The following is a 56,380-nucleotide window of genomic DNA, read 5'->3' as shown; positions in this document are numbered from 1 at the left end:
CAGTGGCGTTCCTATCGCGTAGAGCCGGGCAAAACGCTGGCACAGCTGTTCCGCGACCACAACCTGCCGCCAACCGACGTGTATGCCATGGCGAAGGTGGAAGGTGCGGGTAAGCCGCTCAGTAACCTGCAGAATGGACAGATGGTACAGGTTCGCCAGAATGCCAGCGGGGTGGTGACAGGGTTAACGATTGATACGGGAAGTGGACAACAGGTGCTGTTTACCCGCCAGCCAGACGGCAGTTTTATCAGGGCGCGTTAAGACCCGGTTCTCTAAAAAGCAAAACGCCGGCACAAGGCCGGCGTTTCAACGTGAGCAGAGTAAAAAATTACTCAGCTACAACGTTAACAACCAGTTTAGCGAACACTTCGCTGTGAACCTGGAAGTCAACTTCGTGCTCACCAGTGGTACGCAGAACGCCGTTCGGCAGACGAACTTCGCTCTTAGCCACTTTAACGCCTGCTGCAGAAACTGCATCAGCGATATCGCGAGTACCGATGGAACCGAACAGTTTACCTTCGTCGCCTGATTTAGACGCGATGGTAACGGTGCCCAGTGCGTTGATTGCTTCAGCGCGAGCGTTAGCAGCCGCCAGAACGTCAGCCAGTTTGGCTTCCAGTTCAGCGCGACGTGCTTCGAAAAACTCTACGTTTTTCTTGGTAGCTGGAACAGCTTTACCCTGTGGAACCAGGAAGTTACGTGCGTAACCCGCTTTAACGTTAACCTGATCACCCAGGCTGCCCAGGTTTGCTACTTTATCAAGCAGAATAACTTGCATTACCTTATCCTCTTAAAGTCGTATTAATGGACCGTGCCCGATTACTGATGACGATCAGTGTACGGCAGCAGGGACAGGTAGCGAGCGCGTTTGATAGCGCGAGCCAGCTGACGCTGGTATTTTGCACGAGTACCGGTGATACGGCTTGGGACAATCTTACCGCTTTCGGTGATGTAGTTTTTCAGCGTTGCGATATCTTTATAGTCGATCTCTTGAACGCCTTCCGCGGTGAAACGGCAGAACTTGCGACGACGGAAATAACGTGCCATATGGCTAGTCTCCAGAATCTATCAAATCAATCTGCTCGGCATGCAGAACCATTTTGCTCAGGCCGTTCTTTGCCTTGTGGCAAGAGATGAACCCCTGAACGATTACTGCGCTACCGACCGTTAAACTGTGAGTAATGGCCTGGTTTTCGTGTCCGCTAATAATAACGGGCATTTGGCACCACGCCTGCCGGTGAAACCCGGCTTCCTCTTGCACAGAACGATGCTCAAGCACGAACTGGCAATGCGGAATTCCTGATGGACTGACCTTTCGAAGGGGAGCCCTGCATACGATGCCGGACAACGCCAGACGGTTGGTCATCAGAAATTACTCTTCAGAATCCCCAGCATCAGAATCATCTGCGGTTTCGTTTGCGAAATCATCGCGACGCTCACGGCGCTCGTCTTTCGCTTTAACCATCGGAGATGCTTCGGTAACTGCGTTTTTGGTACGCATAACCATGCTGCGGATAACGGCATCGTTGAAGCGGAAGGTAGTTTCCAGCTCATCGATCACTTCCTGCGGCGCTTCAACGTTCATCAGAACGTAGTGTGCTTTGTGCAGTTTGTTGATCGGGTAAGCCAGCTGACGGCGGCCCCAGTCTTCCAGACGGTGGATCGTACCTTCTGCACCAGTGATGGCAGCAGAGTAACGCTCGATCATACCCGGAACCTGTTCGCTCTGGTCAGGATGGACCATAAAAACGATTTCGTAATGACGCATCGAATTGCTCCTTACGGATTATTCAGCCTCCTGTCTGGGTCAGCCGAGGCCCGGGGAGGCAAGGAACGTGTTAAAGGTCGGCTGAAAAATTGACGCGTCATAATACTTGCGCGCCCCTGGAAACTCAAGCTGATTGCACAAATAATTCGCACAAAGCGCGAAGCGGGTCTAAGTGGGTGATTTAAAATTGGTCACACCCGGAAGCGTTGTTTTTTTGAACAACTGCATCAGAAATGGTCACGCATCCCCGCCGGATGAGTGATTACACTTTAATCAGAGATCGCCTGAATTAAAGAAGGAGCATCCCCCCTCTCGCAGCACGTAGTCGTGGAGCGCATATCATGAAAAAAATCGCATTAGCCATAATGGCGGCGCTTTTGCTCAGTGCAAACGCGATGGCAGCCATCAAGATAGACAGCCGACAGGCCAGAAACATGGATGATGTGCAAAGCTTGGGCGTAATTTACATCAATCATAATTTCGCCACGGAAAGTGAAGCAGATCAGGCATTAAACGCAGAAACCGATGCGCAGGGCGCAACCTATTACCACGTGATATTAACCCGTGAGCCCGGCAGCAACGGCAACATGCACGCCAGTGCAGATATTTACCGATAACGCTTTAACGCTAGCACCAGGAAAGCCAACAACGAGAACATAGCCATAGTTGACGTTGCCCCCTGCCCGGGGGCTTTTTTTGTGAATGGCTCCGGAATACCACCGGTCAAATAGCCCCTCAAAGATCCTCCACAAGCGGGAAGATAAGGACATCAAAGTCCTGCGCGTTTACAGGTGCTGGCGGAAAAACGCCACCGTGGCGTCCAGCGCCGTTGGCGTAATGCGGTGGCGGACGCCCGGTTCCCACAGGCAGGTCAGATTAGCGTCCAGCCCTTCATTCATTAACGCCTGCTGCAGACGGAAGGTTCCCTCGGGCGGGACCACATCATCCGCGTCACCGTGCCACAGCAGCAGCGGGCGATCGGCCACGCGCGGTAATGCCCGGGTCACTTCCCACTCTGCCAGCGTCGCGGTCATTTCCGTTAAATCCTGAGGGGGGAAAAGGGTCTTCGCCAGCGAAGTAAAATAACCCGAGCCCATCAGACAGGCGACAGACTTCACTTCAGGATGATGCGTCATAATCCCCAGCGCCGTCATACCGCCCATCGATGCCCCGGCTACCGCCAGACGATTGTCGGCCACCAGCCCTGCCTCATAAAGCGCATCGCGCAGCCCGGAAAACTCGGTCAGACTCCCGTGCAGAATCTGCCAGAACTGCCCCAGCCGCGCCTGTTCATTACCCGTAAAGCGTGCGCCGTGGTCGGGTGCATCTGGCATCACCACGCGAAAACCCGCCTGCGCCAGCGCTACCGCAAAATAACTGTAAACCAGCTTCGATGAGGTAAACCCATGATAAAAAATCACAACAGGCAGCGGTTTATCACGTTTACCCGCTGGCATCGCGTGTAAAATTTCATGGTCGCCGAGGTGGCGTATTTCAATTTCAATCATTGTCGACCCTGTGCGAATCTATGATTCATAATGTTGAGAACTGGGTTACGCTTTCGCGTCATTTTCATTCGAAATATACGTCCCAGATAACACTTCGGGAACATTCCCCCAAAACTAAATTCACAGCCAACTACACTATGGCTATCAGGAAACGAGATATGGTTATGCGCAGGTTTGCTGCTTTATTGCTGGTGTTTCTGCTGAGTGGCTGTAGCGCGCTGCAGGGAACGCCGCAACCCGCTCCACCGGTCGCCGATCATCCACAGGAGATTCGTCGTAATCAGACGGAAGGATTACAACGAATGGGCACCATCTCCGCGCTGGTTCGCGGCTCTCCGGATGACGCAGAATCGGCAATAAAAGCACAGGCCGTCGCCGCCAAAGCAGATTATTACGTCATCATTATGATCGACGAAACCATCATAACGGGACAGTGGTACTCACAGGCCATTTTGTACCGCAAATAATGGTTTTCCTTTGAACGAGATTTACACTGCTTTGCGTCCATAGACATTTTCCTGTCCACAATAAACTCCACGCCCGCATCAATGGAAGGGAGTTTATTAGCGAAGGATTGCCCGGCGGATACCGGATATATGTGAAATGGAGCTGACGATGAAACGAACTCTTGCTTTGACCTCACTGTTGCTCTCAGCAGGCCTGCTGAGCACCACCGCGCAGTCAGCAGAATTCGCCAGTGCTGATTGTGTGACTGGCCTGAATGAAATTGGCCAGATCTCCGTGAATAATATCTCGGGGAGCCCGCAAGACGTTGAACGTGTCGTGGCATTAAAGGCCGATGAGCAGGGTGCTTCATGGTATCGCATCATCCAGATGCAGGAAGATAACCATATCGATCGCTGGCGGGTACAGGCCATTCTCTACGTGTAAACTCCCTCCTGATAAAAGCCACTTATTTTTAGTGGCTTTTCGTTTTTGCAAATTTTTTATCTTATATAAAACCAATAAAGAACAATTGAATAACATTTTGTTACATTAAAACAGTAAACGTAATCTCCGCTCTGCCGTTGAAGAACCATAACTTTTCAATGATGAGCAATTTATGATCAACTTTTTCCGCCGTGCGGGCCTGGGGTCGAAACTCTCGCTGCTGACTGGCGTCAGTGTCGCCACGCTGTTTCTGCTATTCACTTTTCTGCTCAGCCAAAAAGCCAGCCAGCAGCTTGAAGCCCTTGCGGTCGAAGATCTGCATAATCAGTCCACCGGCATGGTCGACATGGTGCAGATGTTCAACACCAGCCTGAGTGAAGAGGTTGAGAGCTATACCCGTCTGTTTACCACCTTTTTACCGCAGCCCCTGAACATTGATAATTCCCAACACCAGACGATTAACGGACTTAGCGTTCCGCTTCTGAAAGGCGGAGACACCGGGCTGCATGAAAATAACACCCTTTCGGACGAGTTCCTGAACCGTACGGGAGCCATTTCGACGCTGTTTGTACGCAGCGGTAACGACTTTGTGCGCGTAGCCACTTCCCTGCGCAAAGAGAATGGCGATCGGGCAATGGGTACCGTTCTGGATAACGCCAGCCCGGCCTTTGCAGCCGTCAACAAAGGTGAAGTCTACCGCGGCCTGGCGCTGCTGTTCGGCAAACGCTACATCACCCAGTACCAGCCCGTTAAAAACGCCGAAGGGCAGGTCATTGCGATCGTCTTTGTCGGGGTGGACATCACCCACTCCTGGAACGTAATGCGCGAGAAAATCCTCAACCGCCGCCTGGGCGAGAGCGGTCGCTTCTTCGTGCTGGATCGCAGCAACGGCAAAACGCGCGGGCAATACCTGTTCCACGCCAGCGAAGAGGGAAAACTGCCGAAATGGGACGGCGCGACGCAGCAACAGCTTCTGAGTGACAAACCCGGCACGCTGGAGCGTACAAGCGACGACGGCCGGACGCTGAAAATGGCCTATACCCCGCTGCCGGGCTGGAACTGGACTATCGTGGGCGAAGTGGATAAATCGGTGCTGCTCTCAAGCGTTACCGCCATGCGCGATCGCTTCCTGCTGGCCGGCGTAGTCTTGTCCATCCTTTTTGCTGGCCTGTTCGTGGTCATTATTCGCCGCGTGCTGACCCGACCGCTGCGCAACGTGATCCATCTTGCCCGTCAATATGCCGCAGGGGATCTCCGTTCCACCCTGCCCGTGACGCGTCAGGACGAAGTCGGCCAGCTGATCGATGCCATCAACGGCATCGGCGGCGGCCTGCAAAAAATTGTCCTGCAGGTCCGTGAGGCTGCAGGCGAGATCCATTTGGGCACCAACGCGCTGGCCGCCGACACTGGCGAGATTTCAGAGCAGATCAACAAGCAGGCCAGCAGCGTGGAGGAGACGTCCGCCAGCATGGAGCAGCTGGCCGCCACCGTGCAGCAAAATGCCGCCAACATGGAGCAAACGCAGCAGCTGGTGGGTGAAACCTCGCTCGCGGTCCATCAGGGCGGTGAGACGGTCACCCACGCGGTGTCGACCATGGACGACATTCGCGAAGCGTCAAAACGCATCGAAGACATCACGCGCGTGATCGAATCCATCGCTTTCCAGACCAATATTCTGGCGCTGAACGCGGCAGTGGAAGCGGCCCGCGCAGGCGAGCACGGAAAAGGGTTTGCGGTAGTCGCGCAGGAGGTTCGCGCGCTGGCGGGACGCAGCGCTAACGCGGTGAAGGAGATTGAGCAGCTGATTGGCGATACGCTCAGAAAAGTGAGTGAGGGTCATGCGCTGTCTGAACGGACGCGCCTGGCGATGGACGACATCATCATTCATATCGATAACATCAGCCAGCTGGTCACCGAGATTAACCATGCCTCACGCGAGCAGTCCGCCGGGATCGGCCAGGTGAACCTCGCCATGACCCATATTGGCGAAGCGTCGCATATCAATGCCGATCGCATCTCACGCAGCGAACAAACGGCTCAAACGCTGCGCGAGAAGGGTTCACACCTGACCCAGCTGGTGAGCCTGTTCCAGCTAAAAGGCTAACCGACTCTGCCCGTCGCACGCAGCAGCAGGTCGCTTTGCACCTGCTCGCTCATCAGCGTGCCGCCACGGGTATCCAGCATCATACGGCACCACGCCTGCGCCACCGGGGGCGATGCGTGCCGCAGCATCTGGCTTCCGGCACCCAGCAAGAAAAGCTGCTGCGCGATCTCCCGCCCCTGCGCCTCCTGCGGTTTACGCAGTTTTTGCTGAAGCTGTCGCCAGCTGCGGTCGAAGTGTCTGTCCTGCCCTTTCACCTGCGCAAACTCGTCGGCAAGCAGGTCGTGAATACCCGGCTGCTTCGCCAGCACGCGCAGCACGTCCAGGCACATGATATTACCTGACCCTTCCCAGATGCTGTTCACCGGCATCTCGCGGTACAGGCGGGGAAGTTCGCTCTCTTCGCAATATCCATTCCCACCCAGCACCTCCATCGCCTCAGCCACAAACGGGATGCCTGCTTTACAGACGCTAAATTTCGCCGTCGGGGTAAACAGCCGCGCCCAGGCGGCCTCCTGCGGATCGGCACGCTTGTCCCACGCCCGGGCCAGGCGGAACAGCAGCGCCGTGTGCCCCTCCAGCACCAGCGCCATCCGGCTTAATACCTCGCGCATTAAAGGCTGATCGATGAGGTTTTTGCCGAAGGTCTGACGCTGGTGGGCATGGTACAGCGCCACCGAGAGCGCCCGACGCATCAGTCCGTGGCTGCCCAGCGCGCAGTCAAAGCGCGTCAGACCGCCCATTTTGAGGATCTGCCGTACCCCTTCGCCCTCTTCCCCCAGCAGCCAGCCGGAGGCATCAAGAAACTCGGCCTCGCTGCTGGCGTTAGAGCGGTTCCCGAGCTTGTCCTTAAGGCGCTCAAGACGCACGGCGTTGCGCTGTCCGTCAGGCAAAAAGCGCGGCACAAAAAAGCAGGACAGCCCGCCCTTCGCCTGGGCCAGCACCAGATGCGCATCGCTTTGCGGGACGGAGAAAAACCATTTATGCCCCACCAGCCTGTAGCTGCCGTCGCTGCATTTTTCCGCTTTGGTGGTGTTGCTGAGCACGTCCGAGCCGCCCTGCTTTTCCGTCATCCCCATGCCGATCAGCAGGCCGCGCTTTTGCGCACCGGGGGCAAGGTGCGGATCGTAGCGATCGCTGAGCAGTGGCGTCAGCCAGTCGTGAAATGCTTTGGGGAGCGCCTGCTGCAGCAGCGGCGTGGCGGCGAACGTCATGGTGACCGGGCAAAGCGTGCCCGCCTCCACCTGAGCATGAAGCACAAAGCGTGCGGCCCGAGCGACAAACGCCCCTTTACGCGCCTCCTCTTCCCACGCCAGGTTATGCACGCGGTTGGCGCAAAGCCCCTGCATCAGCAAGTGCCATGCCGGATGAAAACGCACGTCGTCCAGCCGCTCTCCGGTGGCGTCATAGCGTAGTAACTCCGGAGGATTAACGTTTGCCAGCCGGCCCAGCTCCAGAGACTCCGCGGTGCCCAACTGCTGCCCGATGCTGGCGAGCAGCTCAAAATCCCACTCGGCTCCTTCACGCGCGACCGCATCGCGCAGGGCGCAGTCCGAGAGGAAAAGGTTGCTATTGGAAAGCGGTGCAGGTTGATTGAAAACGGTATGGGTCTGCCAGTGCATGCTGTCTCCCTCCTTCAGTGGCAATGACGATAAGTATGGACAGACCGCGCGCACGCTGCATGGGAGGGGAGTCACACGTTCACGATCCCGCTGATATCATTCGTGAAATAGCTCACAGAACACAAGAATAAACTATTTCATGACTCCGCTTTTGTTGAATAATTTATTCTTACACCTTAAGTGAGGATCGTTATGCAACCGGACGCGCACAAGCGAGCATTAATTGCAGGCTCCATTGGTAACTTTATCGAGTGGTATGAGTTTGCGGTCTACGGTTTTCTGGCGACCGTCATTGCGAAAAACTTCTTCCAGCTTGAAGGAGAGGCGGGGCTGACCAGCCTGATCCTCACCTACGCCTCGTTTGCCATCGCCTTCTTCTTCCGCCCGCTGGGTGCGGTGGTGTTTGGCCGCATCGGCGACCGGATTGGCCGTAAGCCGACGCTAATTATCGTGCTGGTGCTGATGACGCTCGCTACCGCCGCCATCGGCGTTGTGCCGGTCTACGCCAGCATCGGGATTGCCGCGCCGCTGATTATTACGCTGCTGCGCATCCTGCAGGGGCTGTTCGCGGGCGGCGAGTACGGCGGCGCGGTCTCGCTGATGACGGAGTTCGCCCCGCGCGGCAAGCGTGGGCTCTATGGCGCGTGGCAGTCCTTTACCGTGGCGCTGGGGCTGCTGGCGGGCGCAGGCATCGTGGCGCTGCTCTCCACCCTTCTCACGCCTGAAGCCCTGCACGACTGGGGCTGGCGCATTCCGTTCTTCCTGGCGCTGCCCATGGGCGTTGTGGCGCTGTGGCTTCGCGTCAGTATGGAAGAGACACCGAGCTTTGTGCAGCAGCAGGATAAACCGGCTGTCGCTCAGGCGGATACTGTCGCCACGCTCCGGGCCATCGTGATGGGGATTGGGCGCGTCATGGTCTGGTCTGCGGCGGGGTATACCTACCTGGTGATTATGCCGACCTATCTTCAGTCGGCGCTGCACACCGGGTTCAACCAGGCGCTGTTGATAGCGGTGATTTCGAATATTGGTTTTGCGCTGACCATCATTCCGTCGGGGATCCTGAGTGACCGGATCGGACGCCGCACGGTGATGATTATCGCCACCGCGCTGCTGCTGATCCTCGCCCTTCCGCTGCTGAAAATCCTGCAGGCGGAGTCGAGCACGCTGGCGGTGAAGGCTGTTGTGGTACTGATTGCGGGCGGTCTGGTGGGCATGCTGGCGGGTCCGGGCCCGGCGATGCTGTCTGAGATGTTCCCGACGCGCGTGCGCTATACGGGGCTGGGGCTGGCCTACTCGTTGTCGAACGCGATTTTCTCGGGATGCGCAGGGTTAATTATTACCGGGCTGATTAAGCAGACGGGCAACCTGGATATTCCGGCGTATTACGTGATGGCGACGGCGGTAGTGAGTATTTTCGCGCTGATGACGCTGAGGAAGGACGACCATTTGCGGTCACTGGAGGAGTGAGGTTGTCACCGTCAGGTGCCCTCACCCCGCCCCTCTCCAACGGGGAGAGGGAGAAAACACAAAAGGCCGTCCTGTGGACGGCCTTGCTGTTTATTCTCCGCGCTGACGCACCGCTTCAAACAGGCAGATGCCCGTCGCAACGGAAACGTTCAGGGACGACACGCTGCCCGCCATCGGGATGCCGATCAGCTCGTCGCAGTGCTCGCGGGTGAGACGACGCATGCCTTCGCCTTCCGCACCCATCACCAGCGCCAGACGGCCGGTCATTTTGCTCTGGTACAGAGTATGATCCGCTTCACCGGCGGTACCGACGATCCATATATTCTCTTCCTGCAGCAGACGCATAGTGCGCGCCAGGTTAGTCACGCGGATCAGCGGAACGTTTTCCGCCGCGCCGCAGGCCACCTTCTTCGCCGTCGCGTTCAGCTGCGCGGAGCGATCTTTCGGCACGATCACCGCGTGCACGCCCGCCGCATCGGCGCTGCGCAGGCACGCCCCGAGGTTGTGCGGATCGGTAACGCCGTCGAGGATCAGGAAGAACGGGTTATCCAGCTCGGCAATCAGATCAGGCAGATCGTTTTCCTGATACTGACGACCCGGCTTCACGCGGGCAATGATCCCCTGGTGGACCGCGCCTTCGCTTTTCTCATCCAGGAACTGGCGGTTCGCCAGCTGAATCACCACGCCCTGCGCTTCCAGCGCGTGGATCAGCGGCATCAGACGCTTATCTTCACGCCCTTTCAGAATAAACACTTCCTGAAAACGCTCCGGTGCGCGCTCGAGAAGGGCCTGCACCGCGTGGATGCCGTAAATCATTTCACTCATTGATGGTTCTCGTAATAAGTATTTCCCCTCCCCCCGCTGGGGAGAGGGTCAGGTTGAGGGGAGAATTTACTCCGCCTGCTTTTTCTTGGCCGCGCGCTTCGCTTTGGTGGCGGCAGCGATTTTCTGCGTTTTCGCGGAAGGTTTTTTCGCTGAACGAGCTTCTTTCTTCGCCGCCTTCGGCTTCTGTTTCTTCTCGCCGCGGAACGCGCTGTCCGGCTCGAAGTTTACCTTCTTGCCCGCCTGACGACGTTTACCGCCGCCCGGTTTACCGTTACCGGTTTTTTTCGCCCTTTCACGCTCGGTTTTACCGACGTTACGCGGCGCGCGCTCGCTGGAGATCAGGCTGAAGTCGATCTTACGGTCGTCCATATTCACGGCTTCGACCTTCACTTCCACACGGTCGCCCAGACGGTAGGTCTGGCCGCCAGATTCGCCAATCAGGCGCTGGCCGACCTGGTCGAAGCGGTAGTAGTCGTTATCCAGGCTGGAGACGTGCACCAGACCGTCGATGAACAGCTCGTCCAGACGAACGAAGAAACCAAAGCCGGTCACGCTGGCAATCACGCCTTTGAAGACGTTACCGACCTGATCGAGCATAAAGTCACACTTCAGCCAGTCCGCCACGTCGCGTGTTGCTTCATCGGCACGACGTTCGGCCATGGAGCAGTGCTGACCCAGCTGCAGCATCTCTTCCATCGAATAGTGGTAGCCACCGGTTTCGGTGGTGTTCCCTTTATGGCCCTGCTCCTGCGCCAGCAGATACTTGATCGCACGGTGCAGAGAGAGGTCAGGATAACGACGGATCGGCGACGTAAAGTGGGCGTAAGACTGCAGCGCCAGGCCAAAGTGTCCGCGGTTTTCCGGATCGTAAATCGCCTGCTTCATAGAGCGTAACAGCATCGTCTGCAGCATTTCTGCGTCAGGACGGTCGCCAATGGACTCCAGCAGCTCGGCGTAGTCGCGCGGCTCTGGCTTGTTGCCTCCGGGCAGTTCCAGACCCAGTTCAGCCAGCACGGAGCGGAACGACGTAATGGCTTCCGTGGTCGGCTTATCGTGAATACGGAACAGCGCAGGCTCTTTGGCTTTCTCGACGAAACGTGCCGCCGAGATATTCGCCAGGATCATACACTCTTCGATCAGCTTGTGCGCGTCGTTACGCTGGGTCTGCTCGATACGCTCAATGCGGCGTTCGGCGTTGAAAATGAATTTCGCCTCTTCACTCTCAAACGAGATCCCGCCGCGCTCTTCGCGCGCCTGATCCAGCGTTTTGTAGAGGTTATGCAGCTCTTCGATATGTTTGACCAGCGGCGCGTACTGTTCGCGCAGATCCTGGTCGCCCTGCAGCATATGCCAGACCTTGGTATAGGTCAGACGCGCGTGCGAGCTCATCACCGCTTCGTAGAACTTGTAGCCGGTTAAGCGCCCTTTGGTGGAGATGGTCATCTCGCAAACCATACAGAGGCGGTCAACCTGCGGGTTCAGGGAGCACAGGCCGTTAGACAGCACTTCCGGCAGCATCGGCACGACCTGGGACGGGAAGTAGACCGAGGTACCGCGGCTGCGGGCTTCGTTATCCAGCGGGGTGTGCGGACGGACGTAATAGCTTACGTCAGCGATAGCGACCCACAGGCGCCAGCCACCACCGCGTTTTTTCTCACAGTATACGGCGTCATCGAAGTCGCGGGCGTCTTCGCCGTCGATAGTGACCAGCGGCAGGGAGCGCAGATCCACGCGGCCCACTTTGGACTCTTCCGGCACTTCTTCGCGCAGGCTTTCGATCTGATCTTCAACCGCTTTCGGCCAGATGTACGGAATTTCATGGGTGCGCAATGCCATATCAACGGCCATCGTGGTGCCCATGTTATCGCCCAGTACTTCGACGATTTTACCTACCGCTTTGGTGCGACGGGTTGGGCGCTGGGTGAGTTCCACCACCACCACAAAGCCCATGCGGGCACCCATCACCTCTTCAGGTGGGATGAGGATGTCGAAGCTCAGACGGCTGTCGTCCGGCACCACGAAGCCCACGCCCGCGTCGGTAAAATAGCGGCCGACGATCTGGCTGGTTTTTGGCACCAGAACGCGTACCACGCGCGCTTCGCGGCGACCTTTACGGTCAGCGCCCAGCGGCTGCGCCAGGATCTGGTCGCCGTGGATGCACATCTTCATCTGCTCAGATGAGAGGTACAGATCGTCCTTACGGCCTTCCACGCGCAGGAAGCCGAAGCCATCGCGGTGACCAATGACGGTCCCTTTCAGCAGATCGAGGCGTTCTGGCAGCGCGTAGCACTGGCGGCGGGTAAAGACCAGCTGCCCGTCACGCTCCATCGCGCGCAGGCGGCGGCGAAGGGCTTCAATTTGCTCTTCACCTTCAATGTTTAATTCAACGGCAAGTTCTTCACGATTGGCGGGTTTTTCGCGTTTTGTTAAGTGTTCAATGATGAACTCGCGGCTGGGAATAGGATTCGCGTATTTTTCGGCTTCGCGTTCCTGGAAAGGATCATGTGACATGTCGGTTCCTCCGTTGTCAGCTCCGGTGGAAATTTTCTTCATTCCACCAGCAATAATTTATAAAGCGGTTGATTCTCTTCAACCAAATCGGCCAGCGTGTAGTTATCCAGTTCCATGAGAAAACTTTGCACGGCCTTTGAAAGCGCCTTTTTCAGGCGGCAAGCGGGCGTGATGTGGCAGAACTCGCTGCTGCAGTTCACCAGAGAAAGCGGCTCCAGTTCACGTACCACATCGCCAACACGAATACTCTGTGCCGGTTTACCGAGACGGATCCCACCATTCTTCCCGCGGACGGCAGCAACGTATCCGGCACGACTAAGTTGATTGATTATTTTGACCATATGATTACGGGATACGCCGTAGACCTCTGTCACTTCAGAGATACTGGTCATCTTCCCCTCGGGTAACGACGCCATGTAAATCAGCGCACGTAAGCCGTAATCGGTGAAACTTGTTAACTGCACATCAACCTCAGGAAAAAGGGAAAACGCGGTCAAACCGCAGAGATATTCATTAATGATGATAAACCAGCCAGATAGTTAGCGGCTAATTTATTTGACAGACGGGGCGAAAAAGCGGAGATCCAGGAGCGGTCGCCGGATGGCGCTACGCTTATCCGGCCTACGGGTCTCCCCGCAGGCCAGCAGTCACGAAGATTATGCGTCGAACGGGTCGCGCAGGATCATCGTTTCAGTACGATCCGGGCCGGTAGAAATAATATCGATCGGCACTTCGGTCAGTTCTTCAATACGCTTGATGTAATCCAGCGCCGCCTGCGGCAGGCCACTACGCTCTTTCACACCGAAAGTGGTCTCAGACCAGCCCGGCATGGTTTCGTAGATTGGCTCAATGCCTTCCCAGTCGTCAGCAGCCAGCGGAGTGGTGGTCACTTCGCGGCCATCTGGCATACGGTAGCCTACGCAGATTTTCACTTCTTTCAGGCCGTCCAGTACGTCCAGCTTGGTCAGGCAGAAGCCAGACAGGGAGTTGATCTGCACTGCACGACGCACTGCAACCGCATCCAGCCAGCCGGTACGACGACGACGACCGGTGGTCGCGCCAAACTCGTTACCCTGCTTGCACAGGAACTCGCCGGTTTCATCAAACAGCTCGGTCGGGAATGGACCCGCACCCACGCGAGTGGAGTACGCTTTGATGATGCCCAGTACGTAATCCACATAACGTGGACCCAGGCCAGAGCCGGTCGCCACGCCACCTGCAGTGGTGTTAGAGGACGTTACGTACGGATAGGTACCGTGGTCGATGTCCAGCAGCGTACCCTGCGCACCTTCGAACATGACGAAATCGCCACGCTTGCGCGCCTGGTCCAGCAGATCGGACACGTCAACAACCATACCGGTCAGAATGTCAGCGATCGCCATGACGTCATCCAGCACTTTCTGGTAGTCAACAGCGTCAGCTTTGTAGAAGTTCACCAGCTGGAAGTTGTGATATTCCATCACTTCTTTCAGTTTTTCAGCGAAGGTTGCTTTGTCGAAGAGGTCGCCCACGCGCAGACCGCGACGTGCAACTTTATCTTCGTAAGCCGGACCGATACCACGACCGGTGGTGCCGATCGCTTTCGCGCCGCGCGCTTTCTCACGCGCTACGTCCAGCGCCACGTGATAATCCAGGATCAGCGGGCAGGCTTCGGAGAGCAGCAGACGCTCACGAACAGGGATACCACGGTCTTCCAGACCTTTCATCTCTTTCATCAGCGCAGCAGGAGACAGCACAACGCCGTTACCGATGATGCTGGTGACGTTATCACGAAGAATGCCTGATGGAATAAGATGGAGGACGGTTTTTTCACCGTTGATTACGAGAGTATGGCCTGCGTTGTGACCGCCCTGGTAGCGTACAACATATTTAGCCCGTTCAGTCAGAAGATCAACAATCTTCCCTTTACCTTCGTCACCCCATTGGGTGCCCAGTACGACGACGTTGTTACCCATTTTTTTCAAAATCACCGTTTGCTTAAAAATGGATTCTACCATCGCTTTTTCAGATATACAGCACTTTTTGACCTCAAAATACGCCGATTGCGTCTACTTTTTGATCAGCCAATCGTTTTCCTCAACATGTAGTAGATCACGATGCCCGCAACCACAAGACCGCCGCCAAAACGACGCAAAATATTATCCGGCAGCTGGCTCATCGTGGCGATCATTCGGCGCCAGGCACGCGGATAAAGCATCGGTCCAAGACCTTCCAGCACAAGGACCAAAGCCAGTGCGAGCCAGATCGTTGAATTCATTTTTATTCCTTATAAAAGAAAACCACCGCTCCGTTGGGAGCGGTGGTTTGAATACTCAAACGGGCCTGAGTTTATCGCGTTGCGTTAGTCGGCGTCTTCATATAACGGAAGAAATCGCTGTCCGGGCTGAGCACCATCACATCCTGGTTGCTCTGGAAGCTATTCTCGTAAGCGCGCAGGCTACGGATAAAGGCGTAGAAGTCAGGATCCTGGCTGAAGGCATCCGCGAACAGCTTCGCCGCTTCGGCATCGCCTTCACCGCGCAGGATACGGCCCTGGCGCTCAGATTCCGCCAGCGTCTTGGTGACTTCGTAGTCCGCTGCAGCACGCAGCTTCTCAGCCTCTTCCTGGCCCTGTGAACGGTGACGACGGGCTACCGCTTCACGCTCGGCGCGCATACGGTTGTAAATCGCCTCGGACACTTCAACTGGCAGGTTGATCTGCTTAATACGCACGTCAACCACTTCGATACCCAGCGCAGCCATACTGTTCGGGTTGATCACCGGCACTTTACCGTTGGTCTCCGCCTGAACGCGTTCAGCCGCTTTGGCAATCGCATCATCTGCTGCCGGCGTTGAAACTTCATCTTCAGTGCCCGCTGTACCGGAGTTCAGCGCATCGCGAACTTCCAGGGTCAGACGACCACGGGAGTCGGTCACGATGTCTTTCACATCCAGACGACCAATCTCGGAACGCAGACGGTCAGAGAACTTACGTTTCAGCAGCACTTCTGCCTGAGAAACGTCGCCGCCGCCCGTTGCCAGGAAGTAACGGCTGAAATCGCTGATGCGCCATTTGATATAGGAATCAACGATCAGGTCTTTCTTCTCTTTGGTCACGAAACGGTCGGCCTGGTTATCCATGGTCTGGATACGCGCATCAAGCGTTTTCACGGACTGAATAAACGGTACCTTGAAGTGCAGACCCGGCTCGTAAATCACCGGGCGTTTGTCGCCATCACGCACGACGCTGCTGAACTGGAACTTAATCCCACGCTCGCCTTCTTTCACCACAAAGATCGAGGTATAAAGCGCGACCAGTACGATGACGATGATCGCAATAACTGACTTACGCATCCTTATTCCCCCTGACGCTGGTAGTCGTTACGCTGCGCGTTAGCACGGCGTTGGTCCATAATGTCACCATCGTTCGAAGAAGGCGTTGTGTTCGTGCTGGCGCTGCCTGTTGAGGCTGGCGGCAGACGCAGCAGGTTGTTCGCGCCGCTGGTGTCGCCTTTCGCTGCTGGCGCAGAACCGCCTTTCAGCATCTGATCCAGCGGCAGAACCATCAGGTTCCCGCCTTTATTGTCGTTAACCAACACTTTGCGGGTATGGCTCAGCACTTTTTCCATGGTCTCGATATAGAGACGCTCACGGGTAATTTCCGGTGCCGCTTTATATTCCGGCAGGATCTTCGCAAAGCGAGCCACTTCACCCTGAGCTTCCAGGATGGTCTGCGTTTTATACGCGCGCGCTTCTTCCAGAATACGCTGCGCCTGACCGTTAGCGCGTGGCTGAACTTCGTTGGTGTACGCTTCTGCTTCACGGATGTACTGCTGTTCGTTTTCACGGGCAGCAATCGCATCGTCAAACGCGGCTTTCACCTCTTCCGGCGGACGTGCAGCCTGGAAGTTGACGTCCAGCAGGGTAATACCCATGTTGTACGGACGAATGGTCTCTTCCAGCTCGCGCTGGGTATCGCTACGAATAACGGTACGACCTTCGGTCAGGATACGGTCCATGGTGTATTTACCGATCACACCGCGCAGGGCGCTGTCGGTCGCCTGACGCAGGCTGTCATCGGCGCTGGTCACGCTAAACAGATAACGCTCAGGATCGGTCACGCGGTACTGCACGTTCATCTCAACGCGCACCACGTTTTCGTCAGAGGTCAGCATCACGCCAGAGGCGGCCAGTTCACGGACGGATTCCACGTTTACCGCGGTCACATCGTCAATGAAGGTCGGCTTCCAGTTCAGACCCGGCTCTACCAGATGGCTGAACTTACCGAAACGGGTGACTACGCCGCGTTCTGCTTCTTTAATGGTGTAGAACCCGCTGGCTGCCCAGATGATGACTACCGCAGCGGCCACGATGCCCACTACGCGGCCACCCATTGGCGGGCGCGAACTCTGAGTGGAATTGCCACCCGAGCCAGAACCTTTTCCTCCGCCAAGGCCACCAAGCTTCTTGCTCAGTTTGCGAAAGATATCATCCAGATCCGGCGGCCCCTGCTCGCGACCACCTTTGTTGCCATTTCCCTCAGAGTTGCCGCCAGGTTTGCTGCTTCCCCACGGGTCGCGGTCTTGTCCGTTATTACCGGGCTGATTCCACGCCATGTATATGCTCCATATTTGTTATGCAAGGGCGAATTATTCAGGCATCCCCTTTCTGATCAGACGATATAGTCGACCAGCGCAGGTTCTTGTTTACAGAGGCGACGCCAGTCAACGATCGGCATACGCACCTGCATCCCCACGCTGCCGTCATCCTCCATCCACTCTTTTTCTATCGCCTGAAGCTGATAAAACCGGCTGCGCAGCCTGCCTTCCTGTGGCGGCAGTCGCAGCGTGTGCTGAGCTACCTCACCGGAAAGACGTTCTGTCAAAGCCTGGAAAAGCAGTGGCACACCAATACCGGTCTGGGCAGAAAGCCAGACCCGAATCGGTTTGTTTTCTTCATCTCTGTCGATACGCGGTTCGAAATCGTCCAGCATATCGATCTTGTTCATGACCAACAGCGTTGGGATCTCGTGGGCGTCGATCTCTTCGAGTACCACGTTGACCGCGTCGATGTTCTCCTGCACGCGCACGTCTGCCGCATCAATCACGTGCAGCAGCAGAGTCGCCTGTCGCGTCTCCTGCAGGGTGGCTTTAAACGCCGCCACCAGGTCATGCGGCAGGTGGCGGATAAACCCTACGGTATCCGCCAGCACCGTTTCACCGACGTCTGCAACGTCAATACGGCGCAGCGTAGGGTCCAGGGTCGCAAACAGCTGGTCTGCGGCATACACCTGGGCCTCGGTTATCTGGTTAAACAGGGTGGATTTACCGGCGTTGGTATAGCCCACCAGCGACACCGTCGGGATGTCGGCTTTGGTTCGCGCCCGACGCCCCTGTTCACGCTGTTTCTCTACACGTTCCAGACGTGAAAGGATCTGGGTAATTCGGCCACGCAGCAAACGACGGTCGGTTTCGAGCTGGGTTTCACCCGGGCCGCGCAAACCAATCCCGCCTTTTTGTCTTTCAAGGTGTGTCCAGCCACGCACCAGACGCGTTGCCAGATGGCGCAGCTGCGCCAGCTCAACCTGCAGTTTCCCTTCGTGGGTACGTGCACGCTGAGCAAAAATATCTAAAATCAAACCCGTGCGATCGATAACACGGCATTCGCAAAGGGCTTCCAGGTTGCGCTCCTGGGCTGGAGACAGCGCATGATCAAACAACACGACTGACGCGCCGGTTGCTTTTACGGCATCCGCAATTTCGACTGCTTTACCTTCACCAACAAAATACTTTGGGTGCGGCGCTTTACGGCTACCGGTAATCACCTGCATTGCTTCGACACCGGCGGAAGAGACCAGAGATTCAAACTCCTGGAGGTCTTCCATATCTTTGTCTTGCGAAAAATAGATGTGTACCAGCACCGCCTGCTCACCGGCATCATAACGGTCAAACAAGCGTAAACCTCTCTAAAAAGATCAGCGGGGAACGCAGGATCCCTGGCTCCCCGTGTGGATAACAGTGCGAAACCTTATTCGGTCTCGTCGCTGTCCTGCGCCGGCGTTGAAGAACCCTGCGCGCTGCTGCCATGATGGTAGTTACTACCAGTGCCGCCGCCAGCGTTATTGCTGTGATGAGATACCGGACGGGACGGAACAACAGTAGAAATAGCGTGCTTGTAGACCATCTGACTGACCGTGTTTTTCAACAGAATCACAAACTGATCGAAAGACTCAATCTGACCTTGCAGCTTAATACCATTCACCAAATAAATAGAAACTGGAACACGTTCCCGACGCAATGCGTTCAGGAACGGATCTTGTAAAGATTGCCCCTTAGCCATTCTATCTTTTCCTTATATGCTTGTTTTGTACTTAGAACCTTGCGATTCTGAAAAATTGCGCACGATACGTCTCAATTGTACACATTCAGTGAGCGATATCACCAACAACCTCAATCACTTCGTTTAACGCCTGTTGCGGTTTTTCACTGTCTAACCAGTGAACCCCCTCCCAACCGCGCAACCAGGTGATCTGGCGCTTCGCTAACTGTCTCGTGGCGCAAACACCTCTATAAACCATTTCATCGTATGAAATCTCACCTTCAAGATACGACCACATCTGGCGGTATCCCACACAACGAATGGAAGGCATGTCCGTATGCAAATCTCCACGGGCAAATAGCGCCCGCACTTCTGCTTCAAAATCTGAAGCTAACATCTGATGAAAACGCTGCTCAATTCGCTGATGGAGCAGTTCACGGCTCGCCGGGGCGATGGCGAACTGATGCACCTGATACGGCAGAGCGTCTCCTGACGTTTGCGTCAGTTCCGTTAAAGTTTTACCCGAAATGAAAAAAACTTCCAGTGCCCGGGAAAGCCTTTGCGGATCATTTGGATGGATCCGTGCTGCAGCAACCGGGTCAATCTCCGCCAGTTGCTGATGCAAAACGTCCCAACCCAGCTCTGCCGCCTGCTGCTCAATTTTCGCTCTTATTTCCGGATCCGCGGATGGCAGAGGTGACAACCCCTCCAGCAACGCCTTGAAATAGAGCATGGTTCCGCCAACCAACAGCGGTATACGTCCCGCCGCCGTTATCTCGGCCATTTCGGCTAAGGCATCCCGGCGGAAATCCGCTGCGGAATAGGCCTGAGCCGGGTCGAGAATATCCAGCAAACGGTGCGGTGCCGCACGCAACTCTTCTGCGTCAGGCTTCGCCGTGCCGATGTCCATCCCCCGGTAGATGAGGGCGGAGTCGACGCTAATCAACTCTACAGGCAAAACTTTACGCAACTCAATGGCTAGCGCCGTTTTGCCGGAGGCCGTTGGGCCCATTAAAAAAATTGCCTTAGGCAGGCTCGCCTTACTTGCGTCAATCATGTTTCAGGGCGTTCATCGCCGTTTGTAAATCAACAGGTTGTAATAACCCACCCGGCGGCGTTTTCACCAGATGCGGACAGAGGCGTTCTACCTCCGCCAGCACGCTAATGGCCTGCGCCATACTCCACGGCGCGTGTTCGCTTGCCAGATGGCGGGCGATCCACTGCGCGGTGTTGGCGGCATCAAACGACGTTTGCTGCGCCAGGTAGCCTATCAGTTCAGGAATCAAGTTTTGTAAATTTTGTTGGCGTAAGGGTAAAGGCACTGCACGAATTGTCACATGTTGTGGTTCGAGCACAGTTTCAATACCCATTTGCGCCAGCTGCGGCTCTGCGCGCTGCAATACCCTCGTTTCATCAGGGGATATTTTCAGGCGAACCGGAATTAATAACGGCTGCGCGCAGGCTGCATTTTCGCCTGGCGTAAGCTGCACCTGCTTGAGCCAGCGTTCGGCGACCGGCAGGGCCAGAAGCATCAGTTTGCCGTCACGCTCAAGCAGCGCCATATCCGGCGCGATAATCGTCAGCACCCGGCCAAAACTCTGGCTATGGCCGTCCAGAGAAGGCTGAGCGGGCGGAATGTGCTCTTTTCGCTCCACGGCGGGCGTTTCCAGCAGCTTGCGGTACAACGCTCCCTGCTGCTTCTGATAGCCCGGCTGGGCATTCGGGTAGTTCGCGCCCGTTGGACGCGGTGCGCTCCCGGCCTGGGAGAAACGCGGAGCTTCCGGTTCACGCGCGACGGCAGGCTCAGCAAAATGGTTGCGCCCTGCCGCTACACGGTTTTCAGGCAGCGGACGCGGCGCAGGGGCGTCCTTCTCCAGCGGCAGAGTTGGCGCTGCCTGCTGCTGTAACACGGCGGCCACGCCCTGATAAATGAAGTCGTGAACCAGACGCGACTGGTGGAAACGCACCTCATGCTTGGCAGGATGAACGTTTACATCCACCTGATGGGGGTCGATTTCCAGATAAAGGACGAAAGCTGGCTGCTGATCGGCCCCGAGTTTGTCTTCGCAGGCCTGGCGAATCGCGTGATTGATGAGACGATCGCGCATCATGCGCCCGTTCACGTAGCAATACTGAATTTCAGAGAACGCAGCACTGCTCGCGTTTGGATCGGCAACCCAGCCGCGTAAAGCCAGATCGCCGTGCTGCCACTCAATGGCCAGAGCCTGTTCCAGAAACGGCGTCCCGCAGATAGCGCCCAGGCGACGCTCTTTCTGTCCGCCTTCCGCCACCGCGCGGTACTGGCGCATCACCTTACCGTTATGGCTGAGGTTGATGGCGACATCGAAACGGGCCAGCGCAATACGGCGGATGATCTCATCGATATGGCCGAACTCGGTCTTCTCGGTACGCATAAACTTGCGTCGGGCGGGGGTGTTGTAGAACAGATCCAGGACTTCCAGCGTCGTGCCGACAGGGTGCGCCGCGGGTTTGACCGTCACATCCATATCGCGCCCTTCGGCGTAAGCCTGCCAGGCTTCCTGCTGTTCAGCGGTACGGGAGGTCAGCGTTAAGCGCGAAACCGAGCTAATACTGGCCAGCGCTTCGCCGCGAAAACCGAGGCTAATAATCGCTTCCAGATCGTCCAGAGAGGCGATTTTACTGGTGGCGTGACGAGCCAGCGCCAGCGCCAGCTCCTCTTTTTTAATGCCACAGCCGTTGTCGCGAATGCGGATAAGCTTCGCGCCACCGCGTTCGATATCAATATCGATGCGGGTTGCGCCCGCATCGAGGCTGTTTTCCACCAGCTCCTTCACCACCGACGCAGGGCGTTCCACCACCTCACCGGCGGCGATTTGGTTCGCGAGCTGCGGCGGTAGAACCTGAATCGGCATGAATGCTCCTTAGTTGGTCGCGGTCATCTCACCCGGCAGCGCTGCGCTGGCCGTCTGTGCTGAGCCGCTCTGCGGCGCAGACTGCAGAGGATGCGCCTCAAAATATTTACGTAAACCGTTATAAATCGCTTCGGCAATTTGCTGCTGGTAACTGTCGCTTCCCAACAGACGCTCTTCACCGTTGTTACTGATAAAGCCCGTCTCTACAAGGATGGACGGAATATCCGGGGAGCGCAGAACGCCGAGGCTTGCATGTTCCGGACGGCGCTTATGCAGCACGCCAACGCTTTGCAGCTGGTTCAATACGTTAGTGGCGACATCATACCCGACGCGCTGCGAATGACCGAACTGTAAATCCAGCACCGCCTGGCTGAGGTACGGATCGGACTGGCTGTTCGCCAGCACGTCGCCCGCGCCGCCTAACAGTTCAGACTGCTTCTCGTGCTCTTCCAGCCAGTTGGCCATTTCGCTGTTAGCACGACGGTTCGACAGCACCCAAACCGAGGCGCCGGTCGCGCTACGATTCGGTGCGGCGTCCGCATGAATAGAGACCAGGAAGTTCGCGTTTTGCTTACGCGCCACGTCCGAGCGTCCCATTACGGAGATAAAGTAGTCCCCGTCGCGGGTCAACACGCCTTTAAACATGGGGTCGTCATTGAGTAGCGAACGCAGTTTACGCGCGATAGCGATAGTGACGTTTTTCTCTCGCGTGCCGCCAGGGCCAATCGCCCCGGGATCTTCCCCGCCATGGCCCGCATCAATGGCGATAATCACTTTGTCACCGCTGACCGTCGCGCGTCGCGCGCTGGCCGCCGGACGCGTCACCGTATTGCTGCTGGTTGCCGCAGTAATGCGATCGTTCTGCGATTTAAACGGATTACGCGCAGGTTCAGAAGGACGCGGCGTATACACAGGTTCTTCCACGCGCTTCGCTACGACCGGAGGCGGTGGCGGCGCGTCGGCATTGATGGTAAACACCACCGTATAGTTCGCCCCGTTTTGCTGCTTCACCGCCTTCGTTTTGCCCTTTTCGGTCAGATCAACCACCAGGCGTAACGACTGGCTATCCTGCGGCGTTCCCGAACGGATACTTTTCACCAGATTATTACCGCTGAACCGCAGCGGTAACCCCTGGATCACGCCTGTTTGTTTGATATCCAGCGCCACGCTGTGGCTGTCTGGCTGTGAGAACGCATATTCAGGATCGCCCATAAAGCTGAACGTGATCCGGGCCTGGCTTTCGCCGTTTGATACCTGAATATCTGAGAGGTTTGCCGCCCCGGCCTGCGCGCACAGCAGCACGGTGGCAGCCAACAACCAACCTTTAACGCGATTTATCATCCCGTCATCCCTACGCTTAACCGGCCAGTCGCGCCAGTAAGGAACTGCCTGATGAGGAAACAGCACTGATGCGCGCCTCACGCCCTTGTGCCTGGTAATCTAAGTGAATTTCGACATCCGGGTCAGGCAGCACACCCGCACCTTGTTGCGGCCACTCCACCAGGCAAATGGCGTCGTTGGCAAAATAATCACGGATCCCCATAAATTCCAGCTCCTCAGGATCCGCAAGGCGGTATAAATCGAAGTGATACACCATGAGATTTTCAAGGGTGTACGGTTCTACCAGCGTGTAGGTTGGGCTTTTCACATTCCCGTTATGCCCTAACGCCTGCAAAAAACCCCGGCTGAAGGTGGTTTTACCCGCACCTAAATCACCATACAGATAAATGACGGTTGCCCCCTGACAGGCCTGCGCCACGCGCTTGCCGAGTTCTAAAGTGGCTTGTTCATCAGGTAAAGGAATCGCTCGATTAGTCATTTTCTACGTCAATCACATCCGGGTTAACAACACGCCGCAGCGTGCAAAAAAGATCGGTGGCCAGCATGCCGCGTGTACCGTAACGCGCGGCCAGTTTATCCGCCGCGACACCGTGGGCCACGCAGCCCGCGCAGGCTGCATCATAAAGGGGAAGTTTCTGTCCAAGCAATGCGCCAATGATGCCGGAAAGCACATCGCCCATGCCACCGCTTGCCATGCCCGCATTTCCGGCATCAATAATGCCCTGCGTCTCGTCACTGGCGACAACGGTTCCTGCCCCTTTCAAAACAGCAACACCTCCGTAACGTTTTACCAGACGCTGAGCAGAAAGTAAGCGATCGCTTTCAATTTCTGCCACGCTGCAGTTAAGCAGGCGCGCGGCTTCGCCGGGGTGTGGCGTCAGAATGCGATTGTGACGCTTATCGGGGTTTATTGCCAGAAGGTTAAGCGCGTCGGCATCCCACAACATCGGTTTACGAAAATTCTCGATCTTTTGCAGGGCCTGTTTGCCCCATGCCTGCTGCCCAAGCCCGGGGCCGATCGTCACCACGTCCGCCCATTCCAGGCTTTCTTCAAGCGACTGAGGCGTAAGCTCATGGACCATCAGCTCCGGTCGGGCCGTAACGATCGGCGCTATATTCTCAATGCGAGTGAGTACTCGCACTAATCCGGCACCGCAGCGCAGGGCCGCTTCGCCGGTCATGCGAATTGCACCTGCCGTACCATGGTCGCCGCCAATAATCACCAGCCTGCCGTGATCGCCCTTATGGGACGTTGGTCGGCGCGGCGGGAGCCATGCAGCCAGCTGGGATGCATCAAAACGCGCGAGGTGCGTTTGCTGCCCGGACAGCCAGCTCTCCAGCCCCAGCGCATGGTGGTGCAGCACGCCAACAACGTCTCGTGCTTTACCGGTCAGTAGCCCCGGCTTGAGGGCGATGAAGGTTACCGTATGTGCAGCCTGAATGACCGCCCCCGGCGTCGCGCCGGTTTGTGCAATCAGGCCAGAGGGAATATCCAGGGCAACTACCGGCGCGGAATGTCTGTTAGCGTGTTCAATAAGGGCGGCAATGTTCTCGCGAGGCGCACTGCGTAGCCCGGTACCCAGCAGACCGTCAACAATCAGATCCACCTCTTCCGGCCAGACGATATCAGGCGCATGAATCACGCCGCCTGCGTTAAGCCACGCCTCCCGCGCCGCGCTGGCCTCTTCAGGCAGCGGTTTATCACTCTCCAGGGCCAGCAACGTCACGCGGATACCTGCCGCAACCGCGAGACGGGCGACGACGTAGCCGTCGCCGCCGTTATTGCCGTGACCGCACAGAATCATCCAGTGGGCGGCCTGAGGGTACGCGCTGCGGGCAACGTTAAACGCCGCCTCCCCCGCGCGCAGCATCAGTTCATAAAGGGTAATCCCGAGGCTGTCTGCGGCCTCTTTTTCGGCGCGCCGGAGGTCATCCGCATGCCAGATGGAATGTGGTATACTTGCGGGGTTTTTCTTCACCGTATGGTCCGTCATGTCACAGCCCCTCGATCTCAATGAATTAGCGCAAAAAATAAAACAGTGGGGTGCTGAGCTTGGCTTCCAGAAGGTGGGCATTACCGATACCGACCTTTCCGCCAGCGAGCCAAAACTGCAGGCCTGGCTGGACAAACAATACCACGGCGAAATGGAGTGGATGGCGCGTCATGGCATGATGCGCGCCCGCCCTCACGAGCTTTTGCCGGGCACGTTACGCGTCATCAGCGTGCGCATGAATTATCTGCCCGCCAACGCGGCCTTTGCGCGCACGCTAAAAAATCCCTCTCTGGGTTACGTCAGCCGGTACGCCCTGGGACGTGATTACCATAAGCTCTTGCGTAACCGTTTAAAAAAACTCGGGGAAACTATTCAGCAGCACTGTGTTTCGCTGAATTTTAGACCCTTTGTCGATTCTGCGCCTATTCTTGAGCGCCCGATCGCCGAAAAAGCCGGGCTTGGCTGGACAGGTAAGCACTCACTTATCCTTAGCCGCGACGCCGGATCGTTCTTCTTCCTGGGTGAACTGCTGATTGATTTACCGCTGCCGGTAGACGGCCCGGTAGAAGAAGGCTGCGGACGCTGCGTGGCCTGCATGACCATCTGCCCGACGGGTGCCATCGTCGAGCCTTACACCGTTGATGCGCGCCGCTGCATCTCCTACCTCACTATCGAACTGGAAGGGGCCATTCCAGAGGAATTTCGACCGCTTATCGGCAACCGCATCTACGGCTGCGACGACTGCCAGCTGATCTGCCCGTGGAACCGCTATTCGCAGCTCACGGACGAAGAGGATTTCAGCCCGCGTAAGGCGCTGCATGCGCCGCAGCTGGTTGAGTTATTCGCCTGGACCGAAGCCTGGTTCCTGAAAGTGACGGAAGGTTCGGCCATTCGCCGTATCGGTCATTTGCGCTGGCTGCGTAATGTTGCCGTCGCGCTGGGTAATGCCCCGTGGGATGAAGCCAATATTCAGGCGCTTGAAAGCCGTAAAGGTGAGCACCCACTTCTTGATGAACACATAGAATGGGCGATTGCGCAGCAAATAGAGAAGCGTAATGCCTGCACGATCGAGGTGCAGCTACCGAAGAAACAGCGTCTGGTGCGGGTGATTGAAAAAGGGCTTACGCGGGATGCCTGAACTATTCACAGCCTGTGAATAAAATTACAAACTCAAGCGCCATCTGGGCTGGAGAAGAGGTCAAGTGATCTCAATAACATTTTGAAATGAAAATTTATTTACTAAATACAGCGCGTTACAAAGATATTATTCACCCTGCTAAGTTTTAACCCTGTTACGGTTAAGCGTAGTTTCTGTGGATAACTCTGTTCACAAGAGTATTTCAGAGACAATAGAAAACGTCCCCAACGACTCTTTTCGCTGTGGATATTTTAGAGATTAAGAAGAATTTGGAGCGGGAAACGAGACTCGAACTCGCGACCCCGACCTTGGCAAGGTCGTGCTCTACCAACTGAGCTATTCCCGCTTGGGTGGTCCGTGCTTTAGAAGCACTTTCAAATTTTGGAGCGGGAAACGAGACTCGAACTCGCGACCCCGACCTTGGCAAGGTCGTGCTCTACCAACTGAGCTATTCCCGCTTGGGTGGTCCGTGCTTTGGAAGCACTTTTCAAATTTTGGAGCGGGAAACGAGACTCGAACTCGCGACCCCGACCTTGGCAAGGTCGTGCTCTACCAACTGAGCTATTCCCGCAAATCTGCACTGCTTTTGTTGCTGTCGTAACGTGTAATTCTCTGTCGTTACGGGAGGCGCATTATACGAGAAATCCTTTTAGCTGCAACCCCCCTTAAAGCGATTTTTTCGAAATTAAGTTCAAATGCTTAATTAATCGGCAAGCTGAACAATTTAACGACAAAAACCCGGCCACGCAAGGCGCCGGATCGCAAAATCACAGCTTAATAAAGTTTTCGCGGTAGTAGGAAAGCTCCGCCACAGACTCACGGATATCGTCCATCGCCTGGTGAGTCCCCTGCTTTTTGAAGCCGTCGAGGATTTCAGGCTTCCAGCGACGCGCCAGCTCTTTCAGAGTGCTGACATCCAGATAGCGGTAGTGGAAATATGACTCCAGCTCCGGCATGTACTTAAACAGGAAACGGCGATCCTGGCCGATGCTATTCCCACAGATAGGCGATTTGCCTGCCGGAACCCACTGTTTCAGGAACTCAAGCGTCGCCAGCTCCGCCTCGCGATCGCCGAACGTGCTCGCCTTCACGCGCTCCACCAGGCCACTGCCGGTGTGGGTGCGCACGTTCCATTCATCCATCAAAGCCAGCTGGTCGTCGGACTGATGCACCGCAATCGTTGGCCCTTCAGCCAGGATTTTCAGGTTAGCGTCCGTCACCAGCGTTGCAATTTCAATGATGCGATCGCGCTCGGGATCCAGCCCGGTCATTTCGAGATCGATCCAAATCAGGTTGTTTTCATCCGCGCTCATGTTATTTTCCACCCTTCTCGCATAACCGGCAGTAGCAGGTTAACTAGTATTAATTAGAGTGTATCATAGAGGTTTTGCCCCTTACGGGCGACCAGGAGCCAGCGCGATTGAGTAAAAATAAACTCTCCAAAGGGCAGCAGCGCCGCGTAAACGCCAACCACCAGCGCCGTCTTAAAACCACTTCGGAGAAGCCGGATTATGACGACAACCTGTTTGGTGAAGCGACAGAAGGCGTAGTCATCAGCCGTTTCGGTATGCATGCCGATGTCGAATCCGCCGACGGGGATATTCACCGTTGCAATATCCGTCGCACCATCCGTTCACTGGTTACCGGCGATCGCGTGGTCTGGCGACCGGGTAAAGAGGCGGCGGAAGGCGTTACGGTAAAAGGTATCGTTGAGGCGGTTCATGAGCGCACGTCCGTGTTAACCCGTCCCGATTTCTACGACGGGGTCAAGCCCATTGCCGCCAACATTAACCAGATCGTCATTGTTTCGGCGATTTTGCCCGAACTTTCGCTCAACATTATCGACCGATACCTCGTCGCCTGCGAAACGCTGCAGGTTGAACCGATTATCGTGTTGAACAAAATCGATCTGCTGGATGACGACGGTATGGCCTTCGTGAATGAGCAGATGGATATCTACCGCAAGATTGGTTACCGCGTGCTAATGGTCTCCAGCCACACCAAAGATGGCCTTAAACCGCTGGAAGAGGCGCTGACCGACCGCATCAGCATCTTTGCGGGCCAGTCCGGCGTAGGTAAATCGAGCCTGCTGAACAACCTGCTTGGCCTCCAGCAAGAGATCCTGACCAACGATGTGTCCAACGTCTCTGGCCTGGGCCAGCACACCACCACCGCCTCGCGTCTGTATCATTTCCCGCACGGCGGCGACGTGATCGACTCCCCGGGCGTGCGTGAGTTCGGTTTGTGGCACCTTGAGCCGGAACAAATCTTTAACGGATTTGTCGAATTCCATGATTATTTAGGCGCCTGTAAATACCGCGACTGTAAGCACGATAACGACCCAGGCTGCGCTATCCGTGAAGCGGTTGAGAAAGGCGAGATCGCGGAAACCCGCTTCGAGAATTACCACCGCATTCTTGAGAGCATGGAAGACGTAAAAACGCGTAAAAACTTTTCTGATTCTGATAACTGACAACTAAGCTAAGCATCGCTAAAATCGTCCCCTTTTTTCAGGTTCCGGCGGCTTAACGCCGGATCAGGAACGACAAAACAATGGCCTGGAGGCTACCTTGTTAAACGCATTTAAACTTTCGCTTCAATACATTCTGCCAAAACTGTGGCTCACTCGCCTGGCGGGCTGGGGCGCAAGCAAACGCGCGGGCTGGCTGACCAAACTGGTCATCGACCTTTTCGTAAAATATTACAAGGTCGATATGAAAGAGGCGCAGAAGCCGGATACCGCCAGCTACCGCACCTTCAACGAGTTCTTCGTACGCCCGCTGCGTGACGAAGTGCGCCCGCTGAACACCGACCCTAACGTCCTGGTGATGCCGGCAGACGGCGTGATCAGCCAGTTGGGTAATATCGAAGACGACAAAATCCTGCAGGCGAAGGGCCATAACTACAGTCTGGAAGCGCTGCTGGCGGGTAACTACCTGATGGCGGATCTGTTCCGTAACGGTACCTTTGCCACCACCTATCTTTCACCGCGCGACTACCATCGCGTGCACATGCCGTGTAACGGTATCCTGCGTGAAATGATTTACGTCCCGGGCGACCTGTTCTCCGTAAACCACCTGACCGCGCAGAACGTGCCGAACCTGTTTGCCCGTAACGAGCGCGTCATCTGTCTGTTCGATACTGAATTTGGCCCTATGGCGCAGATTCTGGTGGGTGCGACCATCGTAGGCAGCATCGAAACCGTCTGGGCGGGCACCATCACCCCACCGCGCGAAGGCGTGATCAAACGCTGGACCTGGCCTGCCGGTGAAGCGGAAGGCTCGGTGGCCCTGCTGAAAGGTCAGGAGATGGGTCGCTTCAAGCTGGGCTCTACCGTAATCAACCTGTTTGCGCCGGGCAAAGTGAAGCTGGCTGAACAGCTCGAAAGCCTGTCGGTCACCAAACTGGGCCAGCCGCTGGCGGTCTCTACCGAAACCTTCGTTACGCCGGATGCAGAACCAGCGCCGCTACCGCAGGAAGAGATCAACGCCGAGCACGACGCCAGCCCGCTGGTTGACGACAAAAAAGACGAAGGCTAACAACAGAAGGATCGCTGACGTGCGCCCGATTATCGTTCTACTGATGGCCTGGTGCCTCAGCATGGGGGCGTACGCAGCGACAGCCCCCGACGCCAAACAGATAACCCAGGAACTGGAGCAGGCAAAAGCGGCTAAACCCGCTCAGCCAGAGACCGTCGAGTCGCTCCAGGCTGCCCTGAACGCGCTTGAGGAGCGAAAAGGCTCTCTTGAGCGCGCTCAGCAGTATCAGCAGGTTATCGACAATTTCCCCAAACTCTCGCAGACGCTACGCGCGCAGCTCAATAATTTGCGTGACGAACCGCGCGATGTGCCAGCAGGTATGACCTCCGACGCCCTGAACCAGGAGATCCTGCAGGTCAGCAGCCAGCTTCTGGAAAAGAGCCGCCTTGCCCAGCAGGAGCAGGAGCGAGCGCGTGAAATTGCCGACTCCCTCAGCCAGCTTCCGCAACAGCAAACCGATGCCCGCCGCCAGCTTAATGAAGTTGAGCGTCGCGTGGGTACGCAAAGCGGCAATACGCCACAGGCTCAGGCTCAAAATCTGGGCCTGCAGGCAGAATCGGCTCGCCTGAAGGCCCTTGTCGATGAGCTGGAGCTAGCGCAGCTTTCCGCCAATAACCGCCAGGAGCTGTCGCGGATGCGCTCTGAACTCGCTCAGAAGCAGAGCGAGCAGCTGGATGCGTATCTCCAGGCCCTGCGCAATCAGCTTAACAGCCAGCGTCAGCGCGAAGCCGAGCGTGCCCTTGAAAGCACCGAACTGCTGGCGGAAAACAGCGAAAACCTGCCTGCCGGTATCAACGAACAATTCAGGGTCAACCGCGAGCTTTCTGCCGCGCTGAACCAGCAGGCGCAGCGCATGGATCTGGTTGCCTCGCAGCAGCGTCAGGCCACCAATCAAACCCTGCAGGTTCGCCAGGCGCTCAACACCCTGCGCGAGCAGTCCCAGTGGCTCGGATCATCAAACCTGCTGGGCGAAGCGTTACGTGCCCAGGTCGCGCGCCTGCCGGAAATGCCGAAGCCGCAACAGCTGGATACCGAGATGGCCCAGCTGCGCGTTCAGCGACTGCACTTTGAAGATCTTCTCAATAAACAGCCGCAAATCCGCCAGATCCGTCAGGCTGACGGACAGCCCCTGACCAGCGAGCAAAACCGTATTCTGGAAGCCCAGCTGCGTACCCAGCGTGAACTGCTGAACTCTCTGCTCCAGGGCGGGGATACGCTGATTCTGGAGCTGACCAAGCTAAAAGTCTCCAATAGCCAGCTGGAAGATGCGCTGAAAGAGGTGAACGAGGCTACGCACCGTTATCTCTTCTGGACTTCCGACGTGCGTCCGATGACCTTCTCGTGGCCGATTGAGATTGTCCAGGACCTGCGCCGCCTGATTTCGCTGGACACCGTCAGCCAGCTGGGACAGGCCAGCGTGATGATGTTTACCAGCAAAGAGACCATTTTCCCGCTGCTGGGGGCGTTGATTCTGGTGGGCTTCAGCATTTACTCGCGCAGACATTTCACCCGCTTCCTGGAGCGTTCCAGCTCCCGGGTCGGGAAAGTCACCCAGGATCACTTCTGGCTGACGTTGCGCACCGTATTCTGGTCGATTCTTGTCGCCTCTCCGCTGCCGGTGCTGTGGATGACGCTGGGGTATGGCCTGCGGGAAGCCTGGCCCTATCCGCTCGCGGTCGCGATTGGCGATGGCGTCACCGCCACGGTGCCGCTGCTGTGGGTGGTCATGATTTGCGCCACCTTCGCGCGCCCCAATGGCCTGTTCATCACCCACTTTGGCTGGCCGCGTAATCGCGTCGCGCGCGCCATGCGTTACTACCTAATGAGCATCGGGCTGATTGTGCCGCTGATTATGGCGCTGATCATGTTCGATAATCTCAACGACCGGGAGTTCTCAGGCTCGCTGGGGCGCCTCTGCTTTATGCTGATATGCGGGGCGCTGGCCATCGTTACGCTCAGCCTGAAACGCGCGGGTATTCCGCTCTATCTCGATAAATCCGGCAGCGGCGAAAACATGTTCAACCGGCTGCTCTGGAACCTGCTGCTTAGCGCGCCGCTGTTTGCGATGCTGGCAGCCGCGGTGGGCTATCTGGCAACCGCGCAGGCGCTGCTGGCGCGGCTGGAAACCTCGGTGGCCATCTGGTTCCTGCTGCTGGTGGTGTACCACGTGATCCGCCGCTGGATGCTGATCCAGCGCCGCCGTCTGGCCTTTGACCGAGCCAAGCATCGCCGGGCGGAGATCCTCGCCCAGCGCGCGCGGGGTGAAGAAGAGCCAAACCACGTCAACAGTACGGAAGGCACAACGGAAGCGGACGAGGTCGAACTGGATCTGGATGCCATCAGTACCCAGTCCCTGCGCCTGGTTCGTTCCATCCTGATGCTGATTGCCCTCCTGTCGGTGATCTTCCTCTGGTCAGAGATCCACTCCGCATTTGGCTTCCTGGAGAACATCTCGCTCTGGGACGTGACGTCTACGGTGCAGGGCGTGGAAAGCCTGGAGCCGATTACCTTAGGGGCGGTGCTGATTGCCATTCTGGTGCTGATCATCACCACGCAGCTGGTACGCAACTTCCCGGCGCTGCTGGAGCTTGCGCTGCTGCAGCATCTGGATTTAACGCCGGGGACGGGCTATGCGATTACGACCATTACCAAATATCTGATCATGCTGTTTGGCGGGCTGGTTGGCTTCTCGATGATCGGTATTGAGTGGTCGAAGCTGCAGTGGCTAGTGGCGGCCCTTGGTGTAGGGTTAGGTTTTGGTTTACAGGAGATCTTCGCCAACTTCATCTCTGGCCTGATCATTCTGTTCGAAAAACCGATCCGTATTGGCGATACCGTAACGATTCGCGATCTGACCGGCAGCATCACGAAGATCAACACCCGTGCGACGACGATCAGCGACTGGGATCGGAAAGAGATCATCGTGCCAAACAAGGCGTTTATTACCGAGCAGTTCATCAACTGGTCGCTGTCAGACTCCGTTACCCGCGTGGTGCTGACGGTACCGGCGCCGTCGGACGCCAACAGCGAAGAGGTCACCCAGATCCTCTACACTGCCGCTGAGCGCTGTTCGCTGGTAATCGACAACCCGGCGCCGGAAGTATTCCTTGTGGATTTACAGCAGGGGATCCAGATTTTCGAGCTGCGCATCTACGCCGCCGAAATGGGACACCGTATGCCGCTGCGCCATGAGATCCACCAGCTGATTCTGGCGGGCTTCCGCGAGCACGGTATTGATATGCCGTTCCCACCGTTCCAGATGCGTCTCGAAAGCCTGGACGGGCGTAAAACGGGAAGAACGCTGACGTCAGCGGCGCGTACGCGCCCGGCGGGAAGTTTGTAAGGTAAGCGGGGCAACCCTCTCCCACGGGAGAGGGTAAACTGCCGTCAGGCGCGATCTACGGTAAACGCAATCACATCGCCAAGCTGCTCTGCGCCCAGGGCCAGCATCACCAGACGGTCAACACCCAGCGCCACGCCGGAGCAATCCGGCAGACCTGCTTTTAATGCTTCAAGCAAATTCACATCAATAGGCTGCTGCGGCAGACCGCGCGCGGCGCGCTTGCGGTTATCCTGCTCGAAGCGCTGCTGCTGCTCGCGGGCATCCGTCAGTTCGTGGAAGCCGTTCGCCAGCTCGATGCCTTTGTAATAGACCTCAAAACGCTCTGCGACACGATGATCTTCGGTACTGATCTGCGCCAGCGACGCCTGGCTTGCCGGGAAGTGGTAGACAAAGGTCGGACGATCCTTGCCAATCTGTGGTTCTACGCCGAAGGTGAACAGCAGCTGCAGCAGCGTGTCGCGATCCTCTTCGGTATCCGCCACGTTGCTCAGATCCAGTTTTGCCGCCGCTTCGCGCAGCTGGGTTTTGTCCGCCGACAGCGGATCGATTTCCAGATGGCGCTGGAAAGCCTGCTGATAGGAGAGCGTTTCGGCTTCTGAGCAGTCCAGGACCTGCTGGAGCAGATCGTCCACCTCATTCATCAGGCGGTACATATCATAATGCGGGCGGTACCACTCCAGCATGGTGAATTCCGGGTTGTGGTGACGACCCATCTCTTCATTACGGAAGCTGCGGCACAGCTGATACACCGGGCCACACCCCGCCGCCAGCAGGCGTTTCATGTGGTATTCCGGGCTGGTCATCAGATACAAATTCATGCCCTGAGAGTGGCCGGGGCCAACAAAACGGGTTTCAAACGGCACCAGATGAATATCCGTTACCGTTGCCTGACTCATGCACGGCGTTTCCACCTCCAGGACTCCGCGGTCGGCAAAGAAACGGCGGATCTCCGCCATAATTGCAGCGCGTTTTAACAGATTAGGGATGGATGCGCTCGGCTGCCAGGTGGCCGTTTCGCTCATGAGTTGTTCTCCGATTTCATACAAGGGCACGAAGTCTACTCGTTAGCAGGGGCAGAGACAAATTTTGCGCAGTAAAAAAGCGCGTTTCATTTAGGTGAACTTTTTCGTGACGTATTTCATCAATCTTCATGATAAATCGCCGTACAGAACAGCAAAAAAATCGAACACGTCAAATTTCCCTGACATCTACACGGTTATACTGTTTTACCCATAAAGGAGCAGTGGAAACGCTTTCGCAATCGTCCTTTTGGACGGGTGAACTACCTTTAGTTTGTCGCGTTGCGAAATAACAAAAATCTGGAGGAATGTCGTGCAAACTTTTCAAGCCGATCTTGCCGTAATAGGCGCTGGCGGGGCTGGATTACGTGCTGCGATTGCTGCAGCACAAGCTAATCCCAACGCTAAAATCGCATTGATTTCAAAAGTCTATCCAATGCGTAGTCACACAGTGGCAGCAGAAGGAGGATCCGCCGCCGTTGCGCAGGATCATGACAGCTTTGAATACCATTTCCACGACACGGTTGCAGGGGGCGACTGGCTTTGCGAACAGGATGTCGTTGACTACTTTGTGCATCATTGTCCCACGGAAATGACCCAGCTTGAACAGTGGGGATGTCCGTGGAGCCGCCGTCCTGACGGCAGCGTCAACGTTCGCCGCTTTGGCGGTATGAAGATTGAACGCACCTGGTTCGCCGCCGATAAAACCGGCTTCCACATGCTGCACACCCTGTTCCAGACCTCCCTTCAGTTCCCACAAATTCAGCGCTTCGATGAACATTTCGTCCTCGACATTCTGGTTGATGACGGACAGGCGCGTGGCCTGGTGGCGATGAATATGATGGAAGGCACGCTTGTCCAGATCCGCGCCAACGCGGTAGTGATGGCGACGGGCGGTGCGGGTCGCGTTTATCGTTATAACACCAACGGCGGCATCGTCACCGGTGACGGCATGGGCATGGCGCTCGGTCACGGCGTACCGCTGCGCGATATGGAGTTCGTCCAGTATCACCCAACCGGCCTGCCGGGCTCCGGCATTCTAATGACGGAAGGCTGCCGCGGTGAAGGCGGTATTCTGGTCAATAAAAACGGCTACCGCTATCTGCAGGATTACGGCATGGGCCCGGAAACCCCGCTCGGCGAGCCGAAGAACAAATACATGGAACTCGGCCCGCGCGACAAAGTCTCTCAGGCCTTCTGGCACGAGTGGCGCAAAGGCAACACCATCTCCACGCCGCGCGGCGATGTGGTCTATCTCGACCTGCGTCACCTTGGTGAGAAGAAACTGCTGGAACGTCTGCCGTTCATCTGCGAGCTGGCGAAAGCTTACGTCGGCGTCGACCCGGTGAAAGAGCCGATTCCGGTGCGTCCAACCGCGCACTACACCATGGGCGGGATCGAAACCGACCAGCAGTGCGAAACCCGTATTAAAGGCCTGTTCGCCGTCGGCGAGTGTTCCTCCGTGGGTCTGCACGGCGCCAACCGTCTCGGGTCTAACTCGCTGGCAGAGCTGGTCGTCTTTGGCCGCATGGCGGGCGAGCGCGCGATGGAGCGGGCAGCTACCGCAGGCGAAGCCAACGGTGCCGCGCTGGATGCGCAGGTCGCAGACGTTGAAAAACGCCTGAAAGATCTGGTGAACCAGGAGGGTAACGAGAACTGGTCTAAGATCCGCGACGAGATGGGCCTGTCGATGGAAGAAGGCTGCGGTATTTACCGTACGCCAGAGCTGATGCAAAAAACCGTCGACAAGCTGGCGGAACTGCAGGAGCGCTTCAAGCGCGTACGCATCACCGATACCTCCAGCGTATTCAACACCGACCTGCTCTACACCATCGAGCTGGGCCACGGTCTGAACGTCGCGGAATGTATGGCGCACTCTGCGCTGGCGCGTAAAGAGTCGCGTGGGGCCCACCAGCGTCTGGACGAAGGCTGTACCGAACGTGACGACGTCAATTTCCTGAAACACACTCTCGCCTGGCGCGATGCAGATGGCACCACACGTCTGGACTACAGCGACGTGAAAATCACCACGCTGCCGCCGGCTAAACGCGTGTACGGTGCAGAAGCAGAAGCCGCCGAGAAGAAGGAGAAGGCGAATGGCTGAGATGCAAAAAATGAAGGTTGAAGTGGTGCGCTACAATCCGGAAGTGGACGCCGCACCGCACAGCGCTTTCTATGAAGTCCCTTATGACGAGCAAACCTCCCTGCTGGATGCGCTCGGCTATATCAAAGATAACCTGGCGCCAGACCTGAGCTACCGCTGGTCCTGCCGCATGGCAATCTGCGGCTCCTGCGGCATGATGGTCAACAAGGTGCCGAAGCTGGCCTGTAAGACCTTCCTGCGCGAGTACACCAAAGGCATTAAGGTCGAAGCGCTGGGCAACTTCCCGATTGAACGCGATCTGGTGGTCGATATGACCCACTTTATCGAAAGCCTGGAAGCGATTAAGCCGTACATCATCGGTAATCCGCGCACGCCGGATCAGGGGCCAAATACCCAGACGCCGGCTCAGATGGCGAAATACCATCAGTTCTCCGGCTGCATCAACTGCGGCCTGTGCTACGCAGCCTGTCCACAGTTTGGCCTGAACAAGGAGTTCATCGGCCCGGCCGCCATTACCCTGGCACACCGCTATAACGAAGACAGCCGCGACCACGGCAAAAAAGAACGTATGGCGCAGCTTAACAGCCAGAACGGCGTCTGGAGCTGTACCTTTGTGGGTTATTGCTCCGAAGTTTGTCCGAAGCACGTCGACCCGGCCGCCGCAATTCAGCAGGGTAAAGTGGAAAGCTCGAAAGACTTTCTTATCGCTACCCTGAAACCACGCTAAGGAGTGCATGATGACGACTAAACGCAAAGCCTATGTGCGGCCTGTGCCGTCCACCTGGTGGAAAAACCTGCCGTTTTATCGCTTCTATATGCTGCGTGAAGGCACGGCGGTACCGGCGGTCTGGTTCAGTCTTGAGCTGATGTACGGCGTTTTTGCCCTCAAGCATGGCCCGGAAGCCTGGGCCAGCTTTGTCGGTTTCCTGCAAAACCCGATCATTGTTGTTCTGAACCTGATCGTGTTCGCGGCCGCGCTGCTTCATACCAAAACCTGGTTTGAGCTGGCGCCAAAAGCCGCGAACATCATCATAAAAGACGAGAAAATGGGGCCAGAGCCGGTGATTAAAGGGCTCTGGGCAGTGACGATTCTGGTCACTGTGGTCATTCTGTTTGTCGCACTGTTCTGGTAAGGAGACACCTGTGATCAATCCAAATCCAAAACGTTCTGACGAGCCGGTCTTCTGGGGCCTGTTTGGCGCAGGCGGCATGTGGAGTGCCATCATCGCCCCCGTCATCATTCTGCTGGTCGGCATTATGCTGCCGCTGGGGCTGTTCCCGGGCGATGCGCTGAGCTACGAGCGCGTACTGGCGTTTGCGAGCAGCTTTATCGGCCGCGTGTTCATCTTCCTGATGATCGTCCTGCCGCTGTGGTGTGGCCTGCACCGTATTCACCACGCGATGCATGATCTGAAAATCCATGTACCGAGCGGGAAATGGGTGTTCTACGGTCTGGCGACCATCCTGACCGTGGTGACGCTGATTGCCGTGGTCACCATCTGAAGCTTCAGGCCCGCCATCCGGCGGGCCTTTTATTTCTGCATCTTCCCCACCAGCCACTGGGCAAACTCGCGCATTGCGGGCGTTTCTGTCCGTGACTGTAGCCTTGTCAGCCAGTAGCTGCCGAGGTCAATCTGCGTTGCAAACGGCTGCACGATGCGTTCGCTGCTGAGTAAATGGGTAAACATGTCGACAGGCGCAATGGCAATCCCTGTGCCTGCCTGCGCGGCTTCCAGCATGGTCACGGACGAATCAAACACCATCACCCGGTGCGTCGGTGAGGGAGGATGTTCACCCGCTGCCTGCATCCACGCAGCCCACTCGTCGCGCCGGTAGGAGCGCAGCAGGGTAAACTTCAGGATATCTGCCGGGCTTTTTAGACAGGAGGCAATGTCGGGTGTACAGAGCGCAGACAGCGGCGCAGGGCAAAGGAATTCAGCATCGGTTCCATGCCACGCGCCGCCACCGTAGCGAATGGCGTAATCAAGCCCTTCAGCCGCCGGGTCGACGCGATTGTTATGGGTGTAAAGCTGAAGATCAATATGCGGATAGCAGCGGCGAAAGTCCGCAAGCTCAGAGAATAAAACCCCCGTAGCAAAGGTTCCTACCACACCTATTTTGAGCTTCTCCTGAGCGCGCTGGCTGGCAAAGCGATCCAGCATTCCGGCGATACGATCGAACGAGTCATTCAGCACCGGCAGCAAATTCTCGCCTTCGGTGGTCAACATCAGCCCACGCGAAACGCGGACAAACAGCTGGCAATTAAGGTGCTGCTCCAGCGCCTTTACGTGCTGGCTAATCGCGGAATGGGTGACGTTCAGCTCGATAGCGGCATGCGTAAAACTGAGATGCCTGGCGGCTGCTTCAAACGCCCGAAGGGAATTAAGAGGGAGATAGCTGCGCGTCATGGTCTCGTCCGTTAGAAAAATTAACAGCTAATGCTAAATTTAACCGTTTGTCAGCCATAGTCAAATCCAACAGACTACAGCGGTCTGACGGGCCCGGACACTCCCTTGAACTGCTATTACGGAAGATAACTGATGATGACTAAATCCCTTTGCTGCGCCCTGCTGCTCAGCACCTCCTGCTCGGTATTGGCTGCCCCGATGTCAGAAAAACAGCTGGCTGAGGTGGTGGAACGGACCGTTACGCCGCTGATGAAAGCGCAAGCCATTCCGGGTATGGCGGTGGCGGTGATTTATGAGGGTCAGCCGCACTACTTTACCTTTGGTAAAGCCGATGTTGCGGCGAACAAACCTGTCACTCCACAAACCTTGTTCGAACTGGGTTCTATAAGTAAAACCTTCACCGGCGTACTCGGTGGCGATGCCATTGCTCGCGGTGAAATATCGCTGGGCGATCCGGTGACAAAATACTGGCCTGAGCTGACAGGCAAGCAGTGGCAGGGGATCCGCATGCTGGATCTGGCAACCTATACCGCAGGAGGTTTGCCGTTACAGGTACCGGATGAGGTCACGGATAACGCCTCTCTGCTGCGCTTTTATCAAAACTGGCAGCCGCAGTGGAAGCCGGGTACCACGCGTCTTTACGCCAATGCCAGCATCGGTCTTTTTGGCGCGCTGGCGGTTAAGCCTTCCGGCATGAGCTATGAGCAGGCCATAACGACGCGGGTCTTTAAGCCGCTCAAGCTGGACCATACCTGGATTAACGTTCCGAAAGCGGAAGAAGCGCATTACGCCTGGGGATACCGCGACGGTAAAGCGGTACACGTTTCGCCAGGAATGCTGGACGCTGAAGCCTATGGCGTAAAAACCAACGTGCAGGATATGGCAAACTGGGTGATGGTCAACATGAAGCCGGACTCCCTTCAGGATAATTCACTCAGGAAAGGCCTTACCCTGGCGCAGTCTCGCTACTGGCGCGTGGGGGCCATGTATCAGGGGTTAGGCTGGGAAATGCTTAACTGGCCGGTCGATGCAAAAACCGTGGTTGAAGGTAGCGACAATAAGGTGGCGCTGGCACCGCTGCCTGCGAGAGAAGTGAATCCACCGGCGCCCCCGGTCAATGCGTCCTGGGTCCATAAAACAGGCTCTACCGGCGGGTTTGGCAGCTACGTGGCATTTATTCCTGAAAAGCAGCTCGGCATTGTGATGCTGGCGAATAAAAGCTATCCGAACCCGGCACGCGTTGAGGCGGCATACCGTATCCTCGACGCGCTGCAGTAAAACATTGCCGGGTGGCGCTAACGCTTACCCGGCCTACAAAATCGACGGGGTGGCCACCCGGCGAAACACTCCGCACAAAAAACCCATTTTCCTTGCCGTCATCTACACTTAACAAAAAACAGTAAGGAAACTCCTATGCGCATTCTGCCTGTTATCGCCGCGGTGACAGCCGCGTTTTTAGTGGTTGCCTGCAGTTCCCCTACCCCACCTCCAGGCGTTACCGTCGTCTCGCCTTTTGATGCACAACGCTTCCTTGGAACATGGTATGAAATCGCGCGCCTCGACCATCGGTTTGAGCAGGGCTTAGAGAAGGTCACCGCGAATTACAGTCCAATGGATGATGGCGGTATTCAGGTGATCAACCGGGGCTATAATCCCGATCGGGAGATGTGGCAGCAGTCGATTGGGAAAGCGTACTTCACGGGCGACCCGCGACGGGCCGCGCTCAAAGTCTCTTTCTTCGGCCCGTTTTATGGCGGCTATAACGTGATCGCGCTCGACAGAGAGTACCGTCACGCGCTGGTGTGCGGGCCGGATCGCGACTATCTGTGGATACTTTCCCGCACGCCAACTATTTCGTCAGAAATGAAACAGCAGATGCTGGACGTCGCGACCCGACAAGGGTTTGATGTGTCAAAACTCATCTGGGTAAAACAGCCCCATTAATGGGTGCTGAGCTTCAGCCCAACGATGCCGGCCACAATCAAGGCGAGGCTGGCGATACGCGCCAGACTCGCTGACTCTCCCAGCAGCAGAATGCCGGTGATGGCGGCCCCCACCGCACCAATGCCCGTCCAGACGGCATAAGCCGTTCCCACAGGCAGCGAGCGCATCGCCCAGGATAACAGGACAATACTCACGATCATTGCGGTGACGGTTATGACGCTGGGCGTCAGGCGGGTAAATCCGTGGGTGTACTTGAGACCAATTGCCCATACCACTTCGAGCAGGCCAGCAATAAAAAGAATGATCCAGGACATTTCAGGCTCCTTAACTTAATTCAAGTTGGGGCCGTCCCCGGTGAAAGAAACGCTTACGGGTCGTCCCGTAAGGCAGAGATTACGCCCCATATTGTGGTTAGCGTGCTATTTTTTTTCAATCATTTTTTGCTGAACACGTTAAGGCAAGAAATAGCCGCAGTATGGCGCGTAGTTCCGGCATTTAGCACTCATCCGACTTCTCTATGATGATGTGCTTTCTGATGGCAGGAAGCCAAACCACTAGCCGACTGCGAATAAAATATGTTCAAAATTCTTTTGATTGACCGTTGTCACTTCACCCGCACGGGGTTTGAAGCATGGCTCAATCATTCCGGTTTGTTCCCGGGACACTACGTTGTGACCGGGCTAAATAATCTGTTCCTTGCCAGGGAGCACATTCTGCAATGGAAACCCACGCTGGTCATCGCCGACCTGTACGGCTTCAGGCAGGATATTCATCATTTTCAGCAGCTCTCGTCCTTGCTTAACGCCAGTGAACGATTACCGTTTATTATGCTGCAATCGGGAGAGGACCGCGGCATGACCGACTGGCTCGGACAGTTCCCGGTGTGGTCGTCGCTGTTGAAAAACGCCAGTCTCGGAGAAGTGGCAACGACTATCAACGACGCATTAAACTCGCGCGCCAGCGCTGAAAGGCCAACGGCAGCCGCCCCCTTGCTGACCCGGCAGGAAGAGAAAGTGCTGACATTGTGGATGGACGGGGCAAGCAATCAAAAAATTGCCGCTCACCTGAGTATCAATGGCAAAACGGTCTATACCTACAAACGCAATATCCGCATGAAACTGCATATGGATACGCGTTTTTCTCCGTTTTTATCCCTGCAGGAATCAGAAAGCTGACGGTACGAAACCCGCTGGTCTCGTACCGTATGTTAATTACTGCTGAGCTTTAGTTGCCGCACCAGAGATTGCGCTACCACCTTCAGAAATATCCTGACCGACGCCACGCGTGGTATTACAGGCCGTTAACACTGAAGAAAGTACCAGGACTGAAAAGATCGCTGCAATTGTCTTCTTAACCATAATATCTTCCTTTTATAGCCAAAGTTGTTTTGTGTATAGCAACTTAAGAATAGACAAGATCCCGCCGGTTGACGGAAAAGGAAGCATTTTTAGGAAAATTAGACGAACTTAGCTGGCGGCGTGAGAAATGATATGACCGAGATCCTGGATATCTTGTCCCATTCCACGGGTGGTGTTACAGCCAGAAAGCAATGCACTGGAAAGCGCTAACAGAAGCAGAATTTTAACGGTACGTTTCATCATCCCTGCCTGCAAAAATCAGGCGCAGCGGGCGCTGCGCCTTCAATCATGACGTAAATTACTTCACGCGGGATACGTATTCGCCGGAGCGGGTATCCACTTTGATCACTTCGCCAGTCTGTACGAACAGTGGAACTTTAACCACTGCGCCGGTAGACAGTTTGGCTGGTTTACCGCCGGTACCTGCGGTATCACCTTTCAGACCTGGATCGGTTTCAACGATTTCCAGTTCTACGAAGTTTGGTGGGGTCACAGCGATAGGCTGGCCGTTCCACAGGGTCACGATGCACTCAGCCTGATCCAGCAGCCATTTAGCGCTATCACCTACCGCTTTCTCATCAGCAGACAGCTGTTCGAAAGTGGAGTTGTTCATGAAATGATAGAACTCACCGTCGTTGTACAGATAGGTCAGGTTCATATCAACAACATCAGCGCCTTCAGCGGAGTCAGTAGACTTGAAGGTTTTCTCAACACGGGTACCGGTCAGCAGACGGCGCAGCTTAACGCGTGCGAATGCCTGGCCTTTACCTGGTTTAACGAATTCGCTGGCTTCAACCGCGTACGGTTCGCCGTCCATCATGATTTTAAGACCAGCACGAAAATCGTTGCTATAGTACGTTGCCATAAGGCCCTCTAAATTTGTTAACTGGTAGCTAAGCCACAAAATGGCGCATATTGTAACCCTAAACACCCCGTCCAGAGAAGATTGGTTATCGCAACTTGCCGATGTAATCACCAGTCCTGATGAATTGCTGCGTCTTTTAGACCTCGATCAGCACCCAGAGTTGCTTGCAGGCCGCGAGGCAAAGCGTCTTTTCGCCCTGCGCGTTCCCCGTGCGTTTGTGGCGCGAATGGAGAAAGGCAACCCCGACGATCCACTTTTAAAACAAACGCTTACTTCGCAGGATGAGTTTGTCACCGCACCGGGATACAGCACCGATCCGCTGGAAGAGCAGAACAGCGTGGTGCCGGGTTTACTGCACAAGTATCTCAACCGCGCCCTGCTGCTGGTAAAAGGCGGTTGCGCGGTAAATTGTCGTTATTGCTTCCGTCGGCACTTCCCGTATGCCGAAAACCAGGGCAATAAACGCAACTGGCAGGTCGCGCTGGACTATATCGCCGCCCATCCGGAGCTGGATGAGATTATTTTTTCCGGCGGTGACCCGCTGATGGCAAAAGATCATGAGCTGGACTGGCTGTTGACTCAGCTTGAAGCCATCCCGCACGTTAAGCGCCTGCGTATTCACAGCCGTTTACCGATTGTCATTCCGGCACGTGTCACTGACGGACTGGTGTCACGCCTGGAGCAGTCAAGATTGCAGGTGCTGCTGGTGAACCATATTAACCACGCGAATGAAATTGACGATGACTTTCGCGCGGCGATGGCGCGTCTGCGTAAAGCGGGCGTGACGCTGCTGAACCAGAGCGTGCTGCTGCGCGGCGTCAATGACAGCGCCCGCGTGCTGGCCGACCTGAGCAATGCCCTGTTTGATGCGGGCGTGATGCCCTATTACCTGCACGTGCTGGATCGCGTTCAGGGCGCGGCCCATTTCATGGTGACGGATGAAGAAGCCCGGCAGATTATGCGCGAACTGTTAACGCTGGTTTCAGGCTATATGGTGCCGAAGCTGGCACGCGAGATTGGCGGAGAGCCGAGCAAGACGCCGCTGGATCTGCAGCTGCGGCAGCGCTAGTTTCCCCGCCCCCTAACCCTCTCCCACAGGGAGAGGGAAAAAGGCAATCAGTTCGGGCACTTGTAGACCTGGCCGTTCATCTGGCTGGCGGTCGGCACGAAGCTGGACAGCATACTCTGCGTTGGGCTGCTCACGCCGTAAATCACGTTACCGCCCATTGCCGCAGCCTGGTTACGCAGGGCATTCGCCGCACCGCGCATCGAGCCACCTTCTTCGCCATGCTGACCTGACATCCAGTTACTTTGCTCACCGGTTGCCGTGCCTAACAGCTGGCATTCACTGCCAGGCTTATCTTCCACAAAGCGAACGCCCTGGCCCGCTGCCGACAGCTCATTGCTGGAGCTACAACCCGCCAGCAGCAATGCTGCCCCTACAATCCCTGCACAGACTTTTACGCGCATGTTATTCCTCGTTTTCAATAAGCTGGACAGTAGTTGTCCGTGTGTAAATCTTATACCTAAAAGATGACCAAAAGAAAAACCCCCGAGCATTTCTGCCCGGGGGTTTTTCACATTCTACGACGTAGAACGCACGATTACATCATGCCTCCCATACCGCCCATGCCGCCCATGCCAGCAGCACCTAAGTCTGGTGCATCGCCTTTAGGCATATCGGTGACCATGCACTCGGTGGTGATCATCAGGCCAGCGACAGATGCCGCGTACTGCAGAGCAGAACGGGTCACTTTCGTTGGATCCAGGATACCGAAGTCGATCATGTTGCCGTATTCTTCAGTTGCTGCGTTATAACCGTAGTTACCTTCGCCCGCTTTCACGTTGTTCGCAACCACAGATGGCTCTTCACCGGCGTTAGAAACGATCTGACGCAGAGGAGCTTCCATTGCGCGCAGCGCAACTTTAATACCCACGTTCTGATCTTCGTTCTGTGCGGTCAGGCCTGCCAGTTTAGCGGCAACACGCACCAGCGCAACACCACCACCAGCAACCACGCCTTCTTCTACCGCAGCACGGGTCGCGTGCAGGGCATCGTCAACGCGTGCTTTTTTCTCTTTCATTTCAACTTCGGTCGCTGCACCGACTTTGATTACCGCAACGCCGCCTGCCAGTTTCGCTACGCGCTCCTGCAGTTTTTCACGGTCGTAATCGGAAGTCGCTTCTTCGATCTGCTTACGGATCTGACCAACGCGGCCCTGAATAGCAGCTTCTTCACCCACGCCATCGATGATGGTGGTGGTGTCTTTGTTGATCACAACGCGTTTCGCCTGGCCCAGGTCTTCCAGGGTCGCTTTTTCCAGTTCCATACCGATCTCTTCAGAGATTACGGTACCGCCGGTCAGGGTAGCGATATCCTGCAGCATCGCTTTACGGCGATCGCCGAAGCCAGGTGCTTTAACCGCAGCCACTTTCACGATGCCGCGCATGGTGTTAACCACCAGGGTCGCCAGCGCTTCGCCTTCAACGTCTTCAGCGATGATCACCAGCGGCTTGCCTGCTTTCGCAACGGCTTCCAGCACTGGCAGCATTTCGCGGATGTTGGAGATTTTCTTGTCAGCCAGCAGGATGAACGGGCTTTCCAGTTCAACAGCGCCAGTCTCTGGCTTGTTGATGAAGTATGGGGACAGGTAACCGCGGTCGAACTGCATACCTTCAACCACGTCCAGTTCGTCTTCCAGACCGGTACCGTCTTCAACGGTGATCACGCCTTCTTTACCGACTTTGTCCATCGCTTCAGCGATCAGTTTACCTACGGTTTCGTCGGAGTTAGCGGAGATAGTACCAACCTGAGCAATGGCTTTAGAGTCAGAGCACGGTACGGACAGCGCTTTCAGCTCTTCAACAGCGGAGGCGACAGCTTTGTCGATACCACGTTTCAGATCCATTGGGTTCATGCCCGCAGCAACGGCTTTCAGACCTTCGGTGATGATTGCCTGCGCCAGTACGGTCGCGGTGGTGGTACCGTCACCAGCAGCGTCGTTCGCTTTAGAGGCAACTTCTTTCACCATCTGCGCACCCATGTTTTCGAACTTGTCTTCCAGCTCAATTTCACGTGCTACAGAAACACCATCTTTAGTGATGGTTGGCGCGCCGAAGGATTTATCCAGCACTACGTTGCGGCCTTTCGGGCCCAGAGTCACTTTAACTGCATCTGCCAGTACGTTTACGCCGCGGAGCATTTTTACACGAGCGTCGTTACCGAATTTTACGTCTTTAGCTGCCATGTTCTTATTTCCTCAAATTCTCGTGCGTAAATTACGCTTCAACAATTGCCAGAATGTCGCTCTCGGACATGATCAACACTTCTTCATTGTCGATCTTCTCGGATTTCACGCCGTAGCCATCGTTGAAAATTACGATGTCACCAACTTTAACGTCCAGTGGCTGCACAGTTCCGTTTTCCAGGATGCGGCCCTTACCGACAGCGATGATTTCGCCACGCGTTGATTTGGCTGCTGCAGAACCGGTCAGAACGATGCCGCCAGCAGACTTGGTTTCAACTTCTTTACGTTTGACGATCACACGATCATGTAACGGACGAATACTCATTGATAGCTCTCCTTTGAGAAAGTCATTATCAGTTATGGATGACGCCGGCCCGCATGCGGTTTTCCGACTAGTGCCCTGAGAGATGGGGATAGCTTTTTCCCCCTTCAAGGGGGAGTCGAAAAAAAAATTTGCGAAAGTGTTACCATCGCCTCTCTTTTGGTACTGGCAGGGCGATGTCAATGAGTGGACTCAAGCAGGAGCTGGGGCTGGCGCAGGGCGTCGGACTGCTCTCAACCTCCTTGTTAGGTACGGGCGTGTTTGCCGTACCCGCACTGGCGGCGCTGGTGGCTGGAAATAACAGCCTGTGGGCGTGGCCAGCGCTGATTGTATTAGTTTTCCCGATAGCCATTGTATTCGCCATCCTGGGGCGGCATTTCCCCAGCGCGGGCGGCGTGGCGCACTTTGTCGGACTGGCCTTTGGCCCGCGGCTGCAGCGTGTTACCGGCTGGCTGTTTCTCTCCGTCATTCCGGTTGGCCTTCCTGCGGCGTTGCATATTGCGACCGGTTTTGGTCAGGCGCTGTTTGGCTGGCATAACGAGCAGTTATTGCTGGCCGAACTGGGTACGCTGGCGATCGTCTGGTGGGTGGGCTCTCGCGGCGCCAGCTCCAGCGCCAACCTGCAGACGCTGGTTGCGGTGCTGATTGTCGCGCTCGTTGTCGCAATCTGGTGGGCGGGCGATATCACAATAAAGGAAATTCCCTTCCCTGCGGTGACAGACGTCGACCATTCCCAGCTTTTCGCCGCGCTCTCCGTCATGTTCTGGTGTTTTGTCGGCCTGGAAGCCTTTGCCCATCTGGCCTCTGAATTTAAGCAGCCTGAACGCGATTTCCCCCGCGCGTTGATGATAGGCCTGCTGCTTGCTGGCACGGTCTATTGGGCGTGTACCGTGCTGGTCTTACACTTCCACGCGTTCGGAGCGGATCTCGCCGCCGCGGCATCGCTGCCGGGTATCGTGGTGGAACTGTTCGGCGTGAAGGCGCTATGGATCGCCTGCGTCATCGGCTATCTCGCCTGTTTTGCCAGCCTCAATATTTATATCCAGAGCTTTGCCCGGCTGGTGTGGTCGCAGGCGCTCGACAAACCTGAGAATCGCCTCGCACGCCTGTCTAAACGCCAGCTTCCGCTGAATGCCCTGAATGCCGTACTGGGCTGCTGCGTGGTGAGCACGCTGTGTATTTACGCACTGAAGATCAATCTGGACGCGCTGATCGTCTACGCCAACGGCATTTTCATCATGATCTACCTGCTGTGCATGCTGGCGGGATGTCGTTTGCTGAAAGGTCGCTATAAAGCTCTGGCGGTCGTCGGGGGTTTGCTTTGCCTGCTGTTGCTGGCGATGGTGGGATGGAAGAGTCTGTACGCGATTGTCATGCTGGCAGGGCTGTGGGTGTTTTTGCCGAAGCGCGGTGCGCTACCGGAAGCCCGGTAGGCGAAGCGCCACCGGGCAACAAAATCACCGATCGTCTTTATGGTCTAAACGGTCGTGCTGTTCATCCTTACGCTGATACTCCCCTTCAAAGGTATCGCCCGGCCCGGTGCTGAATCCGCCCCCCGGCATACGGCTAAAGCGCAGATGCGGCAGCAGCTTCATGGTCAGGTGTTTTTGCACCGGCGGCAGAAGCAGCAGAAGGCCGAGGAAATCAGTGAAGAACCCCGGCAGGATCAGCAGCAGCCCCGCAATAATCAACGACACGCTTTTGATCATCTCTTCCGCCGGGCTTTCCCCTGCGGCCATCTTCTGCTGCATTATCAGGAAATTTTTGAAACCCTGATTACGCACCAGCGACATGCCGATGACGGAGGTGAAAATCACCAGAATCAGCGTCAGCAGGACGCCCAGCACATGGGCAACCTGGATGAAAATGGAAATCTCAATGTAAACATAGAGAAAGAAAGCAATAAACGGTATCCAGCGCACTGGCATCTCCTGTGTGGCAGAGGCCATCGGGCCCCTGTCTGAATGTGTTCGCGACGCGCGTTTGTATGAAATGGTGACGGTTAGCGAAAATTCAATCAGTTTGCACGGATATTTTTTTTGGAAATTATAAAGCGGTGACCCATTTCACAGATTAATAATTATCATGGAATCGGCTCGATAATAAGTGATCCAGCTTACGGCAATTCGCTATCATCAGCATATGATCTCGAACATCTGGCTGATTGAGGGAATAATCGTCGGCCAGAAAATATTCAAAACCACATAAATACTGTGTGTTTAGTACAATCCATCGGCAGCTTGAAAAGAAGGTTCACATGTTAAACAACATTCGTATCGAAGAAGACTTGTTGGGTACCAGGGAAGTTCCAGCGGATGCCTACTACGGTGTCCACACTCTGAGAGCGATTGAAAACTTCTACATCAGCAACAGCAAAATCAGCGACATCCCTGAGTTTGTTCGTGGCATGGTGATGGTGAAGAAAGCCGCAGCACTGGCCAACAAAGAGCTGCAAACCATTCCTAAAAGCGCGGCAAATGCGATTATCGCAGCCTGCGATGAAGTGCTGAACAACGGCAAATGCATGGACCAGTTCCCGGTTGACGTCTATCAGGGCGGCGCGGGCACCTCCGTCAACATGAATACCAACGAAGTACTGGCAAACATTGGCCTGGAGCTGATGGGTCACCAGAAAGGTGAATACCAGTACCTGAACCCGAACGATCACGTAAACAAATGCCAGTCTACCAACGACGCCTACCCTACCGGCTTCCGTATCGCGGTGTATGCCTCTGTGGTGAAACTGGTGGATGCGATCAACCAGCTGGGTGATGGCTTCCAGCGTAAAGCGGTTGAGTTCCAGGACATCCTGAAAATGGGTCGTACCCAGCTGCAGGACGCGGTGCCGATGACGCTCGGCCAGGAATTCCACGCGTTTAACGTACTGCTGAACGAAGAGACCAAAAACCTGCTGCGCACCTCCGAGCTGCTGCTGGAAGTGAACCTGGGCGCCACCGCCATCGGTACCCGTCTGAACACCCCGGATGGCTATCAGCAGCTGGCGGTACAGAAGCTGGCTGAAGTCTCTAACCTGCCGGTTGTGCCTGCAGAAGACCTGATTGAAGCCACCTCCGACTGCGGCGCCTACGTCATGGTACACAGCGCCCTGAAACGTCTGGCGGTGAAACTGTCCAAAATCTGTAACGACCTGCGCCTGCTCTCTTCCGGTCCGCGCGCTGGCCTGAATGAAATCAACCTGCCAGAGCTGCAGGCCGGTTCATCCATCATGCCAGCCAAGGTGAACCCGGTAGTGCCAGAAGTGGTGAACCAGGTTTGCTTCAAAGTCATCGGTAACGATACAACCGTGACCATGGCCTCGGAAGCGGGTCAGCTGCAGCTGAACGTGATGGAGCCAGTGATTGGCCAGGCGATGTTTGAATCCATCCACATTCTGACCAACGCCTGCTACAACCTGCTGGAAAAATGCATTAACGGCATCACGGCGAATAAAGAAGTCTGTGAGGGTTATGTCTATAACTCCATCGGGATCGTCACCTACCTCAACCCGTTCATCGGTCACCACAACGGTGATATCGTCGGTAAGATTTGCGCCGAAACCGGTAAGAGCGTACGTGAAGTGGTGCTGGAGCGCGGGCTGTTGACCGAAGCTGAGCTGGACGATATCTTCTCGGCCCAGAACCTGATGCACCCGGCATATAAAGCGAAACGATATACCGATGAAAGCGAACAGTAACCGTTCTGGCTAGGCTTCTTAAGGCACGTCACTTGTGACGTGCCTTTTTTCTTTTTAGGCGTTACCTAAATACAACAATTCAATATCAACTTGTTAATAAGCAAGGCAGGTCCTTATGTTTGGAGCAGAACTCGTCATCGTCTTGTTGGCGATTTATTTGGGAGCAAGACTCGGGGGTATCGGCATCGGTTTTGCCGGCGGTCTCGGGGTGCTCGTTCTTACCCTTATCTTTCAGATTAAACCCGGCGCAATCCCGTTCGACGTTATCGAAATCATCATGGCAGTTATTGCCGCTATCGCCGCCATGCAGGTGGCAGGCGGTATGGACTACCTGGTAAGCCTGGCGGAGCGTATGCTGCGCCGCCATCCAAAATACATTACCTTCCTTGCCCCGCTGGTGACCTGGTTTATGACCATTCTCGCCGGTACGGGCCACACCGCCTTCTCTACGCTGCCGGTGATTACCGAAGTGGCGAAAGAGCAGGGTATCCGTCCGTCTCGTCCGCTCTCAATTGCCGTCGTCGCGTCCCAGATTGCGATTACCGCCTCACCGATTTCCGCTGCGGTGGTCTTCTTCGCCGGTATTCTGGAGCCGATGGGCGTGAGCTATCTGACGCTGCTGGCGATCTGTATCCCGGTGACGCTGATCGCGGTGATGATCACTGCCGTGCTGTGTAACTTCCTCGGCGCTGAACTGAAAGACGATCCGGTTTACCAGGAACGCCTCGCCAAGGGTGAAGTGAGACTGCGCGGCAGCCAGGTCTTCGAGCTGAAGCCGCACGCAAAGCGCTCCGTGCTGCTGTTCCTAATCGGTATTGTCGCGGTGATGTTCTACGCGACCGCCATCAGCGACACCGTGGGCCTGATCCAGAACCCTGTCCTGCCGCGTAACGAAGCGATTGTAGTGTTTATGCTGACCATCGCGACGCTGATTAGCATCACCTGTAAAATCGACACCAGCGAAGTGCTGAACGCCAGCACCTTTAAATCAGGTATGAGCGCCTGCGTATGCGTATTGGGCGTGGCGTGGCTCGGTGATACCTTCGTGAAAGCGCACATCAGCGACATTCAGACCGTCGCTGGCGACCTGCTGCACAACTACCCGTGGCTGCTGGCGGTGGTGCTGTTCTTTGCCGCTACCCTGCTTTACTCCCAGGCGGCGACCACCAAAGCGCTGATGCCTGCGGCACTGATGCTGGGCGTGACGCCACTGACGGCGATTGCCTCTTTCGCGGCGGTTTCTGCCCTGTTCGTTCTGCCAACCTACCCAACCCTGCTGGCGGCGGTAGAGATGGACGACACCGGCTCAACCCGTATCGGTAAGTATGTGTTTAACCACGCGTTCCTGATCCCGGGCGTGGTCGCCATTTCACTTTGCGTGATCCTCGGCTTTATCATTGGCGGCGTGGTGCTGTAAACGGTGAGTGGTTGTAAAAATAGTTAAAATCGGGCCGCTCTGCGGCCCGTTTCATTAATGACCAACCGCCTTGCGTGATATAGTGAAGCCTTTCGTGATGAGGAGGTCGACTTGTGAACACGCCTGATGCTGTTGTCGTACTGTGTACCGCCCCTGATGAAGCCTCTGCCCAGGATCTCGCCGCCAAAGTGCTGGCCGAAAAACTGGCAGCCTGCGTGACGCTCCTCCCCGGTGCCACCTCCCTTTATTACTGGGAAGGCAAGCTGGAGCAAGAGTACGAAGTCCAGATGTTGCTCAAAACCAATCTGGCGAATCAGCAGGCTCTCCTGGACTGCCTCAAATCTCATCATCCTTACCAAACCCCGGAGCTGCTGGTATTGCCAGTGGTTCATGGCGATAACGACTATCTCTCATGGCTCAACGCTTCCTTACGCTGATCCTGCTGCTGTGCAGCACGTCAGCTTTTGCCGGGTTGTTTGACGCGCCCGGCCGTTCGAACTTTATTCCTGCCGACCAGGCGTTTGTTTTCGATTTTCAGCAGAACCAGCACGATCTGACGCTCACCTGGCAGGTGAAAGAGGGCTATTACCTCTATCGCAAGCAGGTGAGTATTACCCCTGCCCAGGCAAACGTGGCCGCATTACAATTGCCCGCTGGCGAGTGGCACGAGGACGAGTTCTACGGTAAGAGTGAAATCTACCGCCAGCGCTTAAGCGTGCCCGTGACGGTGAATCAGGCGGATAAAGGCGCGACGCTGGCGGTGACCTATCAGGGATGCGCGGACGCGGGATTCTGCTATCCACCGGAGACGAAGGTCGTGCCGCTCAGCGAAGTGAAAGCGTCTGCTGCTGTAACGCCGGCCCCCTCGGTTGAGAAAACCAACGACAGCGCTGGCCTTCCGTTCTCAGCGCTGTGGGCGTTACTGATTGGTATCGGCATTGCCTTTACGCCGTGCGTGTTGCCGATGTATCCGCTCATCTCCGGGATTGTGCTGGGCGGCAAACAGCGTCTTTCTACCGCCCGCGCGCTGCTGCTGGCTTTTATATACGTGCAGGGAATGGCGCTAACCTACACGGCGCTCGGTCTCGTGGTTGCCGCTGCCGGGTTACAGTTCCAGGCGGCACTCCAGCACCCTTATGTTCTCATTGGCCTGTCAGCGGTGTTTATCCTGCTGGCGCTGTCAATGTTTGGCCTGTTCACGCTACAGCTGCCCTCTTCGCTGCAAACGCGCTTAACGCTGATGAGCAACCGTCAGCAGGGTGGCTCGGCAGGCGGCGTGTTCGCGATGGGTGCCATTGCCGGGCTGATTTGCTCTCCCTGCACTACCGCACCGCTGAGCGCTATCCTGCTGTACATCGCCCAGAGCGGTAACATGTGGCTCGGCGGGGGGACGCTGTACCTCTACGCGCTGGGCATGGGCCTGCCGCTGATTCTGGTCACGGTTTTCGGCAATCGACTTCTGCCGAAGAGCGGCCCGTGGATGGAGACGGTGAAAACCGCATTTGGTTTTGTCATCCTCGCGCTGCCGGTGTTCCTTCTTGAGCGTATCATCGGCGACGCCTGGGGTTTACGCCTGTGGGCGATGCTCGGCGTAGCATTCTTTGCCTGGGCGTTTATCGTCAGCCTGGGGGCGAAGAAGCCATGGATGCGCCTGGTGCAAATCCTGCTGCTGGCTGCCGCGCTGGTGAGCGTACGCCCTCTGCAGGACTGGGCGTTCGGCACACCGGTGAGTCAGACCCAGGCGCATCTGAACTTTACCCAGATAAAAAACGTGGATGAACTTAACAGCGCTCTGGCAGAGGCGAATGGCAAACCGGTGATGCTCGATCTCTATGCCGACTGGTGTGTCGCCTGCAAAGAGTTTGAAAAATATACTTTTAGCGATCCACAGGTGCAAAGCGCCCTGAAAGAGACCGTTTTGCTCCAGGCTAACGTGACCGCCAATAATGCGCAGGATAAGGCTCTGCTGAAGCAGCTTAACGTACTCGGGCTGCCAACCATTCTGTTCTTCAATCAACAGGGCCAGGAGCAGCCTGAGCAGCGTGTAACCGGGTTTATGGATGCAGCGGCATTTAGCGCGCATTTGCGCAATCGCCAACCGTAAACAACACTTTAAGCGGGACAAACCGTTGGGAATAGCGGAGGAGATAACCGTGCAACGTGAAGACGTACTGGGACAAGCCCTGCAACTACTTGAGATTCAAGGGATCGCCAGCACCACGCTTGAGATGGTAGCCGACCGTATCGATTATCCCCTGGATGAACTTAAGCGCTTCTGGCCGGATAAAGAGGCGCTACTCTATGATGCCCTGCGCTATCTCAGCCAGCAGGTTGATGTCTGGCGCAGACAACTGATGCTGAATGAAGAACTGACCGCGGAGCAAAAGCTGCTGGCGCGCTATACCGCGCTGACGGAATGCGTCAGCAACAACCGCTACCCGGGTTGTCTGTTCATCGCCGCCTGCACTTATTTTCCTGACCCTGGCCATCCTATTCACCAGTTGGCGGATCAGCAAAAACGGGCGGCGCATGACTTTACCCACGAACTGCTGACCACGCTGGAAGTCGATGACCCTGCGATGGTGGCTAAACAGATGGAACTGGTGCTGGAAGGTTGCCTCAGCCGCATGCTGGTGAACCGTAGCCAGGCCGATGTGGATACGGCGCACCGCCTGGCGGAAGATATTCTACGCTTTGCCCAATGCAGAATGGGTGGAGCGCTGACCTAAGCCAGCATGCCCGCCCAGGCGGAGACGAGCAGACACAGCGCCATCAGGCGCTGAAACCGCACCATCGCCACGGTGGTGCGAAAAATTCGGTTCACCGCTTTACCCAACCACGCCCAGCACATCAAACAGGCTATCGAGATCAGCAGAAACCATAGCGCCATTAGCGCAATATCGCGCAATGCATGGTCGCCAGTTGGGGCAAACAGGCTGACGACGGCCAGCGCCATCATCCAAGTTTTGGGGTTCACGATCTGCAGCAGCGCCGCCGCCCGAGCGGTGAATCGAATACGGTTCTCAGCGGAGAGACGGGCAGCCGGGGCGCGAAACAGCTGCCAGCTCAACCAGCTTAGCCACAGCACGCCTGTCCAGCTCATTATCTGACGTATCAGAGGATACTGACGCAGCACTTCCCCCGCGCCCGCGCCTGATACCAGCACAATCGCACTGGCCGCGATACATCCGCCCAGAATAGCAGGTAAGGTATTTTTTACGCCAAAGTGCTGGCTGTTCGTCAGCACGAGAATATTGGTCGGCCCCGGCGTAATGGAGGCGACAAATGCGAACAACAGAAAGGGTATCAAACTCACGGGTGGCTCCTTTTTATTAGAGCCATGAATGTGCCGTTATTTTTTGGAAACGTCTGGAAGGTTTGTGCACAACCGTCGGTAGTGTGCAGGAGAGATACGGTAAGCACGCTGAAACCAACGTCCCAGATGGCTTTGATCGGCAAAACCCACTGTGGCAGCCACATCAACGGGCTGGTCCCCACGCGCCAGCAGCTGTCGGGCCTTTGCCAGACGAAGCTGAATAAGCCATGCGTGTGGCGCCAGGTTGAACTCGCGCTTAAAACAGCGCGTCAGGGTAAAGCGATCCGTGCCCGTCTCGCGCGCAAGGTCTGACAGCCCTACGTTCTCGCCGATATGAGCAAACAGATAGTCGCGCGCACGGTGCGCCACGGCAGCGCTTTGTAACTGCGACGGCAGTTTTTTACGCCAGTGGCAGTGGGCGGTGATCCGGGAGAGCAGATTATCCATTGTGCTCTGCTGAACGATTTTCATCTCGTCATTATGCAGGGTGGAAAATGTCTCACCGATAGCACGCACCAGCTGCGGCTCCCGCGTCAACGTTTGGGCAAAGTGGAGTGAATAACTCCCGGGAGTAGATTCGTAAAGCCCTTGTAGCGCACGGGTAAGCCAGCGCTCATCCAGATAGAAGGTCAAATAGGTAAAGCCGCCCTCTACAGGCGCATCACCGTCGTGGATCTCGCCAGGTTCGAGGAGAAATGCGTCGCCCGGCTGGCTACGATGACGCTCACGGCGGCAGTGAAACTGCTGCGTGCCGGAGAGGGTTATCCCTACCAGATAGCTATCGTGCCAGTGCGGATCAAAGGCATGCCCTTCGAAATGCGCTTTAATCGTCTCAATACCCGTATCTGCATGCTGACGCAGTTCAAGCCAGTCATTCGCCATACAGTCCTCCTCTTGCTATCAGCATTGCCGTATTACGCTGGTTGTGTCTGGAAGATTTGTGCATTTTCACGGCGAAAGCGGACAGATTGCCGCAAACTTAAGCAGTTGAACAGCTTTTCCCGAAATAATGTTGACGATCGAGCGTGATTGCGGTTTAATGCGCTCCGTTGCCCGGATAGCTCAGTCGGTAGAGCAGGGGATTGAAAATCCCCGTGTCCTTGGTTCGATTCCGAGTCCGGGCACCACTATTTAAAGAACCCAGCCTATGGCTGGGTTTTTGCTTTTCTGCGTTTATACATCCCTTCTTTGTATTCTTATTTCTCTTTGTCGTGGGATCGTGCGGTCTGCGTTGCCGGATGGCGGCTTTGCCTTATCCGGCCTACTAAGCGCCATCTGGCTTTTCTGCGCGCACAAAGCAAAAAACCCCGCACCTTACGGTACGGGGTTCTTCTAAATTGATGCCTGGCAGTTCCCTACTCTCACATGGGGAGACCCCACACTACCATCGGCGCTACGGCGTTTCACTTCTGAGTTCGGCATGGGGTCAGGTGGGACCACCGCGCT

At 56.0% G+C, this 56,380-nt stretch carries 57 protein-coding genes, 4 tRNA genes and 1 rRNA gene (1 of these 62 cut by a window edge); 25 read left to right on the top strand and 37 right to left on the bottom strand.

Annotated features, from left to right (window positions below; all coding sequences use genetic code 11):
• Positions 1–261, top strand: partial view of an OapA family protein gene (locus tag UR289_RS19145; RefSeq protein ID WP_143347621.1) — the 3' end only. Its footprint begins 384 nt before the window's first position; the window shows 261 of its 645 coding nt (coding positions 385–645); its start codon lies off the left edge, out of view; it ends in the stop codon at positions 259–261.
• Between the two features lie 67 nt (positions 262–328).
• Here UR289_RS19145 and rplI read toward each other — a convergent pair whose 3' ends face one another.
• From rplI to rpsF, 4 genes are read right to left on the bottom strand one after another with little or no spacing between them, the layout of a single operon-like run.
• Positions 329–778: a 50S ribosomal protein L9 gene (rplI, locus tag UR289_RS19140; RefSeq protein ID WP_023310148.1), complete on the bottom strand. Its 450-nt coding sequence runs from the start codon at positions 776–778 to the stop codon at positions 329–331.
• Positions 779–819: 41 nt separating this feature from the next.
• Positions 820–1,047: a 30S ribosomal protein S18 gene (gene rpsR, locus UR289_RS19135; RefSeq protein ID WP_000135199.1), complete on the bottom strand. Its 228-nt coding sequence runs from the start codon at positions 1,045–1,047 to the stop codon at positions 820–822.
• 4 nt (positions 1,048–1,051) lie between these two features.
• Positions 1,052–1,366, bottom strand: a complete 315-nt coding sequence (gene priB / locus UR289_RS19130; RefSeq protein WP_008502895.1) for a primosomal replication protein N — start codon at positions 1,364–1,366, stop codon at positions 1,052–1,054.
• A gap of 6 nt (positions 1,367–1,372) precedes the next feature.
• Entirely contained in the window at positions 1,373–1,768 is a 396-nt protein-coding gene (rpsF, locus tag UR289_RS19125) for a 30S ribosomal protein S6 (RefSeq protein ID WP_014068637.1), read from the bottom strand.
• A gap of 341 nt (positions 1,769–2,109) precedes the next feature.
• On the opposite strand from rpsF, the gene yjfY reads away from it, so the two are divergent.
• Complete coding sequence (gene yjfY, locus UR289_RS19120) at positions 2,110–2,385, top strand: DUF1471 family protein YjfY (protein ID WP_211138262.1); 276 nt, start codon at positions 2,110–2,112, stop codon at positions 2,383–2,385.
• Between the two features lie 168 nt (positions 2,386–2,553).
• Here yjfY and yjfP read toward each other — a convergent pair whose 3' ends face one another.
• Positions 2,554–3,276 (bottom strand): esterase, encoded by a 723-nt coding sequence (gene yjfP, locus UR289_RS19115; RefSeq protein ID WP_320711310.1) that lies wholly within the window; start codon positions 3,274–3,276, stop codon positions 2,554–2,556.
• Positions 3,277–3,413: 137 nt separating this feature from the next.
• Between yjfP and bsmA the strand changes: the two genes are divergently transcribed.
• The 3 genes from bsmA (at position 3,414) to UR289_RS19100 (ending at position 6,271) form a co-directional block, all read left to right on the top strand.
• The gene (bsmA, locus tag UR289_RS19110; protein ID WP_029740376.1) at positions 3,414–3,743 is read left to right on the top strand and encodes a biofilm peroxide resistance protein BsmA; all 330 of its coding nucleotides are present in this window, start codon (positions 3,414–3,416) and stop codon (positions 3,741–3,743) included.
• Positions 3,744–3,879: 136 nt separating this feature from the next.
• Complete coding sequence (yjfN, locus tag UR289_RS19105; protein WP_032665074.1) at positions 3,880–4,167, top strand: DUF1471 family protease activator YjfN; 288 nt, start codon at positions 3,880–3,882, stop codon at positions 4,165–4,167.
• Positions 4,168–4,339: 172 nt separating this feature from the next.
• Positions 4,340–6,271 (top strand): methyl-accepting chemotaxis protein, encoded by a 1,932-nt coding sequence (locus UR289_RS19100; RefSeq protein ID WP_320711307.1) that lies wholly within the window; start codon positions 4,340–4,342, stop codon positions 6,269–6,271.
• Here the strand turns inward: UR289_RS19100 and UR289_RS19095 are convergent.
• On the bottom strand, positions 6,268–7,890 hold the full coding sequence (locus UR289_RS19095; protein WP_087823505.1) for an isovaleryl-CoA dehydrogenase: 1,623 nt from the start codon (positions 7,888–7,890) through the stop codon (positions 6,268–6,270). The genes UR289_RS19100 and UR289_RS19095 overlap by 4 nt on opposite strands.
• A 192-nt stretch (positions 7,891–8,082) precedes the next feature.
• On the opposite strand from UR289_RS19095, the gene UR289_RS19090 reads away from it, so the two are divergent.
• Positions 8,083–9,357 (top strand): MFS transporter, encoded by a 1,275-nt coding sequence (locus UR289_RS19090; RefSeq protein ID WP_087823503.1) that lies wholly within the window; start codon positions 8,083–8,085, stop codon positions 9,355–9,357.
• Between the two features lie 90 nt (positions 9,358–9,447).
• Here UR289_RS19090 and rlmB read toward each other — a convergent pair whose 3' ends face one another.
• The 14 genes from rlmB to nnr form a co-directional block, all read right to left on the bottom strand.
• The gene (gene rlmB / locus UR289_RS19085; RefSeq protein ID WP_033144466.1) at positions 9,448–10,182 is read right to left on the bottom strand and encodes a 23S rRNA (guanosine(2251)-2'-O)-methyltransferase RlmB; all 735 of its coding nucleotides are present in this window, start codon (positions 10,180–10,182) and stop codon (positions 9,448–9,450) included.
• A gap of 66 nt (positions 10,183–10,248) precedes the next feature.
• Positions 10,249–12,693, bottom strand: coding sequence for a ribonuclease R (gene rnr, locus UR289_RS19080; RefSeq protein WP_023310140.1), 2,445 nt, complete (start codon positions 12,691–12,693; stop codon positions 10,249–10,251).
• Between the two features lie 38 nt (positions 12,694–12,731).
• Complete coding sequence (gene nsrR / locus UR289_RS19075; protein ID WP_023334253.1) at positions 12,732–13,157, bottom strand: nitric oxide-sensing transcriptional repressor NsrR; 426 nt, start codon at positions 13,155–13,157, stop codon at positions 12,732–12,734.
• Positions 13,158–13,349: 192 nt separating this feature from the next.
• Positions 13,350–14,648: an adenylosuccinate synthase gene (locus tag UR289_RS19070; protein WP_024907332.1), complete on the bottom strand. Its 1,299-nt coding sequence runs from the start codon at positions 14,646–14,648 to the stop codon at positions 13,350–13,352.
• Positions 14,649–14,752: 104 nt separating this feature from the next.
• Positions 14,753–14,950, bottom strand: coding sequence for a DUF2065 domain-containing protein (locus UR289_RS19065; protein ID WP_003855996.1), 198 nt, complete (start codon positions 14,948–14,950; stop codon positions 14,753–14,755).
• Between the two features lie 71 nt (positions 14,951–15,021).
• Complete coding sequence (gene hflC, locus UR289_RS19060) at positions 15,022–16,026, bottom strand: protease modulator HflC (RefSeq protein ID WP_023334250.1); 1,005 nt, start codon at positions 16,024–16,026, stop codon at positions 15,022–15,024.
• Between the two features lie 2 nt (positions 16,027–16,028).
• Positions 16,029–17,288 (bottom strand): FtsH protease activity modulator HflK, encoded by a 1,260-nt coding sequence (gene hflK / locus UR289_RS19055; protein ID WP_045402256.1) that lies wholly within the window; start codon positions 17,286–17,288, stop codon positions 16,029–16,031.
• A 56-nt stretch (positions 17,289–17,344) separates the two neighbouring features.
• A complete protein-coding gene (hflX, locus tag UR289_RS19050; protein WP_023310136.1) occupies positions 17,345–18,625 on the bottom strand; it encodes a ribosome rescue GTPase HflX in 1,281 nt (426 codons plus the stop codon).
• A 74-nt stretch (positions 18,626–18,699) separates the two neighbouring features.
• On the bottom strand, positions 18,700–19,011 hold the full coding sequence (gene hfq, locus UR289_RS19045) for an RNA chaperone Hfq (RefSeq protein ID WP_023334248.1): 312 nt from the start codon (positions 19,009–19,011) through the stop codon (positions 18,700–18,702).
• Positions 19,012–19,096: 85 nt separating this feature from the next.
• Positions 19,097–20,047 carry a tRNA (adenosine(37)-N6)-dimethylallyltransferase MiaA gene (gene miaA / locus UR289_RS19040; protein WP_033144464.1) on the bottom strand — a complete coding sequence of 317 codons (951 nt, stop codon included), beginning with the start codon at positions 20,045–20,047 and terminating at the stop codon, positions 19,097–19,099.
• Positions 20,040–21,884 carry a DNA mismatch repair endonuclease MutL gene (mutL, locus tag UR289_RS19035; protein WP_320711299.1) on the bottom strand — a complete coding sequence of 615 codons (1,845 nt, stop codon included), beginning with the start codon at positions 21,882–21,884 and terminating at the stop codon, positions 20,040–20,042. The genes miaA and mutL overlap by 8 nt, the downstream gene beginning before the upstream one ends.
• Before the next feature lie 9 nt (positions 21,885–21,893).
• Positions 21,894–23,225, bottom strand: a complete 1,332-nt coding sequence (amiB, locus tag UR289_RS19030; RefSeq protein ID WP_087823496.1) for an N-acetylmuramoyl-L-alanine amidase AmiB — start codon at positions 23,223–23,225, stop codon at positions 21,894–21,896.
• Positions 23,226–23,241: 16 nt separating this feature from the next.
• On the bottom strand, positions 23,242–23,703 hold the full coding sequence (gene tsaE / locus UR289_RS19025) for a tRNA (adenosine(37)-N6)-threonylcarbamoyltransferase complex ATPase subunit type 1 TsaE (RefSeq protein WP_013095283.1): 462 nt from the start codon (positions 23,701–23,703) through the stop codon (positions 23,242–23,244).
• Positions 23,696–25,219 (bottom strand): bifunctional ADP-dependent NAD(P)H-hydrate dehydratase/NAD(P)H-hydrate epimerase, encoded by a 1,524-nt coding sequence (gene nnr / locus UR289_RS19020; protein WP_320711294.1) that lies wholly within the window; start codon positions 25,217–25,219, stop codon positions 23,696–23,698. The genes tsaE and nnr overlap by 8 nt, the downstream gene beginning before the upstream one ends.
• On the opposite strand from nnr, the gene queG reads away from it, so the two are divergent.
• The gene (gene queG / locus UR289_RS19015; RefSeq protein WP_214580078.1) at positions 25,218–26,357 is read left to right on the top strand and encodes a tRNA epoxyqueuosine(34) reductase QueG; all 1,140 of its coding nucleotides are present in this window, start codon (positions 25,218–25,220) and stop codon (positions 26,355–26,357) included. The genes nnr and queG overlap by 2 nt on opposite strands.
• Before the next feature lie 270 nt (positions 26,358–26,627).
• Here queG and UR289_RS19010 read toward each other — a convergent pair.
• The 4 genes from UR289_RS19010 to orn all read right to left on the bottom strand — a co-directional run bounded on the left by UR289_RS19010 (position 26,628) and on the right by orn (position 27,670).
• A tRNA-Gly gene (locus UR289_RS19010) sits at positions 26,628–26,703 on the bottom strand.
• A gap of 36 nt (positions 26,704–26,739) precedes the next feature.
• Positions 26,740–26,815: transfer RNA gene (locus tag UR289_RS19005), tRNA-Gly, on the bottom strand.
• 37 nt (positions 26,816–26,852) lie between these two features.
• A tRNA-Gly gene (locus UR289_RS19000) sits at positions 26,853–26,928 on the bottom strand.
• Positions 26,929–27,124: 196 nt separating this feature from the next.
• On the bottom strand, positions 27,125–27,670 hold the full coding sequence (gene orn / locus UR289_RS18995) for an oligoribonuclease (protein ID WP_320711292.1): 546 nt from the start codon (positions 27,668–27,670) through the stop codon (positions 27,125–27,127).
• A 107-nt stretch (positions 27,671–27,777) separates the two neighbouring features.
• On the opposite strand from orn, the gene rsgA reads away from it, so the two are divergent.
• From rsgA to mscM, 3 genes are all read left to right on the top strand, one after another.
• Positions 27,778–28,830 (top strand): small ribosomal subunit biogenesis GTPase RsgA, encoded by a 1,053-nt coding sequence (rsgA, locus tag UR289_RS18990; protein WP_023334242.1) that lies wholly within the window; start codon positions 27,778–27,780, stop codon positions 28,828–28,830.
• 97 nt (positions 28,831–28,927) lie between these two features.
• Positions 28,928–29,896 carry an archaetidylserine decarboxylase gene (asd, locus tag UR289_RS18985; protein ID WP_033144458.1) on the top strand — a complete coding sequence of 323 codons (969 nt, stop codon included), beginning with the start codon at positions 28,928–28,930 and terminating at the stop codon, positions 29,894–29,896.
• A 19-nt stretch (positions 29,897–29,915) separates the two neighbouring features.
• The gene (gene mscM / locus UR289_RS18980; RefSeq protein ID WP_039261016.1) at positions 29,916–33,239 is read left to right on the top strand and encodes a miniconductance mechanosensitive channel MscM; all 3,324 of its coding nucleotides are present in this window, start codon (positions 29,916–29,918) and stop codon (positions 33,237–33,239) included.
• 44 nt (positions 33,240–33,283) lie between these two features.
• Here the strand turns inward: mscM and epmA are convergent, their stop codons facing one another.
• Positions 33,284–34,261 (bottom strand): elongation factor P--(R)-beta-lysine ligase, encoded by a 978-nt coding sequence (gene epmA / locus UR289_RS18975; protein WP_069303550.1) that lies wholly within the window; start codon positions 34,259–34,261, stop codon positions 33,284–33,286.
• A gap of 310 nt (positions 34,262–34,571) precedes the next feature.
• Between epmA and frdA the strand changes: the two genes are divergently transcribed.
• Genes frdA through frdD form a run of 4 tightly spaced genes read left to right on the top strand, consistent with a single transcriptional unit; the run spans position 34,572 to position 37,865 of the window.
• Positions 34,572–36,362 (top strand): fumarate reductase (quinol) flavoprotein subunit, encoded by a 1,791-nt coding sequence (gene frdA, locus UR289_RS18970; RefSeq protein ID WP_023310125.1) that lies wholly within the window; start codon positions 34,572–34,574, stop codon positions 36,360–36,362.
• Complete coding sequence (locus UR289_RS18965; protein ID WP_023310124.1) at positions 36,355–37,089, top strand: succinate dehydrogenase/fumarate reductase iron-sulfur subunit; 735 nt, start codon at positions 36,355–36,357, stop codon at positions 37,087–37,089. The genes frdA and UR289_RS18965 overlap by 8 nt, the downstream gene beginning before the upstream one ends.
• 10 nt (positions 37,090–37,099) lie before the next feature.
• Entirely contained in the window at positions 37,100–37,495 is a 396-nt protein-coding gene (gene frdC / locus UR289_RS18960; protein ID WP_320711346.1) for a fumarate reductase subunit FrdC, read from the top strand.
• Between the two features lie 10 nt (positions 37,496–37,505).
• Positions 37,506–37,865 (top strand): fumarate reductase subunit FrdD, encoded by a 360-nt coding sequence (gene frdD / locus UR289_RS18955; RefSeq protein ID WP_000609653.1) that lies wholly within the window; start codon positions 37,506–37,508, stop codon positions 37,863–37,865.
• Positions 37,866–37,894: 29 nt separating this feature from the next.
• Here the strand turns inward: frdD and ampR are convergent, their stop codons facing one another.
• Positions 37,895–38,770, bottom strand: a complete 876-nt coding sequence (gene ampR, locus UR289_RS18950) for a LysR family transcriptional regulator AmpR (RefSeq protein ID WP_320711284.1) — start codon at positions 38,768–38,770, stop codon at positions 37,895–37,897.
• A gap of 132 nt (positions 38,771–38,902) precedes the next feature.
• Here ampR and blaACT point away from each other — a divergent pair, with 132 nt between their 5' ends.
• Together blaACT and UR289_RS18940 are read left to right on the top strand one after the other, a co-directional pair.
• A complete protein-coding gene (gene blaACT, locus UR289_RS18945) occupies positions 38,903–40,048 on the top strand; it encodes an ACT family cephalosporin-hydrolyzing class C beta-lactamase (RefSeq protein WP_320711282.1) in 1,146 nt (381 codons plus the stop codon).
• Between the two features lie 135 nt (positions 40,049–40,183).
• Positions 40,184–40,714: a lipocalin family protein gene (locus tag UR289_RS18940; protein ID WP_023310119.1), complete on the top strand. Its 531-nt coding sequence runs from the start codon at positions 40,184–40,186 to the stop codon at positions 40,712–40,714.
• On the opposite strand, the gene sugE is transcribed toward UR289_RS18940, so the two are convergent.
• Positions 40,711–41,028 carry a quaternary ammonium compound efflux SMR transporter SugE gene (gene sugE, locus UR289_RS18935; protein WP_008502938.1) on the bottom strand — a complete coding sequence of 106 codons (318 nt, stop codon included), beginning with the start codon at positions 41,026–41,028 and terminating at the stop codon, positions 40,711–40,713. The genes UR289_RS18940 and sugE overlap by 4 nt on opposite strands.
• A gap of 261 nt (positions 41,029–41,289) precedes the next feature.
• Here sugE and UR289_RS18930 point away from each other — a divergent pair, with 261 nt between their 5' ends.
• The gene (locus tag UR289_RS18930; RefSeq protein ID WP_064673118.1) at positions 41,290–41,889 is read left to right on the top strand and encodes a helix-turn-helix transcriptional regulator; all 600 of its coding nucleotides are present in this window, start codon (positions 41,290–41,292) and stop codon (positions 41,887–41,889) included.
• Positions 41,890–41,925: 36 nt separating this feature from the next.
• Here UR289_RS18930 and ecnB read toward each other — a convergent pair whose 3' ends face one another.
• The 3 genes from ecnB to efp all read right to left on the bottom strand — a co-directional run bounded on the left by ecnB (position 41,926) and on the right by efp (position 42,937).
• Entirely contained in the window at positions 41,926–42,072 is a 147-nt protein-coding gene (gene ecnB / locus UR289_RS18925) for a lipoprotein toxin entericidin B (protein WP_003025482.1), read from the bottom strand.
• A 108-nt stretch (positions 42,073–42,180) separates the two neighbouring features.
• Complete coding sequence (locus UR289_RS18920; RefSeq protein WP_024907352.1) at positions 42,181–42,312, bottom strand: entericidin A/B family lipoprotein; 132 nt, start codon at positions 42,310–42,312, stop codon at positions 42,181–42,183.
• A 58-nt stretch (positions 42,313–42,370) separates the two neighbouring features.
• Positions 42,371–42,937 (bottom strand): elongation factor P, encoded by a 567-nt coding sequence (efp, locus tag UR289_RS18915; RefSeq protein ID WP_010427766.1) that lies wholly within the window; start codon positions 42,935–42,937, stop codon positions 42,371–42,373.
• A gap of 40 nt (positions 42,938–42,977) precedes the next feature.
• Between efp and epmB the strand changes: the two genes are divergently transcribed.
• On the top strand, positions 42,978–44,006 hold the full coding sequence (gene epmB / locus UR289_RS18910) for an EF-P beta-lysylation protein EpmB (protein ID WP_039261006.1): 1,029 nt from the start codon (positions 42,978–42,980) through the stop codon (positions 44,004–44,006).
• Positions 44,007–44,053: 47 nt separating this feature from the next.
• Here epmB and UR289_RS18905 read toward each other — a convergent pair whose 3' ends face one another.
• The 3 genes from UR289_RS18905 to UR289_RS18895 all read right to left on the bottom strand — a co-directional run bounded on the left by UR289_RS18905 (position 44,054) and on the right by UR289_RS18895 (position 46,510).
• Positions 44,054–44,407, bottom strand: a complete 354-nt coding sequence (locus tag UR289_RS18905; protein WP_023310115.1) for a DUF4156 domain-containing protein — start codon at positions 44,405–44,407, stop codon at positions 44,054–44,056.
• Between the two features lie 134 nt (positions 44,408–44,541).
• A complete protein-coding gene (groL, locus tag UR289_RS18900; RefSeq protein ID WP_014882201.1) occupies positions 44,542–46,185 on the bottom strand; it encodes a chaperonin GroEL in 1,644 nt (547 codons plus the stop codon).
• 31 nt (positions 46,186–46,216) lie between these two features.
• Positions 46,217–46,510: a co-chaperone GroES gene (locus UR289_RS18895; protein ID WP_003855929.1), complete on the bottom strand. Its 294-nt coding sequence runs from the start codon at positions 46,508–46,510 to the stop codon at positions 46,217–46,219.
• Between the two features lie 179 nt (positions 46,511–46,689).
• Here UR289_RS18895 and yjeH point away from each other — a divergent pair, with 179 nt between their 5' ends.
• Positions 46,690–47,940, top strand: coding sequence for an L-methionine/branched-chain amino acid transporter (gene yjeH, locus UR289_RS18890; protein WP_087823482.1), 1,251 nt, complete (start codon positions 46,690–46,692; stop codon positions 47,938–47,940).
• 24 nt (positions 47,941–47,964) lie between these two features.
• Here yjeH and UR289_RS18885 read toward each other — a convergent pair whose 3' ends face one another.
• A complete protein-coding gene (locus tag UR289_RS18885; protein WP_023616652.1) occupies positions 47,965–48,429 on the bottom strand; it encodes an FxsA family protein in 465 nt (154 codons plus the stop codon).
• Positions 48,430–48,764: 335 nt separating this feature from the next.
• Between UR289_RS18885 and aspA the strand changes: the two genes are divergently transcribed.
• The 5 genes from aspA (at position 48,765) to UR289_RS18860 (ending at position 54,347) form a co-directional block, all read left to right on the top strand.
• Entirely contained in the window at positions 48,765–50,201 is a 1,437-nt protein-coding gene (gene aspA, locus UR289_RS18880) for an aspartate ammonia-lyase (RefSeq protein ID WP_003855923.1), read from the top strand.
• Positions 50,202–50,316: 115 nt separating this feature from the next.
• Entirely contained in the window at positions 50,317–51,618 is a 1,302-nt protein-coding gene (locus UR289_RS18875; protein WP_023334226.1) for an anaerobic C4-dicarboxylate transporter, read from the top strand.
• Between the two features lie 113 nt (positions 51,619–51,731).
• Positions 51,732–52,055: a divalent cation tolerance protein CutA gene (gene cutA / locus UR289_RS18870; protein ID WP_014168278.1), complete on the top strand. Its 324-nt coding sequence runs from the start codon at positions 51,732–51,734 to the stop codon at positions 52,053–52,055.
• Positions 52,031–53,722 (top strand): protein-disulfide reductase DsbD, encoded by a 1,692-nt coding sequence (locus tag UR289_RS18865; RefSeq protein ID WP_320711275.1) that lies wholly within the window; start codon positions 52,031–52,033, stop codon positions 53,720–53,722. The genes cutA and UR289_RS18865 overlap by 25 nt, the downstream gene beginning before the upstream one ends.
• 49 nt (positions 53,723–53,771) lie before the next feature.
• Positions 53,772–54,347 (top strand): transcriptional regulator, encoded by a 576-nt coding sequence (locus tag UR289_RS18860; protein WP_032641387.1) that lies wholly within the window; start codon positions 53,772–53,774, stop codon positions 54,345–54,347.
• On the opposite strand, the gene UR289_RS18855 is transcribed toward UR289_RS18860, so the two are convergent.
• Both UR289_RS18855 and UR289_RS18850 read right to left on the bottom strand, forming a co-directional pair.
• Positions 54,344–54,934, bottom strand: a complete 591-nt coding sequence (locus UR289_RS18855; protein ID WP_320711273.1) for a LysE family translocator — start codon at positions 54,932–54,934, stop codon at positions 54,344–54,346. The two genes, UR289_RS18860 and UR289_RS18855, sit on opposite strands and share 4 nt — an antisense overlap.
• A gap of 36 nt (positions 54,935–54,970) precedes the next feature.
• Positions 54,971–55,816, bottom strand: a complete 846-nt coding sequence (locus UR289_RS18850) for an AraC family transcriptional regulator (RefSeq protein WP_320711270.1) — start codon at positions 55,814–55,816, stop codon at positions 54,971–54,973.
• Between the two features lie 169 nt (positions 55,817–55,985).
• Between UR289_RS18850 and UR289_RS18845 the strand changes: the two genes are divergently transcribed.
• Positions 55,986–56,061 (top strand) — tRNA-Phe (locus tag UR289_RS18845).
• Positions 56,062–56,276: 215 nt separating this feature from the next.
• Here UR289_RS18845 and rrf read toward each other — a convergent pair.
• Positions 56,277–56,380: ribosomal RNA gene (gene rrf, locus UR289_RS18840) — 5S ribosomal RNA — on the bottom strand; the annotation flags it as partial.

Origin of the sequence: Enterobacter sp. 302C9, from assembly GCF_034106085.1 — a bacterium.
Classification (GTDB): domain Bacteria; phylum Pseudomonadota; class Gammaproteobacteria; order Enterobacterales; family Enterobacteriaceae; genus Enterobacter; species Enterobacter asburiae_B.
This window is presented reverse-complemented; position numbering and strand designations above follow the sequence as displayed.

Coding starts and splice junctions, on each gene's coding strand:
- rplI (WP_023310148.1), bottom strand. CDS start 778: ATGCAAGTTATTCTGCTTGATAAAGTAGCAAACCTGGGCAGCCTGGGT.
- rpsR (WP_000135199.1), bottom strand. CDS start 1,047: ATGGCACGTTATTTCCGTCGTCGCAAGTTCTGCCGTTTCACCGCGGAA.
- priB (WP_008502895.1), bottom strand. CDS start 1,366: ATGACCAACCGTCTGGCGTTGTCCGGCATCGTATGCAGGGCTCCCCTT.
- rpsF (WP_014068637.1), bottom strand. CDS start 1,768: ATGCGTCATTACGAAATCGTTTTTATGGTCCATCCTGACCAGAGCGAA.
- yjfY (WP_211138262.1), top strand. CDS start 2,110: ATGAAAAAAATCGCATTAGCCATAATGGCGGCGCTTTTGCTCAGTGCA.
- yjfP (WP_320711310.1), bottom strand. CDS start 3,276: ATGATTGAAATTGAAATACGCCACCTCGGCGACCATGAAATTTTACAC.
- bsmA (WP_029740376.1), top strand. CDS start 3,414: ATGGCTATCAGGAAACGAGATATGGTTATGCGCAGGTTTGCTGCTTTA.
- yjfN (WP_032665074.1), top strand. CDS start 3,880: ATGGAGCTGACGATGAAACGAACTCTTGCTTTGACCTCACTGTTGCTC.
- UR289_RS19100 (WP_320711307.1), top strand. CDS start 4,340: ATGATCAACTTTTTCCGCCGTGCGGGCCTGGGGTCGAAACTCTCGCTG.
- UR289_RS19095 (WP_087823505.1), bottom strand. CDS start 7,890: ATGCACTGGCAGACCCATACCGTTTTCAATCAACCTGCACCGCTTTCC.
- UR289_RS19090 (WP_087823503.1), top strand. CDS start 8,083: ATGCAACCGGACGCGCACAAGCGAGCATTAATTGCAGGCTCCATTGGT.
- rlmB (WP_033144466.1), bottom strand. CDS start 10,182: ATGAGTGAAATGATTTACGGCATCCACGCGGTGCAGGCCCTTCTCGAG.
- rnr (WP_023310140.1), bottom strand. CDS start 12,693: ATGTCACATGATCCTTTCCAGGAACGCGAAGCCGAAAAATACGCGAAT.
- UR289_RS19070 (WP_024907332.1), bottom strand. CDS start 14,648: ATGGGTAACAACGTCGTCGTACTGGGCACCCAATGGGGTGACGAAGGT.
- UR289_RS19065 (WP_003855996.1), bottom strand. CDS start 14,950: ATGAATTCAACGATCTGGCTCGCACTGGCTTTGGTCCTTGTGCTGGAA.
- hflC (WP_023334250.1), bottom strand. CDS start 16,026: ATGCGTAAGTCAGTTATTGCGATCATCGTCATCGTACTGGTCGCGCTT.
- hflK (WP_045402256.1), bottom strand. CDS start 17,288: ATGGCGTGGAATCAGCCCGGTAATAACGGACAAGACCGCGACCCGTGG.
- hfq (WP_023334248.1), bottom strand. CDS start 19,011: ATGGCTAAGGGGCAATCTTTACAAGATCCGTTCCTGAACGCATTGCGT.
- miaA (WP_033144464.1), bottom strand. CDS start 20,047: ATGATTGACGCAAGTAAGGCGAGCCTGCCTAAGGCAATTTTTTTAATG.
- mutL (WP_320711299.1), bottom strand. CDS start 21,884: ATGCCGATTCAGGTTCTACCGCCGCAGCTCGCGAACCAAATCGCCGCC.
- amiB (WP_087823496.1), bottom strand. CDS start 23,225: ATGATAAATCGCGTTAAAGGTTGGTTGTTGGCTGCCACCGTGCTGCTG.
- tsaE (WP_013095283.1), bottom strand. CDS start 23,703: ATGACTAATCGAGCGATTCCTTTACCTGATGAACAAGCCACTTTAGAA.
- queG (WP_214580078.1), top strand. CDS start 25,218: ATGTCACAGCCCCTCGATCTCAATGAATTAGCGCAAAAAATAAAACAG.
- nnr (WP_320711294.1), bottom strand. CDS start 25,219: ATGACGGACCATACGGTGAAGAAAAACCCCGCAAGTATACCACATTCC.
- orn (WP_320711292.1), bottom strand. CDS start 27,670: ATGAGCGCGGATGAAAACAACCTGATTTGGATCGATCTCGAAATGACC.
- epmA (WP_069303550.1), bottom strand. CDS start 34,261: ATGAGCGAAACGGCCACCTGGCAGCCGAGCGCATCCATCCCTAATCTG.
- UR289_RS18965 (WP_023310124.1), top strand. CDS start 36,355: ATGGCTGAGATGCAAAAAATGAAGGTTGAAGTGGTGCGCTACAATCCG.
- frdC (WP_320711346.1), top strand. CDS start 37,100: ATGACGACTAAACGCAAAGCCTATGTGCGGCCTGTGCCGTCCACCTGG.
- ampR (WP_320711284.1), bottom strand. CDS start 38,770: ATGACGCGCAGCTATCTCCCTCTTAATTCCCTTCGGGCGTTTGAAGCA.
- blaACT (WP_320711282.1), top strand. CDS start 38,903: ATGATGACTAAATCCCTTTGCTGCGCCCTGCTGCTCAGCACCTCCTGC.
- UR289_RS18940 (WP_023310119.1), top strand. CDS start 40,184: ATGCGCATTCTGCCTGTTATCGCCGCGGTGACAGCCGCGTTTTTAGTG.
- sugE (WP_008502938.1), bottom strand. CDS start 41,028: ATGTCCTGGATCATTCTTTTTATTGCTGGCCTGCTCGAAGTGGTATGG.
- UR289_RS18930 (WP_064673118.1), top strand. CDS start 41,290: ATGTTCAAAATTCTTTTGATTGACCGTTGTCACTTCACCCGCACGGGG.
- ecnB (WP_003025482.1), bottom strand. CDS start 42,072: ATGGTTAAGAAGACAATTGCAGCGATCTTTTCAGTCCTGGTACTTTCT.
- UR289_RS18920 (WP_024907352.1), bottom strand. CDS start 42,312: ATGAAACGTACCGTTAAAATTCTGCTTCTGTTAGCGCTTTCCAGTGCA.
- efp (WP_010427766.1), bottom strand. CDS start 42,937: ATGGCAACGTACTATAGCAACGATTTTCGTGCTGGTCTTAAAATCATG.
- epmB (WP_039261006.1), top strand. CDS start 42,978: ATGGCGCATATTGTAACCCTAAACACCCCGTCCAGAGAAGATTGGTTA.
- UR289_RS18905 (WP_023310115.1), bottom strand. CDS start 44,407: ATGCGCGTAAAAGTCTGTGCAGGGATTGTAGGGGCAGCATTGCTGCTG.
- groL (WP_014882201.1), bottom strand. CDS start 46,185: ATGGCAGCTAAAGACGTAAAATTCGGTAACGACGCTCGTGTAAAAATG.
- UR289_RS18895 (WP_003855929.1), bottom strand. CDS start 46,510: ATGAGTATTCGTCCGTTACATGATCGTGTGATCGTCAAACGTAAAGAA.
- yjeH (WP_087823482.1), top strand. CDS start 46,690: ATGAGTGGACTCAAGCAGGAGCTGGGGCTGGCGCAGGGCGTCGGACTG.
- aspA (WP_003855923.1), top strand. CDS start 48,765: ATGTTAAACAACATTCGTATCGAAGAAGACTTGTTGGGTACCAGGGAA.
- UR289_RS18875 (WP_023334226.1), top strand. CDS start 50,317: ATGTTTGGAGCAGAACTCGTCATCGTCTTGTTGGCGATTTATTTGGGA.
- UR289_RS18865 (WP_320711275.1), top strand. CDS start 52,031: ATGGCTCAACGCTTCCTTACGCTGATCCTGCTGCTGTGCAGCACGTCA.
- UR289_RS18850 (WP_320711270.1), bottom strand. CDS start 55,816: ATGGCGAATGACTGGCTTGAACTGCGTCAGCATGCAGATACGGGTATT.